At 65.3% G+C, this 55630-nt stretch carries 57 protein-coding genes, 1 tRNA gene and 2 pseudogenes (1 of these 60 cut by a window edge); 25 read left to right on the top strand and 35 right to left on the bottom strand.

Annotated elements, in window-relative coordinates; genetic code table 11:
- Together QZ749_RS08455 and QZ749_RS08460 are read left to right on the top strand one after the other, a co-directional pair.
- Positions 1 to 109 (top strand): IS3 family transposase (locus QZ749_RS08455; RefSeq protein WP_296944544.1); only part of this gene is annotated, 109 nt, incomplete at its 5' end.
- A 135-nt stretch (positions 110 to 244) separates the two neighbouring features.
- Positions 245 to 439: pseudogene (locus tag QZ749_RS08460) on the top strand (IS5/IS1182 family transposase); the annotation flags it as partial.
- A gap of 87 nt (positions 440 to 526) precedes the next feature.
- Here QZ749_RS08460 and QZ749_RS08465 read toward each other — a convergent pair.
- From QZ749_RS08465 to QZ749_RS08495, 8 genes are all read right to left on the bottom strand, one after another.
- Positions 527 to 805, bottom strand: a complete 279-nt coding sequence (locus QZ749_RS08465; protein ID WP_296945496.1) for a PAAR domain-containing protein — start codon at positions 803 to 805, stop codon at positions 527 to 529.
- Between the two features lie 210 nt (positions 806 to 1015).
- Positions 1016 to 2044 carry an IS5 family transposase gene (locus tag QZ749_RS08470; RefSeq protein ID WP_296945588.1) on the bottom strand — a complete coding sequence of 343 codons (1029 nt, stop codon included), beginning with the start codon at positions 2042 to 2044 and terminating at the stop codon, positions 1016 to 1018.
- A gap of 103 nt (positions 2045 to 2147) precedes the next feature.
- Positions 2148 to 2399, bottom strand: a complete 252-nt coding sequence (locus tag QZ749_RS08475) for a hypothetical protein (RefSeq protein WP_296945497.1) — start codon at positions 2397 to 2399, stop codon at positions 2148 to 2150.
- A gap of 406 nt (positions 2400 to 2805) precedes the next feature.
- Complete coding sequence (locus QZ749_RS08480) at positions 2806 to 3300, bottom strand: hypothetical protein (protein ID WP_296945498.1); 495 nt, start codon at positions 3298 to 3300, stop codon at positions 2806 to 2808.
- Positions 3248 to 3376, bottom strand: coding sequence for a DUF6531 domain-containing protein (locus tag QZ749_RS25640; RefSeq protein ID WP_373896804.1), 129 nt, complete (start codon positions 3374 to 3376; stop codon positions 3248 to 3250). The genes QZ749_RS08480 and QZ749_RS25640 overlap by 53 nt, the downstream gene beginning before the upstream one ends.
- A gap of 69 nt (positions 3377 to 3445) precedes the next feature.
- A complete protein-coding gene (locus QZ749_RS08485; protein WP_296945499.1) occupies positions 3446 to 3880 on the bottom strand; it encodes a hypothetical protein in 435 nt (144 codons plus the stop codon).
- The gene (locus QZ749_RS08490) at positions 3877 to 8835 is read right to left on the bottom strand and encodes an RHS repeat-associated core domain-containing protein (RefSeq protein WP_296945500.1); all 4959 of its coding nucleotides are present in this window, start codon (positions 8833 to 8835) and stop codon (positions 3877 to 3879) included. The genes QZ749_RS08485 and QZ749_RS08490 overlap by 4 nt, the downstream gene beginning before the upstream one ends.
- A gap of 17 nt (positions 8836 to 8852) precedes the next feature.
- Positions 8853 to 11969 (bottom strand): type VI secretion system Vgr family protein, encoded by a 3117-nt coding sequence (locus QZ749_RS08495; RefSeq protein ID WP_296945502.1) that lies wholly within the window; start codon positions 11967 to 11969, stop codon positions 8853 to 8855.
- A gap of 184 nt (positions 11970 to 12153) precedes the next feature.
- On the opposite strand from QZ749_RS08495, the gene tssK reads away from it, so the two are divergent.
- Positions 12154 to 12348: a type VI secretion system baseplate subunit TssK gene (gene tssK / locus QZ749_RS08500; protein WP_296945504.1), complete on the top strand. Its 195-nt coding sequence runs from the start codon at positions 12154 to 12156 to the stop codon at positions 12346 to 12348.
- A 301-nt stretch (positions 12349 to 12649) separates the two neighbouring features.
- The gene (locus QZ749_RS25645) at positions 12650 to 13045 is read left to right on the top strand and encodes a hypothetical protein (protein WP_373896801.1); all 396 of its coding nucleotides are present in this window, start codon (positions 12650 to 12652) and stop codon (positions 13043 to 13045) included.
- A 74-nt stretch (positions 13046 to 13119) separates the two neighbouring features.
- On the opposite strand, the gene QZ749_RS08510 is transcribed toward QZ749_RS25645, so the two are convergent.
- The 10 genes and pseudogenes from QZ749_RS08510 to petA all read right to left on the bottom strand — a co-directional run bounded on the left by QZ749_RS08510 (position 13120) and on the right by petA (position 19619).
- Positions 13120 to 13311 carry a hypothetical protein gene (locus tag QZ749_RS08510; protein ID WP_296945505.1) on the bottom strand — a complete coding sequence of 64 codons (192 nt, stop codon included), beginning with the start codon at positions 13309 to 13311 and terminating at the stop codon, positions 13120 to 13122.
- A 57-nt stretch (positions 13312 to 13368) separates the two neighbouring features.
- The gene (locus tag QZ749_RS08515; RefSeq protein ID WP_296945507.1) at positions 13369 to 13956 is read right to left on the bottom strand and encodes a hypothetical protein; all 588 of its coding nucleotides are present in this window, start codon (positions 13954 to 13956) and stop codon (positions 13369 to 13371) included.
- 176 nt (positions 13957 to 14132) lie between these two features.
- Positions 14133 to 14498, bottom strand: a complete 366-nt coding sequence (locus QZ749_RS08520; RefSeq protein WP_296945509.1) for a type IV secretion system protein — start codon at positions 14496 to 14498, stop codon at positions 14133 to 14135.
- Positions 14494 to 15261, bottom strand: a pseudogene (locus QZ749_RS25650) (tyrosine-type recombinase/integrase); the annotation flags it as partial. The pseudogene QZ749_RS25650 and the gene QZ749_RS08520, both read right to left, overlap by 5 nt.
- A gap of 107 nt (positions 15262 to 15368) precedes the next feature.
- Positions 15369 to 15444 (bottom strand) — tRNA-Thr (locus QZ749_RS08525).
- A 21-nt stretch (positions 15445 to 15465) separates the two neighbouring features.
- Complete coding sequence (locus tag QZ749_RS08530; protein ID WP_296945511.1) at positions 15466 to 15939, bottom strand: ClpXP protease specificity-enhancing factor; 474 nt, start codon at positions 15937 to 15939, stop codon at positions 15466 to 15468.
- A gap of 111 nt (positions 15940 to 16050) precedes the next feature.
- On the bottom strand, positions 16051 to 16662 hold the full coding sequence (locus QZ749_RS08535; RefSeq protein ID WP_052234221.1) for a glutathione S-transferase N-terminal domain-containing protein: 612 nt from the start codon (positions 16660 to 16662) through the stop codon (positions 16051 to 16053).
- Between the two features lie 140 nt (positions 16663 to 16802).
- Positions 16803 to 17564, bottom strand: a complete 762-nt coding sequence (locus QZ749_RS08540; protein WP_296945512.1) for a cytochrome c1 — start codon at positions 17562 to 17564, stop codon at positions 16803 to 16805.
- Positions 17565 to 17590: 26 nt separating this feature from the next.
- Positions 17591 to 19003 carry a cytochrome bc complex cytochrome b subunit gene (locus tag QZ749_RS08545; protein ID WP_296945514.1) on the bottom strand — a complete coding sequence of 471 codons (1413 nt, stop codon included), beginning with the start codon at positions 19001 to 19003 and terminating at the stop codon, positions 17591 to 17593.
- 1 nt (position 19004) lies between these two features.
- Positions 19005 to 19619 (bottom strand): ubiquinol-cytochrome c reductase iron-sulfur subunit, encoded by a 615-nt coding sequence (gene petA, locus QZ749_RS08550; RefSeq protein ID WP_296945516.1) that lies wholly within the window; start codon positions 19617 to 19619, stop codon positions 19005 to 19007.
- Positions 19620 to 19885: 266 nt separating this feature from the next.
- On the opposite strand from petA, the gene mscL reads away from it, so the two are divergent.
- Genes mscL through QZ749_RS08570 form a run of 4 tightly spaced genes read left to right on the top strand, consistent with a single transcriptional unit; the run spans position 19886 to position 22587 of the window.
- Positions 19886 to 20320, top strand: a complete 435-nt coding sequence (gene mscL, locus QZ749_RS08555; protein ID WP_296945518.1) for a large conductance mechanosensitive channel protein MscL — start codon at positions 19886 to 19888, stop codon at positions 20318 to 20320.
- A gap of 13 nt (positions 20321 to 20333) precedes the next feature.
- Complete coding sequence (locus QZ749_RS08560) at positions 20334 to 21494, top strand: Do family serine endopeptidase (RefSeq protein WP_296945520.1); 1161 nt, start codon at positions 20334 to 20336, stop codon at positions 21492 to 21494.
- 30 nt (positions 21495 to 21524) lie between these two features.
- Complete coding sequence (locus QZ749_RS08565) at positions 21525 to 22214, top strand: DUF2461 domain-containing protein (protein WP_296945522.1); 690 nt, start codon at positions 21525 to 21527, stop codon at positions 22212 to 22214.
- Positions 22215 to 22230: 16 nt separating this feature from the next.
- Positions 22231 to 22587: a cupin domain-containing protein gene (locus QZ749_RS08570; protein ID WP_296945524.1), complete on the top strand. Its 357-nt coding sequence runs from the start codon at positions 22231 to 22233 to the stop codon at positions 22585 to 22587.
- 111 nt (positions 22588 to 22698) lie between these two features.
- Here the strand turns inward: QZ749_RS08570 and QZ749_RS08575 are convergent, their stop codons facing one another.
- The 5 genes from QZ749_RS08575 to QZ749_RS08595 all read right to left on the bottom strand — a co-directional run bounded on the left by QZ749_RS08575 (position 22699) and on the right by QZ749_RS08595 (position 25659).
- Positions 22699 to 23739, bottom strand: coding sequence for an NAD(P)H-dependent glycerol-3-phosphate dehydrogenase (locus tag QZ749_RS08575; protein ID WP_296945525.1), 1041 nt, complete (start codon positions 23737 to 23739; stop codon positions 22699 to 22701).
- 12 nt (positions 23740 to 23751) lie between these two features.
- The gene (locus QZ749_RS08580) at positions 23752 to 24207 is read right to left on the bottom strand and encodes an SH3 domain-containing protein (RefSeq protein WP_296945527.1); all 456 of its coding nucleotides are present in this window, start codon (positions 24205 to 24207) and stop codon (positions 23752 to 23754) included.
- A 96-nt stretch (positions 24208 to 24303) separates the two neighbouring features.
- On the bottom strand, positions 24304 to 24768 hold the full coding sequence (gene secB, locus QZ749_RS08585) for a protein-export chaperone SecB (protein ID WP_296945529.1): 465 nt from the start codon (positions 24766 to 24768) through the stop codon (positions 24304 to 24306).
- 200 nt (positions 24769 to 24968) lie between these two features.
- Positions 24969 to 25238: a glutaredoxin 3 gene (gene grxC, locus QZ749_RS08590; protein ID WP_296945531.1), complete on the bottom strand. Its 270-nt coding sequence runs from the start codon at positions 25236 to 25238 to the stop codon at positions 24969 to 24971.
- Positions 25239 to 25254: 16 nt separating this feature from the next.
- Entirely contained in the window at positions 25255 to 25659 is a 405-nt protein-coding gene (locus QZ749_RS08595; RefSeq protein ID WP_296945590.1) for a rhodanese-like domain-containing protein, read from the bottom strand.
- Between the two features lie 90 nt (positions 25660 to 25749).
- On the opposite strand from QZ749_RS08595, the gene gpmA reads away from it, so the two are divergent.
- The 16 genes from gpmA to QZ749_RS08675 all read left to right on the top strand — a co-directional run bounded on the left by gpmA (position 25750) and on the right by QZ749_RS08675 (position 41743).
- On the top strand, positions 25750 to 26496 hold the full coding sequence (gpmA, locus tag QZ749_RS08600) for a 2,3-diphosphoglycerate-dependent phosphoglycerate mutase (protein WP_296945532.1): 747 nt from the start codon (positions 25750 to 25752) through the stop codon (positions 26494 to 26496).
- A 15-nt stretch (positions 26497 to 26511) separates the two neighbouring features.
- Positions 26512 to 27951 (top strand): murein hydrolase activator EnvC, encoded by a 1440-nt coding sequence (locus QZ749_RS08605; RefSeq protein WP_373896802.1) that lies wholly within the window; start codon positions 26512 to 26514, stop codon positions 27949 to 27951.
- A gap of 11 nt (positions 27952 to 27962) precedes the next feature.
- A complete protein-coding gene (locus QZ749_RS08610; protein ID WP_296945534.1) occupies positions 27963 to 29471 on the top strand; it encodes a S41 family peptidase in 1509 nt (502 codons plus the stop codon).
- The gene (locus QZ749_RS08615) at positions 29468 to 30220 is read left to right on the top strand and encodes a molybdopterin-synthase adenylyltransferase MoeB (RefSeq protein WP_296945535.1); all 753 of its coding nucleotides are present in this window, start codon (positions 29468 to 29470) and stop codon (positions 30218 to 30220) included. The genes QZ749_RS08610 and QZ749_RS08615 overlap by 4 nt, the downstream gene beginning before the upstream one ends.
- Positions 30221 to 30391: 171 nt before the next feature.
- Entirely contained in the window at positions 30392 to 30859 is a 468-nt protein-coding gene (gspG, locus tag QZ749_RS08620; RefSeq protein ID WP_296945536.1) for a type II secretion system major pseudopilin GspG, read from the top strand.
- 33 nt (positions 30860 to 30892) lie between these two features.
- On the top strand, positions 30893 to 31378 hold the full coding sequence (gene gspH / locus QZ749_RS08625) for a type II secretion system minor pseudopilin GspH (protein ID WP_296945537.1): 486 nt from the start codon (positions 30893 to 30895) through the stop codon (positions 31376 to 31378).
- A gap of 2 nt (positions 31379 to 31380) precedes the next feature.
- Complete coding sequence (gspI, locus tag QZ749_RS08630) at positions 31381 to 31776, top strand: type II secretion system minor pseudopilin GspI (RefSeq protein WP_296945538.1); 396 nt, start codon at positions 31381 to 31383, stop codon at positions 31774 to 31776.
- 3 nt (positions 31777 to 31779) lie between these two features.
- The gene (locus QZ749_RS08635; RefSeq protein ID WP_296945540.1) at positions 31780 to 32433 is read left to right on the top strand and encodes a type II secretion system protein J; all 654 of its coding nucleotides are present in this window, start codon (positions 31780 to 31782) and stop codon (positions 32431 to 32433) included.
- A complete protein-coding gene (gene gspK / locus QZ749_RS08640; RefSeq protein ID WP_296945541.1) occupies positions 32433 to 33422 on the top strand; it encodes a type II secretion system minor pseudopilin GspK in 990 nt (329 codons plus the stop codon). The genes QZ749_RS08635 and gspK overlap by 1 nt, the downstream gene beginning before the upstream one ends.
- A gap of 30 nt (positions 33423 to 33452) precedes the next feature.
- Positions 33453 to 34700: a type II secretion system protein GspL gene (gene gspL / locus QZ749_RS08645; protein WP_296945542.1), complete on the top strand. Its 1248-nt coding sequence runs from the start codon at positions 33453 to 33455 to the stop codon at positions 34698 to 34700.
- Positions 34697 to 35215 carry a type II secretion system protein GspM gene (gene gspM, locus QZ749_RS08650; protein WP_296945544.1) on the top strand — a complete coding sequence of 173 codons (519 nt, stop codon included), beginning with the start codon at positions 34697 to 34699 and terminating at the stop codon, positions 35213 to 35215. Before gspL ends, gspM begins: the two co-directional genes overlap by 4 nt.
- Positions 35212 to 35985 (top strand): type II secretion system protein N, encoded by a 774-nt coding sequence (gspN, locus tag QZ749_RS08655; RefSeq protein ID WP_296945545.1) that lies wholly within the window; start codon positions 35212 to 35214, stop codon positions 35983 to 35985. Before gspM ends, gspN begins: the two co-directional genes overlap by 4 nt.
- On the top strand, positions 35985 to 38327 hold the full coding sequence (gene gspD, locus QZ749_RS08660; protein WP_296945546.1) for a type II secretion system secretin GspD: 2343 nt from the start codon (positions 35985 to 35987) through the stop codon (positions 38325 to 38327). Before gspN ends, gspD begins: the two co-directional genes overlap by 1 nt.
- A gap of 10 nt (positions 38328 to 38337) precedes the next feature.
- Positions 38338 to 39765, top strand: a complete 1428-nt coding sequence (gene gspE, locus QZ749_RS08665; protein ID WP_296945547.1) for a type II secretion system ATPase GspE — start codon at positions 38338 to 38340, stop codon at positions 39763 to 39765.
- A gap of 3 nt (positions 39766 to 39768) precedes the next feature.
- Positions 39769 to 40989, top strand: a complete 1221-nt coding sequence (gene gspF / locus QZ749_RS08670) for a type II secretion system inner membrane protein GspF (RefSeq protein WP_296945548.1) — start codon at positions 39769 to 39771, stop codon at positions 40987 to 40989.
- 10 nt (positions 40990 to 40999) lie between these two features.
- The gene (locus tag QZ749_RS08675) at positions 41000 to 41743 is read left to right on the top strand and encodes a hypothetical protein (RefSeq protein ID WP_296945550.1); all 744 of its coding nucleotides are present in this window, start codon (positions 41000 to 41002) and stop codon (positions 41741 to 41743) included.
- 13 nt (positions 41744 to 41756) lie between these two features.
- Here the strand turns inward: QZ749_RS08675 and QZ749_RS08680 are convergent, their stop codons facing one another.
- The 11 genes from QZ749_RS08680 to QZ749_RS08730 form a co-directional block, all read right to left on the bottom strand.
- Positions 41757 to 42488, bottom strand: coding sequence for a helix-turn-helix transcriptional regulator (locus QZ749_RS08680; protein ID WP_296945551.1), 732 nt, complete (start codon positions 42486 to 42488; stop codon positions 41757 to 41759).
- 99 nt (positions 42489 to 42587) lie between these two features.
- Positions 42588 to 42785 (bottom strand): hypothetical protein, encoded by a 198-nt coding sequence (locus QZ749_RS08685; protein WP_296945553.1) that lies wholly within the window; start codon positions 42783 to 42785, stop codon positions 42588 to 42590.
- A 54-nt stretch (positions 42786 to 42839) separates the two neighbouring features.
- Positions 42840 to 44177 (bottom strand): ATP-dependent protease ATPase subunit HslU, encoded by a 1338-nt coding sequence (gene hslU / locus QZ749_RS08690; RefSeq protein WP_296945594.1) that lies wholly within the window; start codon positions 44175 to 44177, stop codon positions 42840 to 42842.
- A gap of 41 nt (positions 44178 to 44218) precedes the next feature.
- On the bottom strand, positions 44219 to 44755 hold the full coding sequence (gene hslV, locus QZ749_RS08695; RefSeq protein ID WP_290415257.1) for an ATP-dependent protease subunit HslV: 537 nt from the start codon (positions 44753 to 44755) through the stop codon (positions 44219 to 44221).
- 107 nt (positions 44756 to 44862) lie between these two features.
- Complete coding sequence (locus QZ749_RS08700; protein WP_296945556.1) at positions 44863 to 46200, bottom strand: hypothetical protein; 1338 nt, start codon at positions 46198 to 46200, stop codon at positions 44863 to 44865.
- 301 nt (positions 46201 to 46501) lie between these two features.
- A complete protein-coding gene (gene dksA, locus QZ749_RS08705; protein WP_056134490.1) occupies positions 46502 to 46954 on the bottom strand; it encodes an RNA polymerase-binding protein DksA in 453 nt (150 codons plus the stop codon).
- Between the two features lie 270 nt (positions 46955 to 47224).
- On the bottom strand, positions 47225 to 48304 hold the full coding sequence (locus QZ749_RS08710) for a GTP-binding protein (protein WP_296945558.1): 1080 nt from the start codon (positions 48302 to 48304) through the stop codon (positions 47225 to 47227).
- A 105-nt stretch (positions 48305 to 48409) separates the two neighbouring features.
- Positions 48410 to 49366, bottom strand: coding sequence for a tyrosine recombinase XerC (gene xerC, locus QZ749_RS08715; RefSeq protein ID WP_373896803.1), 957 nt, complete (start codon positions 49364 to 49366; stop codon positions 48410 to 48412).
- Between the two features lie 16 nt (positions 49367 to 49382).
- Positions 49383 to 50045, bottom strand: coding sequence for a DUF484 family protein (locus QZ749_RS08720; protein ID WP_296945560.1), 663 nt, complete (start codon positions 50043 to 50045; stop codon positions 49383 to 49385).
- A gap of 83 nt (positions 50046 to 50128) precedes the next feature.
- Entirely contained in the window at positions 50129 to 51397 is a 1269-nt protein-coding gene (locus QZ749_RS08725) for a porin (RefSeq protein ID WP_296945561.1), read from the bottom strand.
- A 297-nt stretch (positions 51398 to 51694) separates the two neighbouring features.
- The gene (locus tag QZ749_RS08730) at positions 51695 to 52774 is read right to left on the bottom strand and encodes a porin (protein WP_296945562.1); all 1080 of its coding nucleotides are present in this window, start codon (positions 52772 to 52774) and stop codon (positions 51695 to 51697) included.
- 442 nt (positions 52775 to 53216) lie between these two features.
- On the opposite strand from QZ749_RS08730, the gene QZ749_RS08735 reads away from it, so the two are divergent.
- Positions 53217 to 54782 carry a hypothetical protein gene (locus tag QZ749_RS08735; RefSeq protein WP_296945563.1) on the top strand — a complete coding sequence of 522 codons (1566 nt, stop codon included), beginning with the start codon at positions 53217 to 53219 and terminating at the stop codon, positions 54780 to 54782.
- Between the two features lie 115 nt (positions 54783 to 54897).
- On the opposite strand, the gene dapF is transcribed toward QZ749_RS08735, so the two are convergent.
- On the bottom strand, positions 54898 to 55630 hold the 3' portion of the coding sequence (dapF, locus tag QZ749_RS08740) for a diaminopimelate epimerase (protein WP_296945564.1). Its footprint extends 131 nt past the window's final position; 733 of the gene's 864 nt are visible here — the last part of the coding sequence; its start codon lies off the right edge, out of view; the stop codon is at positions 54898 to 54900.

Below are 55630 nucleotides of genomic sequence, written 5' to 3' on the forward strand. Positions count from 1 at the left end.
TGACTATATCGAGATGTTCTACAATCCAAAGCGGCGGCACAGCTTCAGCAATGACCTGTCGCCGGTCGAGTATGAGAAGCAGTATTTTCAGCGGCTGTCGAGTGTCTAGAAAACTCGTGGCGATTCATCGACTATAGCGTGGGAAGCCATGTTTTTTACAAAAAAGGATGCTCACGTTGACGATCGCGCAGCTATCCTGGCCTGACTTACATTAACCGGCCTCCATAAAAGCCGGGGCGGTTCAGACTGCCATGAGGCGATCGCTTTCGGCGCAGTGTATGCGAGGATCCCGCTCCACAAGAACGCCAAATTCTGGAAGACGAATCGCTGCGGTGCGGATGCCTGCAACGTCATCCTGCACACGATGCGCAGGCTGGACTGGGCGATCCGAAAAAAATGGAGTGGCTACCACTGCCGCAGCCTTGTTGAAGTGAAGATGTGATGTTTCAAACTGCTGGGCGAACGTGTCATGGCACGTTACTTGGACAGTCCACGAAAGCGGTAGGAAGGTACCCGATCAAGGCTTTCAACCGACCGTCGCCGGCAAGCTGCCGATCAGCTTGCACCCGCATTCCGTCGTGCATCCCTCGACCGCAACGGGCACCCCGTCGACTGTAAGTGTGTCGTGGGCGGTAATGATTTTGTTTACACCGTGCGGTTTGCCACCGGGGTAGGGCTGCGGACAGTCAACTTTGTCACCCAGTCGGGCTATCGCTCTTCCCCCAATGTCGTGGTTGGGCGAACCACTAATCACTGTACCGCCATGATCGGTTTTGTCTCCGACTGTAATGATCTTTAATGACATTTGGCTCTCCAGTGGAATCGGTGACGTTAGGAGATCGGTGGGCCGTCCGGCTAATTGCGGTCGTTAGGCTAAGGGCGCCTCGAATAACTCGATTTTCGCGCTGCCACGTCAACCGCTCGGGCGCTGAACGTCCCAGCGCCGATGCGGCAATGAGCGCAATGAGTTTGCAGGGGCGTCCGAACTGGCGGCCGCAGGCCGCCAGCTTCGCGGTTAGAACGGCTCCAAGCCGCGCTCCTTCAGGAAAACGAGGGGCTTGAGGTTATAGCTGGCTGCCTTCAACTGCAAGACGAACGTGGTACGCACGATGCCCAAACAGCGCACCAGCTTGCCTCCCATTTGGGCCAGCGCTCCGAAAACATGCTCGACGCGGGCACGGGGTGTGGCGATCGCGCGATTACGTCGTTTCTGCGTTTCTGAAATGCCTTTGGTTGCATGGCCCCGGCGCTGGATGTGGACGCGCCAGCCGGCTTGCTTCAACCTCGCTTCCCGATCAATGCTGGGATAGCCTCGGTCGGCATAGATATCGCGGCTGGTATTGGCCGGATCGAGCAACTCCTCGAAGACCATGGTATCGGCCACGGCAGCGTGCGTGACGGCTATTTTGCGGATCAGCTTGTAGCGCTTGTCGACACTGGCGTGCAGTTTGTAGCCAAAGTGGTTCTTGCCATGCTTTTTGGTCCACTTGGCATCGACGTCCTTTTGCGCACGCTTGTGCGCCTTCCAGCCCAATGGCATCGTGCCTTCTTTGACCTTCTCGGCTTCCTCACGCTTGTTGCGCTGGACCGGAGCGTGCACGAGCGAAGCGTCGACAATCTGGCCGCAACGGGCCAGATACCCTTGCGACAGCAGTTGCTGCTGGACTTGCTCGAATACCTGATTGCCTACGCCGGCCTGGGCCAGGCGGTCACGGAACAGCCAGATTGTTTTCGCATCCGGAATGCTACTGCTGTCGGTCAGATCCAAGAAGCGCAGGAAGCTGCGGCGGTCCAGCAACTGATACTCCAGCGCGTCATCGGCCAGGTTGTAGAGCTGCTGCAGTACAAGAATCTTGATCATCAAAACCGTCGGATACGGCGGTCTGCCACCTTTGGCGCGCGATGGACGCGGGGCGGCTGTATCGACCCGTGCGGCCAGCGCGTCGAAATCCACGTGCTCGGCCAAGCCGACCAACGGATCGCCTATCTTTGACCGGCGATCTTCGCGCTCTTGCTCGGCAAACAGGCTGATTCGGGGCTTCATCATCACGCTACTCTTGGACTTGGTTTGGTGACAGAATTCTACCGAGCTACTGGCAGGTCAGCAGAGGTTTTTCGAGGTGACCTAAATGCCATGTTAGGCCGTTTTATTTGAAAACACACCCTTCAAAGGACATATATTGTGCCCCTGAGGAGAATGCCAAATCACAAACGGCCTTGAATTTGGCGCCAGCTTGCAAAGCGTTTAGCTTATTTTCCTGAGTCTCATCGGCAGCGGTGAGCCTCGCTAATTCCTGCGAGTTAGCGTGTGCGCCGACTTTTAAAATAGAATTGCCACTAAGCGATTGCTTAACATCAAGTGCCATACCTGAAATTAGAACCTTTTTCGTTGTCTCCATAAGATCTAGGGATGAGTATCCTTATTTTTCAAAACGTCCATAAAGTTTATTTAAATCAATAGCTTGGGGTGCCGACTCAGCCATTGTCATAGATCTGCAAACATAAGGGTTGCAGCTACAATGATTTTTTTGAACTGCACTATGATCTCCTTGAGGTTCCAAGGGAAAAAGCTTCAGCGAATCTCAGGCGCACTGAGCAGTCCAATGTAAAGTAGACCTCAATCTTGATTTCAAAAAATGGCGCATGAGGCGTAACCACGCTTTGTTAGATTCCTATCGCTGGCGGTATAGTTATCAAGTTTTACCTGTTCATAAACCCGTTAAACGAATATTTCGGGCGCCAATCGTTTGCCCGTGCTGGTTGCAAAAAACTGATGTTTATCACGAACCTTGATGTCGAGCAATCTCATCGAGGCTTCATAAAAATGTCTGCTTGGAAGGAACGTGGTTCATAGCTCACGTTAACTTGTCCCCACTTAAAGCGCCATGTTCGTGTCGCGGTTCTTCTATTGTCGGGAGGAGCTCCGACCTGCTTTTTAACGAGATCTGATAGCAGGCGATATTCGTCCATCATTAAATTTTCACTTACGTCATCCCACCCTTTCATAGGACTATCTAACCAGTGTAATCGCAGCCACTCAATCTTTCTCTCTCGCAAACTGATGACAACACCAAATCTCATGCAATTTGCCTCAGCTTCGAGGTAGTAGTAAGGCTCGCCTCTGTCGGTCTCCCGCTTCTCAATTAAGTCTTCTTCGGCGAGAGCCTTTAAATCATTATCGCACGCAGCGAGAATATTTCTCTCGCCTATATTAATTCGTCCTTCAATGAAATTAATCATGGGCTTGTTATCTCTCATAATTGGGCCTTTTTCCATACTCATACGGTTTTTTGCGATCATAGGCGCGCAATTGGCTGCAGTAGGTGCGGCTCCATGCGATAGGGAGCGGCGCATCCAGGACGAAGTCCGTGTGGATGAAGGTTTCGACGCCAGTAACGAAGCTGAGCGGGTGTGCTGCCCATCACAACCTTTCTGTCGAGCTGCCTCACCGAGGTACCATATAGATGTCCGCCTGATAGGCGCGTGGCTCATAGCTTACTTCAACTCGCCCCCAATTGAAGCGCCAGGTACGCTGTCTATTTTTTTTATGATCAGGTGGACTCCCGATCACTTTTTCTACGAAATTCGATAGCAAACGATACTCGTCTTTCATCGCTTTTTCACTTACGTCATCCCATCCCTTTACAGGACTGTCTAACCAGCTCAATCGTAGCCATTCTACCCTTTTCTCTCGCAACCTGATAAAAATCCCAAACCTCATGCCGTCAGCTGCAGCTTCGACGTAGTAGTAAGGCCTGCCTCCACCAGTTTCTCTCTTCTCAATTACAAATTTCTCAGCGAGAGCTTTTAATTCTTCGTCAGAGGCAGCGAGGATATTTTTATCGCCGATATTTATTTGTCCTTTGGCGAAATTAATCATGGGCTTGTCAACTCCATAATTGGGCCTTTTTCCATGCTCATGCGATCTTTTGCGGTGATGTAATATTGCGTTCCGCCACCTGATCCGTATTGATCATTGGCTAGCGCGTAAGCTTTTCCGACGCAAAGATCTTCTTTCAGTGTGAATGCCTGTACCTTTTGCCTTGCGCCGAACTTGAATTGATCAGAATTTCCAGCATGCCCTACTTGTGTCGCTTCATGATATGCACTAACTGATTTCTTTGATGAAGCAAGAGTAGACGCATCAGCAAAGAACCCGCCTGGCTTGGTCCCATAAGGATACAGTGTATAGACAGTGGTCCCTTTCGGTAGGGTAACATTTGACCAACGGTCCTTATTAGGGTAAGCACGAGAACTTTGAAATCCTGCTGCCCCACGCGAAGGATTTCTCGTATTTCCACATGGCGTACCACTACATATAGGACAAGCTGCTTTCTTGCGCCTGTTGCGCAGACCCAACGGGTCAATCCAACCCGTCGGATTAGGCGCGTACTGATAGGCATTCATCCCGCCGAGCAGACCAATAGGATCTGCCGTTATGTAACGTGCGCCGTCCGGATCGTAGTACCGATGCCGGTTGTAATGCAGCCCCGTTTCTTCATCAAGGTACTGCCCCTGGAACCGGATCGGATTCCGTATCCCCGCCTTGCGTGCCGCCGCGCTGATCGCCTCCTTCGCTTGCCCCCACGCCTTGTACTGCGCCGACCACGCAACCTGGCCCTCGCAATCCGTCAGTTCTTGCGGCGTGCCCAAATGATCGCATTGATAGAAGGCGATCTCATCCTTACCGAACGGCTCGGCTTCCTGCTCGTACTCGCCGTTCCATAGCGGATCGAGCGCAATGTCGTACTTGCCGCCGTTGCCCGCCATCAGCGCTTTTACATCGGTGGTGGGCGCCAGTCGAAGCGCCCGGTTTCGGGTGGCTTGCACCAGCGGCACGAAGCTGTCGCGCTCGTACACGTAGTGCACCGTCCGTTCGCCCGCCGCATGGCCCCGGTGCACGCTACTTTCCAGCGCCAGCGTGTCGCCGTCCCAGCCGTACATGGTCCGGGCCGTCTCCCGGAGGGCAGTGCCTTCCATCGCCTGGCTGTGCTTGGCGATGCGCCGCCCCAGCGGATCGTAGGCAAAGGTAGTGACGCCACGCCAAGTCGTGGCGCGGGTCATCCGGTTGAACGCATCCCATGCATACTCGGACCGCTCGCCGTTCTGCACGCGTTCGACGAGGTTGCCGCGGTCATCGTAGCGGTACTTGGTACCGGCATATTCCTTGAGCAGGTTGTCCAGCAGCTTAGGCAGCTTAGGCGGCGGGTCGCGCCGGGTCATGGGTTCCTGCTGCACGCTATCGGCTGCCTGGATGTTGCCGGCCGGATCGAAGGCGAAGGTTTCATGACCCAACGCGCTGTTTGCCGCCAGTAGTCGTCCGATCGGATCGTAGCGGTAGTCGACGCGGCCGCGCCGGTTGTCTTCAAGGTTGATCAGCTGGCCGGCCGGGTCGTAGCGGTAGCGCCGCACGATCGCTGCTTGCATGCCGCCCTGGTCCTTCTGGCCGGCCTGCGCGATGGCGCCGAGCTGCTGCTCGATCAGGCGCCCAAGCGGGTCGTACTTCATGGTTTGCAGCAGGCCGTTAGCCTGGGTGCGGCCGGTTTCCTGGTACAGCGCGTCGCGTTCGAAGGAGACGAGGTCTTGCCCGTCGAGCAGCAGGCCGTGCACGTGGCCGGCGCCGTAGGTCAGCCAGTCGAGGCGGTGGCCGTCGGGGCGGACGGTAGCGCTACGTTCGTTGAGTTCGTCGTAGTAGTGGTGCCAGACCGCAGTGCCCCTGTCGGGATGGAACGGCCCCTGGTAGTGCTGGTGCTCGCGCACCAGGTTGCCGGCGGCGTCGTAGAACCATTGCAGCCGGGCGTGTTCGTTCTTCGCTTCCGCCAGCTGGCCGTTGGCGTTGTAAGCGAAGGTTTCGACCTGCTCCGCCTGGCCGGGGGCTGCGGCCCGGCGTTGCACGAGCCGGCCCATGGGATCGAAGTCGAGCCGGGTGGTTACGCCGGCTTCGATAGTTTCCGCCAGCACACCGCTGGCTTCGTCGTAGCGGTACTCGGTGGCCTTGCCGTCGAAGCCCTGCTCCTGCAGCAGGCGGCCGACCGGGTCGTACTGGAAGCGGTAGACGCTGCCGTTTTCGTTTTCCAGGGTGGACAGGCGGCCGAGTGCATCCCACCGGTAGTGCAGGCTGTGCCCGAGCGCGTCGGTGCGCTTCGCGATCATCCCGGCCGAGGTATAGCGGTAGGCGGTGGTGCGCTCGAGTGCGTCGGTGTGCGCCAGCAGCCGGCCTTCGGCATCATGGCGGAACTGCTCCTGGCTGCCGTCGGGGTGGATGACGGCTTCCAGCTGGCCGGGATGATTGCCGCTATCGGTGCCTTCGCTGTTTGCTTGCGTCAGCGTTGCAGCGTTGAGCGGGGTGTAGCGGTAGCGGGTGACGTTGCCGGCGGCGTCGATGCGCTTGACCAGGCGCTTGCGCTCGTCGTATTCCCACTGGCTGCTGTGTCCGGAACAGTCGGTATAGCTGGCGAGTTGGCCGTCCGGAGTGTAGGCGAGTTTCTTGGTGCCGCCCTTGGCGTCGGTGATTTCAACCGGCCGGCCGGCTTTGTCGTACGCATATTGGGTTTTGTTGCCGAGAGGGTCTGTTTCCTCGACCAGATGGCCTTGGGCATTGTAGTCGCGATTCCAGGTGCCGCCTTCGCCGTCGCGGATGCCGGTGACGCGGTGCTGGCCGTCATACTCGAAGTGGACCTGGCTGCCATCGACGCGGGTGTGCGTGAGCAGGTTGCCGTGGTCGTCGTAACGGTAATGCTCGCTGCTGCCGTCGGTATGGATGTGACGGACGACATTCTTGGCGTCGTCGCGGAAAAGCCATTCCTCGCGCCCGTCCGGATACACGATGCGGTAGGTGTAGCCGGCGATGTCGAAGTAGTAGCGGGTCTCGTGGCCAAGCGCATCAAGGACGTAGGTCAGGCGGATGTTCTTGTCCCACTCGAGCCGGGTGTCGTAGCTGCCGTCGTCGGCCCACTCGCGGATCGCCTTGGCGTGGGCGCCGCTGTCGATGCTGGTATCGTAGGCGAGGTTCATACCGCGCCCGGTGCGGTCGGTGTAGCGGGTGACGAGGTGACGGTCGTACTGGTAGTGCCAAGCGGCGCCGTTTTCGTCCTGGGCGCGGACCAGGTCGCCGTGCTCATCGTGGTCATAGGCGGCAAGCTGGCGCAGCAGCTTGCCATCCTTGATTTCCCAGATCGCCAGGATGCGGCCACTATTGGCGTCGATCTGGGTGCCGGCGTGGGCCAGGATGGTCTCGCCCTGCTTGCTGATGATGTCGCTGAGCACCGCTTCGCCGGCGTAGGGGCCAGTGGCGACGACGTGGTCGTAGCGCAGGCCGAGGGCGGCGCCGTCGCGGGCATGCAGTGCGATCAGCCGAAAATGCTCCTTGCCCAGGTCGGCTGCCTTGGCGCGCACGGTGTCGACCAACTCGTAGGTTTCGCGCCAAGGGCTGGGTTCGTCCTCCGGCAGCGGCTTGCCGAAGTCGAGCGTAAGCAGGGTGGCGCTCATGCGGGTGAGCGTGATCTGTTCGACCGGGTCGTGGTGCGACTGGCCAGTGCCGAGCCACGGATAGTGGTGACTGCGGCCGTCGGCGGCGTGGTAGACCAGGCCCGCCGGCTTGCCCTGGCCGACGACGTCGATGCGGGTGCTGTACGGGGTGAGCCAGCGCGGTCCGAGATTGCCGCGGTCATAGGCGGTCAGCTGGCTGCGGTAGGCGCGGCTCCATTCGATGGGGAGCGGCGCATCCAGAACGAAGTCAAGGTGGGTGAAGGTTTCGGCGCCGGTGGCAAAGCTGATCGAGTGCGCGGTGCCGCCTTTTGCGGGGCACAGCTTGCAGGCATTGGGGTCGCCCGTGGCCGGGTGCTGCCGGCCGGTGGCGCCCAGCTCGTGGCCGGGGTTGTTCTTCTTGTGGTCCGCGCCCTTGCTTGATGGGACCATCGCCGGATACCGCTTCTTGTGCTTGGTGACCGCGTCACGCAGCCGCATCAGTATCCACCGGATGCTCATCTGCGCCTTTTCATCGGCCAAGGCGGCGAGTTTGCTGCGAAACGCCCCCTTGAAGTCGGTCAGGTGACCGATGATGCCCGTCAGGCCCGCTATCGCGCTCTGTGGCAGCTGGCTGGCTGCCGCGGCGGCAGCATAGTTCGCGGCCTTCTTGTACTGCCGGGCAAGGGCGCCAAGCATGCGGCGCCAGCTGCTTTCCACTTTTGGGTCGTGCAGCTTTGCCTCAACTTCGGCCGGGGATGCCACCGCGAACAGCGGTTCCTTGCCGATGCAGCGATTGAGGATCTTGATCAGGTCGTCGGCAATGCCGTCGGCAGTATTGGCGCAATCGTCGAGGATGCCCGCCGGCTTGCCCATCGCGCCGTCGATAAAGGTTTCGATCTCGCCGGCCAGCCTGGCGTTGAGGTGCACGATCAGCACCTCGATCAGCGCGGGGCCGAGATCCTTGACGCCCAGCGCCAGCTTTTGCCGGACCAGGTGCAGCGCCGGCCGCAGGCTCATGCGCGCCGCGCTCATCGCCGGCGGCACCGGGACCACGCCGATCAGGTTGATGCCCAGGCTCACCCATTGCAGGAAATCGATTTCCTTCTTATTGATGTACTTCTGGATTACCTCCACCATGTCCATGATGGCGTCGATCAGCGCCATGATGTTGCCGATCACCGGAAGGCTGCCGGCCACGGTACTCAGGCGCTCCAGCGTGACGTAGTCGTAGCTAATCTTGCGCAGCCATTTGTCGAAGGCGGCGGCGCCGGCGCCGATGTCTCGCTTGTCTATTGTGTTGAGCGGGGCGACTGCGACTTCCGGCGCGCGTTCGGCGGGCTTGGACGGGGCTTGCGTGGGTTCGGTCATGGTGGCTTTTTATCTTTTTATATGACGGATTTTTTCGGGATCGAGAGCGGAACTTCCACGCCGATGCGCGGTAGCGATCCGGGCAAACCGAAGGTGGACGCGACGGCGGCGGCAGGCTTGCCGGTACTGAATGCGCCGTAGGTATCCAGGACCGTCGCGCCGCCCGGGAGCTTGCCCGCGACATTGGCCATGGCCGCCTGCCCTACCGGCGCCAGCAATGCTTGCGCGCCGCCTTTTGGCAGCGACTGCACCGCGCTGGCCGCTTGCTGCGCGGCTTGCGCAATCGCGCCGAACTTGCCGGCTGCGCCGTTGAGACTGCTTGCCGCAGTTTTGGCGCCGGCAAGCAGTCCGGGGTTCTGCCTCCTCGGTGCCGGCGCTGTCCGATCAGAGGCTGCCGCGGCATTGGCGCCAGTTTCGGGCGGCGCCACGGTCGGCCATTCGGTTGCCTGTCCGAAGTAACTGTCTTCATCCCACGGGTCGCGCGGGTCCTTGCCGTAGCTGACCGTGGCCATTCCCATCGGCAGGCCGGCCACGCTGGCAAAGCCGTTGCCATCAAGCCTCCCTTGATGGACGCCACCTTCGGCGTCGACGACGGTGTATTCGCCTTGCCGGATCCCTTGCTTCTTGCTGCCTTCCGAATTCACATACTGGTGGTACAGATCAAGCTGTCCCGGCGCCAGCTGCACGGGCTGCGGCAAGCTCGGCGTGCCTTCGCTCTTGCCGGGGACGAAGCTATGATGCGCCGCGTGTTGGACCCAGTTGCCGTTGGTGCCATGGACGATCCCGGATGCGTTCCAGCGGCTGAAGCTGGTGCCGCCGTTGATCACCACCTCTTCCTTTGCCGTGATCGTGATCCGGTTGGCGGTATGGGTGATGTTGAGCTTAGCCAGGATGTTGACGCTGTCCTTCAAGGCGGTGATGTCGATGTCGGCGCTGGCCGCCACCAGCTTCATGCCGGCCTTGTAGGCGAACATGCGCACCGCTTCCTTTACACTGACGAGCAGGCTCTTGCCCGCGCTCAGGCTGGCATGGCCGCCGCTGGTCAGGGCGGTGTGCTCCACGCTCATCAGGTGGGTGGAACCCTGCGTGCTGGTTTCGATGCCGGCGGGGCTGGCTAGAAGCAGATGGGGAGCCTGGAATTCCGGGAATTCGCCTTGCGCAGGTAGGCCCCCTTGGCCTTTGAGGGCATCGACCTGCGCCTTCAGCGCGGTAGCGACTTGGTCCTGGTCGCCCGGCTGGTGCGCGTGCGCCTGTTGGGCGACCTGCGACAGGCTGTCGTGCAACTCCTGGCCCTGCGCCATGCGCGCCAGCGTCTCCGCCATGTCGGTGATATGGGCGCGAGCGTTCGGCCGTCCTTCAGTGCTGAGCAGCAGGCCCTGCTGCGCGCGCACCGCACCAATGCCGTCGGTGCGCAGCTCGAAGCCTTGGCCGCGCGCGTCCTTACGGCCGGCATTGTCTTCGATGCGGTTGATATGGCCGAGGCTGAGCTGGCTGGCGAGATGGTCACTTTTCAGCTGTGCCTGGATCTGTTCCTTCGTGTCGTCCAGGATGAGGTGGTTGCCACGCCCACTCGCTTCGCCTGCCTGCAGCTCGCGGCTGCGCAGACCGCTCAAGGCCTGCTGCTCAGGCAACCGCCACGGCGGCATGTGGGTGTGGTTGTACAGCGCCCCAAGAATCAGTGGATGGTCGATGTTCCCGTTGACGAAGACCACGCCCACTTCCTCGCCCACCCGCGGGAGGCGGATATGCCCGAACTCGACGCCAGCGCCCGGCGACATCACACGCACCCAGGCCGAGCTGTTCTCGTCGCGCTTGCCCAGCCGGTCCCAGTGGAATTGGATCTTGACCCGCCCGTAGCCATCGGTATGAATCTCGGTGCCGGCCGGGCCAACCACGATGGCGGTCTGGATGCCGTGATAGACGCAGGGCTGGCTGTTGTAGTGGCGACCTGGGCGCCACTGGATGTCCTTGCGCACGCAGCGGAAAGTGTTTTCGTAATGCGATGGCGCGCCTGGCCCGGCCTGGTAGTTGTTGCTGGCCTCGTGGTCGACGGAGAGGATCAGGTAGTCGCGGTCGCGGATGCTGGGCTGGGCCGGCTCGCCGTGCTTGGGAACGCGCAGCTCGGCGCTGAAGTGGCCGCCGAGCTTGAAGCACCGCCCCGGCTGGGCGGTGCGGTCGTTGCCGCGCGCTTCGAAGGCTTGCGTGTTCGCGTCGTACTCCCCCATGCGCTGCTGTGCGAGCTGCTCGCCCTCGTCATGGGTGCGGAAACCGTACGCGCCCGTGTTCTCATAGATTTCGTAAGGGTAGACGTCACCCTGCTTGTTGAGCGACTCGGCAGTCGAGCGCTGCGCGACCGGGTTCTTGTAGTCGAAGCTGGCCAGGGTCGTCTGGCCGGAGCCGAGCCGGCGCACGGCACCCCATTCGCGGATGCCGTCGTCTTCGAGCGAGCCGGCCTGGTCACGGAATGGGATCTCGCCAGAGTCGTCGATCCCGGTCGGATCGATGGACTGGGCGAGCGTGCTCCGGTCGCTGAGAAAGAGCGTGTGCCCGTCGGCCCGGTGCTCGTAGTAATAGTGCAGTCCGATCTCCTCCCACCGCCGGTGCAGATGGTTGTAGTCGGTCTCGTCATACTGGTTGGCGCAGGTCAGCCGTGGATACTCGCCAACGATGACCGGATTCCAGTCGTTCTGACGGTAATGGGCAAAGGTGAGCTCGGTAATTTCGATGACGCTCTTGCCGAGGAACGAACGGTTGTCCTTGCGCAGCTTCGCGAATGCCAGCCAGGGTTCGAGCACCATATGGTAGAACGCGAAGCCACCATCGGTGCGAAGAAAACGGAATTCAGTGATGTAGCCGTTGAAATAGCGCAGCGATCCGTCCTCGCGCACGAGCGAGATCGTGACCATCCTGGCCATCATCGCCTTCAGGGGAATCTGCGCGTCGTCCGACAGGAGTTCGACCTCGAAGCGGAAGCACTGCGAGACTTCCTCGTGCGCATTGAGTCGATTCGGCAGGAGGATGCGATCCGGACCGTCGTTGCGGGGGAAGTCCAGGCGCATCAGGCGGTCGTGCTGCGCATCGTGACCGAACGCCGACAGCGCAGCTCCCACCGCAATCGCTTGGCTTCCGTCCATGTGTCGCCTCCGATGGTGTAATGCTGTCAAATTTCCATCGGCTAAGGTAACCAAGCGCTCTCAGACGGCCTTGATAATAAGCAAGAGACGGGCTCTGCTGTTGCCATGACAGGTAGCGACAGGGCGAACAACTTTCATTGTACGTACTGATTTTGCTCAGCTTGATTGATCGCAATGTGAACTGGTGGGCGCGTTCTACATTTTTCGTTTGATTGCTAGTGAGCCGACGGCAGTGCCGGTTCGTCCAGACACCTATTACTTTCTGCTGCCAACCAAAAACGGGCTCTACGAGAATGCGTTGAAGGCGCAGGCGATTGCGATCTATGCGCCGGATGGGATGCGCGAGCTGAAGATGGCACTCATCGCGTTCACGCAGTAAGATGGATGGCGACGCGCCATGCGTTTCATGCTATTGCTGGCTGCGCTACTCTGCACCGATAAGTCAATGCCGTTGAGTAGCGCTGACTACAATCTCTAAGCACTTCTCCACAGGTCGCTGGGCCTAACTGTCGAATCCCGTTCTGTGATAAACGCGTTCAACGAATAACTCTGGTCGCTTTTGCTGCCATTCCTTGAGCGCGAGGATGGTTAGGGGCTGCCGATGGCGCGTTGTGGAATACGGTGGTTGTACAGATTCAGATAATTCAGCAATGTAGCTGTAAATCGGCCCTGCTATCGAAATGGGTCTGCCGAAGCAACTCGTTGATGCGTCCGTTGAAACGTTCGACTATGCCGTAGGTTTGCGGGTGACGCGGCGGTGCCAGCCGATGCTCGGCAGGCAGGCCTGCGCAGGCGACGTCGAAAGCATGTTTGCCGCTGGGCTTCTTGTCTTTGTTGGTGAAGCGGCCGGTAAATTACGAGACGTTGTCGGTGAGGATCTTATTGATTTTGATAGGCGAGGCCAGCTTGAGCCGACGCAGAAAATTAATACCGCTTGCCTCAGTCATATCTCCATAGATATGCATGAAAACCCAGCGTGTTGCACGATCGATGGCAGCGAACAGATAGCGGCGCGAGGTCTCGTCCTGCATCTGTGGCAGTACTTGATATCGACGTGGATGAAGCCGGGTTCGTAGTCTTTGACAGCTTTCTTGGGCGCGATCTTCTCGCCTTCGGCAGTCGCAGTCAAGTCCGTCAGGCTGACATGCCTTCACGCTTTAGCAGGTGGGCAATGTCTGTTCGCGAGACGGCCCGGACTGTTCGCATTCGCCAAGCGGCGCGCGAAATTATGAGCTTGCGCGAGCATGTCAGCCAACGTGATATCGCCGTCGATGTAGCGTTGCTGCAGGTCGAGGTCATCAGTTTGCGCATGCATATCTTCGATCGCGAAATTGGCTCGCATTCGTACGACATGGTAGGCGCGTTCTTCGCGAGTTGTTTGATGAAGCTGCACTTGGACCTACCCTTTAAAGCGAAACTTCATCATCGGGCGTTGCTCGACGCTGCCAATTTTCCAGGAGTAAGTACCAACCAAACCGAAAAACGTTGGCGTCCCTGTCGCGTTGTGAGAGATCACTTCTGCATTTTTAGGGATCGTTACGTCCAGGGTGCCGTCGATTTTGATGCCGAGCTGCGATAACTCTTTCTTACTTTTCTCGTTAATTTCCGGCGAACTGATCGTGACGATGCCATCCTTGCCGGTCTTCACATTGACGATGCCGAGCAGGTCGAGCGCTTGTCCCTTGTTGCGTTTCGCTTCTAGCGTGAGATCGTACCGGCCATTTCCTTTATAGCTAATGGACCGCACATCAGGGTTTCGTGTCATCTTCGAAACCTCGCTTCCAAGGGACGCATCGTCTTTGGCGCTGAGCTTTCCCGTCTTTGCAAGCTGTAGCGCTGCCATCCCATGCACTGCAGTGCCTGCATACGAGAACGAGTAGCTCCCATCCGGCTGAAAGTTAGCTTTAGCTGCGAACTTTTCCGGGACCAGACAGCCAGCCAGGATCGTGGCAACAGCGGCAAGGGCGATAACGGAACTGCGATTCATCTGAACTCCAATAGAGACATAGTTGCCGTAGTGTAGCGTAACGTGACAAAATATTGCCCTAAAGGACTATTTTGTTATTTATAAGCGACCCAATGTCGCTCGCCTGGAAGCTGGAACATGCTTTGCCGAGGATCTGGATCCTGATGAGCATCGGACTGACCCGGCGCACCGCTGACTTAGCTACTTCCGCTTTTCGATGAGAACGAACTCCCGGACGAGGCTCCTCCATTCCGCATCGACGCAACCATGGCAGTAGCCCATTCGCGTGCTCCTGATACTGCTGCGCCGCCGGCAATACCGGACGCTATGTTCGGAATCTGCCAGGTGACAACAATAAGCGTTATCGAAAGGAGCGCAAATTCGAATGCCTTCGCCAAGCTATGACTGGTGTCGGCAGCGGCAGCGACCTGTGAAACGAAGGCCTTGGCGATACGCATACTAAGGGTCGTGACGGCGTCCATAAATACGGTGAGCAGCATGTGGTTGACAACCTTGCCGAACCAAGCGTCGAAGAACTTTGTCGTAGGTGGGAAGCCGATCACTTGTCTTAGGCCGAAGCAGGTTCTTGAGGGCTGCTTTGAACGCGGAAGCCGCAACTATAGTGAGTGGAACCGTGCGGGCAGAGTTATTCTTAGTATCAGTCGGCCTTGCCACGCGCGATCCAAGTTCATTTGGGCGGTGCGTAGGTTCAGAATCTCTGACTGGCGCATGCCTGTCTCGATGGCGATGCGCACAATCCAGCCAAGCATCGGATTGCTGTGCTGGTCGACAGCCTGCAGCGGACGTTTTTCTTCAGCCTAGCTAAGGCGGCGGTCACGGCCTTTTCCGGGACTTGGCTTGCGGATCGCGGACACAGGATTGTGAGTGAGGCCCAGGCCCCATTCCTGAATAGCGATGGTGAACAGGTTGCTGAGCAAGGCCAGCTCGATCCGCACCGTGTTGTTTGACTTGCCTGCGGCGATACGATGATCGCGATAGGATGCGACCAAGTCGCTGAGAGCGCTGCCATCGAGTACTTGCCGAGAAAGCCCGCCAGGTGCTCGGCCGTGATCTTCTCGCTGCGCTACGTGGTCGGCGTCTTGGTCGGTGTGACTTCCTTCAGATACCGCTGCAGCGCCTCTTTGACGGTCAGGCGCTCGGCGCCGGCCCGCGAGATGTACACCCCGCGAACCACTTATCTCCGGTGCTGCGCGCCTAGTCGTTGACGTCGCGTTTTGTTCGGAAAGCCTTGGAAGTGATGGGCCACTCCTGCTTGCGGATGATGGCTTTCCATGCGCCTGCGTCGATCTTAACGAATGTCGTCATTGAGCCTCTGTGATCGTAGGTGCACCTAAAATGTACCTATTGAAGATTCACAAAGACAAATGCCTTAGAGGAAGGTCATCTAAGGCACTGTTTTCAAAGCTAAATTTTGGTGCCGGCTGCAGGACTCGAACCCGCCACCTGATGATTACAAATCAACTGCTCTACCTGATGAGCTAAGCCGGCAATGTGGCGAGAATTATACCCTTATTTGATACGGGTCAACGTCGGCCGTCCGCCTTTTTTGGGCGGTTCGTTGTCGCCGTCCGGCTGCGACGGCGCTTCCGACGCGTTCGGCACCGCCGACAGCCCCGGCCCAGCGGCAGGTTCCACGGCAGGAGACGCCGGCGCCGGCGTCTCGGCCGCCGTCGTGCTCACGTCGAAGGCCATGCCCTGGCCGTTTTCGTTGGCGTAGATCGCCAGCACGTTGTGCACCGGGATGTACAGCTCGCGCGAGACGCCGTTGAAGCGGGCGCGGAAGGTGATGGCGTCGTTGTCCATCTTCAGGCCCGATGTGGCGCCGTAGCTGATGTTCAGGATGATCTCGCCCTTCTTGACGTATTCCATCGGGACGGTGGTCGCGGCGTCGACCTTGACGGCCAGGTAGGGCGTGTAGCCGCTGTCCGTGCACCATTCGTAGATGGCACGCAGCAGGTACGGCTTGGTGGAGATGTCGGGCATGTTCGGGATCGCAATGAAACGGAAGTCACAGGCAGTGTACTTCGATTCGCCGGCGGCGTCGAAGCAGGGCATGCAACGGTGTCCGGCGGCGCCAGCCGCCGGACGGGAAGATCAGCGGCGCATGACCTTTTCGGACGGGGTCAGCGCTTCGATGTAGGCCGGGCGCGAGAAGATGCGCTCGGCGTATTTCATCAGCGGGGCCGCGGTCTTCGACAGTTCGATGCCGTAGTGGTCCAGGCGCCACAGCAGCGGGGCGATGGCCACGTCCAGCATCGAGAATTCGTCGCCCAGCATGTACTTGTTCTTCAGGAACAGCGGCGCCAGCGTCGTCAGGCGGTCGCGGATTTCGGCGCGGGCCTTGTCGTGGCTCTTGTCGCCGACCTTGCTGCGCTCGTTTTCCAGCGTGTTCACGTGGACGAACAGCTCTTTTTCGAAGTTGAACAGCATCAGGCGGGCGCGGGCGCGCATCAGCGGGTCGGCCGGCATCAGTTGCGGGTGCGGGAAGCGTTCGTCGATGTACTCGTTGATGATGTTCGATTCGTACAGGATCAGTTCGCGCTCGACCAGGATCGGCACCTGGCCGTACGGGTTCATCGTGGAGATGTCTTCCGGCTTGTTGAACAGGTCGACGTCGCGCACCTCGAAGTCCATGCCCTTTTCGAACAGGACGAGGCGGCAGCGTTGGGAGAACGGGCACGTGGTGCCGGAATAGAGAACCATCATGGTTTATAGTTCCTTCAAGTAACAAAGGGGTGAGGCCACGCGGCCCACCCCAGAATAGACATTGCTCGCATTATAACCGGGCAACTGCGCCGGGCAACTGCGTAAGGCAACTGCGCCAGGCGCCGGCACGGGCAATCAGCTCACTTTACGCCTTTCCAATACGACTCGTTCAGGCGCCAGGCAAGGAACGCGAACAGCGACAGGAAGATCACCACGATCGCGCCGAGGCGCTTGCGCAGGTCGCGTGTCGGTTCGGCCATCCAGCTCATGTAGGCGACCAGGTCGGCGACCTGGGCATCGAATTCCTGCGTGGTCATCGTGCCCGGCGTCACCTGCTCGAAGCCGTCGAAGCGGTGCACGGTCTTGCCCTTCTCGTGCGGGTCCGCTTCCTCGACCATCTTGATGGTGCGCACGCCCTGCATTTCCCACAGCACGTGCGGCATCGCCACGTTCGGCACGACCAGGTTGTTCCAGCCGGTCGGGCGGGCGTCGTCCTTGTAGAACGAGCGCAGGTAGGTGTACAGGTAGTCGGCGCCGCTGCCGGCGCTGGACGCCTTGGCGCGCGCGATCACCGTCAGGTCCGGCGGCACGGCGCCGAACCACGCTTTCGCATCGGCCGGACGCATCGCGATATTCATCATGTCGCCCACTTTTTCGCCCGAGAACAGCAGGTTGTTCTTGATCTGGTCCTCGTTCAGGCCCAGGTCGCGCAGGCGGTTGTAGCGCATCGACGACGCCGAGTGGCAGTTCAGGCAGTAGTTGACGAACAGCTTGGCGCCGTTCTGCAGCGAGGCGATGTCGCTGCGCTCCGGCGCGCGGTCCAGCGCCACGCCGCCTTCGCTGGCGAACACGAGTCCCGGCAACAGCGCCAGGACCGCGAGCAATTTCTTCGAAAAGTTCATGGTTGTCCTTTGGCTAGTTTCCAGCATCAATGCGGGGTGAAGGTGACACGGGTCGGGACCGGCTTGAAGCGGCCCCAGGTGCTCCACCACGGCATCAGGAGGAAGAAGCTGAAGTACAACAGCGTGCAGGCCTGGGCCAGCAGCGTGAAGGCCGGCGTCGGCAACTGGGTGCCGAGATAACCCAGCACCAGAAAGGCGACGAAGAACACGCCGTACACGGTCTTGTGCCAGTTCGGACGGTAGCGGATCGAGCGCACCGGCGAATGGTCGAGCCAAGGCAGCAGGGCCAGGATCACGACGGCCGAGCCGAACAGCACCACGCCCCAGAACTTCGCGTCGAGCACCTGCGGCAGCATGCCGATCTCGAGCACGATGGCGAGCACGGTGATGCCGAGCTTGGTCTTCTGCGACAGGCGCGAGCGCAGCCAGATGAACACGACGTAGGCGGCCAGGCCGGCCATCACGACCCACATGAAGTCGGACGTGGTGGCGCGCAGCACCGAGTAGAACGGCGTGAAGTACCAGGTCGGGGCGATGTGCGGCGGGGTCTTGAGCGAGTCGGCCGGGATGAAGTTGTTGTACTCCAGGAAGTAGCCGCCCATTTCCGGCGCGAAAAACACGATGGCGCTGTAGATCAGCAGGAACATCGACACGCCGAACAGGTCCTTGGTCGTGTAGTACGGATGCGACGGGATGGCGTCGACGCCGTGGCCGTCCGGGCCCAGGTTTTCCTTGACCTCGATGCCGTCCGGGTTGTTCGAGCCGACTTCGTGCAGCGCGATCAGGTGGGCGGCCACCAGGCCCAGCAGCACCAGCGGGATCGCGATCACGTGGAAGGCGAAGAAGCGGTTCAGGGTGGCGTCCGACACCACGTAGTCGCCGCGGATCCACAGCGACAGGTCGTTGCCGATCACGGGAATCGCGCCGAACAGGTTGACGATCACCTGGGCGCCCCAGTACGACATCTGGCCCCAGGGCAGCAGGTAGCCGAAGAAGGCCTCGGCCATCAGGCACAGGAAGATCGCGAAGCCGAACAGCCAGATCAGCTCGCGCGGCTTGCGGTAGGAGCCGTACAGCAGGCCCCGGGTCATGTGCAGGTAGACGACGATGAAGAAGGCCGAGGCGCCGGTCGAGTGCATGTAGCGCACCAGCCAGCCCCAGGGCACTTCCTTCATGATGTACTCGACCGAGCCGAACGCAAGGTTGGCGTCAGGCTTGTAGTGCATCGTGAGGAAGATGCCGGTGACGATCTGCAGCACCAGCACCAGCATGGCCAGCGAGCCGAACAGGTACCAGACGTTGAAGTTCTTCGGTGCGTAGTACTTGCCCCACTGGTCGTTCCACAGCTTGGTCAGCGGGAAGCGGTCGTCGACCCAGGCCAGCGCCTTGTCGCCGGCCGGCGCGTCGGCCGGAAGCTTGGTTTCCTTGAACGCGCCCATGTTATGCCTCGCCTTTCTCGTCTTTGCCGATCACCATCTTGTTATCGGACAGATACATATAGGGGGGAACATCGAGGTTGGCCGGCGCCGGCTTGTTCTTGAAGACGCGGCCGGCCAGGTCGAAGGTGGAGCCGTGGCACGGGCACAGGAAGCCGCCGTGCCAGTCGTCCGGCAGGTTGGGCTGGGGGCCTTCGGTGAAGCGGGAGGAGGGCGAGCAGCCCAGGTGGGAGCAGATGCCCACCGTGACCAGCACTTCCTTGTGCTCGGGGCGCGCGCGGAATTCGTTCTTGGCGTACTCCGGCATGTCGATCTGGAACGACTTGTCGGACTTCGGATCGGCCACCAGATTGTCGTTCTTCGGCAGGCTGGCCATCATTTCCGGTGTCCGGCGCAGGATCCACACCGGCTTGCCGCGCCATTCCACCACTTTCATTTCGCCGGGCTTGACGTCGGAGATGTCCACTTCGACGGGAGCGCCGGCGGCCTTCGCTCGCTCGGACGGCTGTAGCGTGCTGACCAGTACCCCGGCCGTTGAAACACCGACAACCCCGCCCGCCGCGCATGTAGCCACGAGCAAGCCTCGCCGGCCCGTATCGACCTGCTTCTCATTACTCATACCAACTCCGTTCGTCAAATGCGAATGATGATTGCAACGAAAAATGTTGCAATGCAGTAAAAACCCTTCTGGTAACGAGCCATTATATGTGAACAGTTTTGCAAACTAAAGAATAACCCTTTGCATTACTAAGGCGCTGTTCACAATATGCATTTTCTTTAGAAACACTTTTGACAGTAGGGGATTGCTCTAGGGAGACACGACACAAGATTCCTGTATCATCGTCTTGGAAATACAACATTTTTAAAAGGACAAGGAGGGCCAGGATGGCGATGTTCGAAGAATTCAAGAAATTTGCCATGAAAGGCAACGTGGTCGACCTTGCCGTCGGCGTCATCATCGGCGGTGCCTTCGGCAAGATCGTCGACTCGCTGGTGCAGGACGTGATCATGCCGCCGATCGGCAAGCTGTTCGGCGGCCTGGACTTCGCCAGCTACTACATTCCGCTGAACGGCCAGGCCTACGGCCTGTCGCTGGCCGAAGCCAAGAAGGCCGGCGCCGTGCTGGCCTACGGCAACTTCATCACGATCCTGCTGAACTTCCTGATCCTGGCCTTTGTCATCTTCCAGATGGTGCGCCTGATGAACCGCCTGCGTCACTCCTTGCAGCGCGAGGAAGACGCCAAGCCGGCCGCCCCGCCCCCGCCGCCGCCCGAGGACATCCTCCTGCTGCGCGAGATCCGGGATTCCCTGAAAAAATAACCTGGATAACACCATGCGCCGCTACTGGCTGCTGTTCGCCCAGACCGTCACGATCGCGCTCGGCGTGCTCGCCGCACTCCTCGCGGTGCTCGCCGTCGTGCGGCCGGGGTGGCTGGAGCGTGCGCCGGCGCGCGTCACGGTCGGCGGCGCGGGGCAGCCGGTGCCGGTGCTGCAGGCGGCGGACGGCGCCGCACCCGGCAGCTTCCGCGAGGCGGCCGGGCGCGCGATGCCGGCGGTGGTCAACATCCTCACCAGCAAGGCGATGCGCGATGCGCACCCGCTGCTCAAGGACCCGTTCTTCCGCCGCTTCTTCGGCGACAAGCTGCCGCCGCAGGAGCAGATGGCCAGCCTGGGTTCCGGCGTGATCGTCAGCAGCGACGGCTACATCCTCACCAACTACCACGTGATCGAAGGCGCCGACGAGATCGAGGTCGGCCTGGCCGACGGCCGCAAGGCCGCCGCGACCATCGTCGGCACCGATCCCGAGACCGACCTGGCCGTGATCCGCATCCGCGCCGACCGCCTGCCGGTGATCGTGCTGGGCGATCCGGCCCGGGCGCGCGTGGGCGACGTGGTGCTGGCCATCGGCAATCCGTTCGGCGTCGGCCAGACGGTCACGCTGGGCATCATTTCCGCGCTGGGCCGCAACAACCTGCACATCAACCACTTCGAGAACTTCATCCAGACCGACGCCGCGATCAACTTCGGCAACTCGGGCGGCGCGCTGGTCGATACGCGCGGCAACCTGCTCGGCATCAATTCGGCGATCTATTCGCAGACCGGTGGCTCGGTGGGCATCGGCTTCGCGATCCCGGTCACCACGGCCAAGAGCGTGCTCGACGCCATCGTCAAGCACGGCCAGGTGGTGCGCGGCTGGATCGGCGTCGAATCCCAGGACATCACGCCGGAACTGGCGCGCAGCTTCGGCCTGGGGCGCGAGGAGGGCGCGATCATCGCCGGCGTCGTGCGCGGCAGCCCGGCCGACCGCGCCGGCGTGCGTCCGGGCGACATCCTGCTCGCCGTCGAGGGCAAGCGGGTCGCCAGCACCAACGACATGATGAACCTGATTGCCGACCTGCCGCCGGGCGGCAAGGCCACGCTGACCGTGATGCGCAAGAACCGCGAGGCGAAGCTCGACGTCACCGTCGGCCGGCGCCCGCGCCAGACTCCCTGAAACCCGTTGTACACGACACCGACGATATCCATGCACCTGCGCGACCTGACGCAATTCCTGACCGAGCTCCGCGAGAACAACACCCGTCCCTGGTTCATCATGAACAAGCCGCGCTACGACATCCTGCGCGTCGAGTTCCTCGATGTGCTCACCGAGCTGATCAAGGAGATCGGCAAGTTCGACCGGCAGATCCTCGCCTGCGACCCGAAGAAGGCGATGTTCCGCTTCCAGCGTGACACCCGCTTCTCCCACGACAAGACCCCGTACAAGACGCATTTCTCGGCCGGTATCGCGCCGGGCAACAAGCGCCGCCCCAGCGAGGGCGGCGGCCCGACCTATTATTTCCACATCGAGGCCGACGGCACGCTGCTGTTCGGCGCCGGCGAATACCTGCCGCCGCCGGCGCGGCTGAAGGCGATCCGCGAGCACGTGGTCAACGATGCGACAGGATTCTCCAAAATGTTGAAGAATAAACATCTGCGCGCGACCTATGGCGACCTGAATCCGGAAGACAAGCTGCAGCGCCCGCCCAAGGGCTTCGACCCCGCCCATCCGCTGGTCGACTACCTGAAGCTCAAGAGCTATTTCGTCTGGATCGAGACGAAGCTCGACATCAATGCCCCGGAAAAACTGGTGCCGCAGCTCGCGCAGGGATTCAAGGACGCCACCGCGCTGGTCACCTGGCTACGCGGGGTGCCGCAGGTTTTCGACGACGCGTAAATCAGGAGATTTGAACATGGCTTTGCAGCATGCAGTATCGGGGGAACGGATCGCGCTGCAGCGCGGCGAGGACGACATCGCGAACTTCACGTCGATTGCCCTGATCAAGACCGACCACATGGAACTGATCCGGCTGGTGCTGCCGACCGACAAGCCGATGCCCGAGCACAGCGTGGAAGGCGAGATCACGCTGCTGTGCCTGGAAGGGGAAATCGCCTTCGAGGCCCACGGCCGCACGACGATCCTGCATCCGAACGACATGGTCTACCTGGCCGGCGGCGAACCGCATTCGGTGCGCGCCGTCAAGGACGCGGTGGCCCTCTTGACCATCCTGCTGCATCCGGGCGACAACAGCGGCGGGCCGGTGCGCTAGGGGTCCGCGCCCGGTTTTTCTTTCGGGGCGCCGGCCCCGGTTTCCGGCCACGCCCCGTAGGGTGCGCACCCCGTGCGCACCCTGCACGGCCGCTGGCATCGCCGCGAACCGCTACGCCAGCTCGTTACGCGGATCCCGCTCCATCAGCTGCGCCACCATGTCCGGCGCCGCATCCCCGTCGAACAGCACGCCCGCCACCGCATTGGTGATCGGCATGTCCACGCCCATCCTGGCCGCCAGCTCGCGTACCGCCTTGGCGCAGGGCACGCCTTCGGCCACGTGGCCGAGTTCCCTGACGATCTGGTCGAGCGGCTTGCCCTGGGCCAGTGCCAGGCCGACGCGGCGGTTGCGCGACAGGTCGCCCGTGCAGGTCAGGATCAGGTCGCCCATGCCGGTCAGGCCCATGAAGGTGCCGGCCTGCGCGCCCAGGGCGGTGCCCAGGCGCGTGATCTCGGCCAGGCCGCGCGTGATCAGCGCCGCGCGCGCGTTCAGGCCCAGTCCCAGGCCGTCGGCCGTGCCGGTGGCGATCGCCAGGATGTTCTTCACCGCGCCGCCCACCTCGACGCCGACGAGGTCGTCGCAGGAATAGACGCGGATGTTATTGCCGTGCACCAGCGACACGACGCGCTCGCGCAAGGCGGCCGACGCCGACGCCACGGTCAGCGCGCACGGCAGGCCGCGCGCCACTTCCTGGGCGAACGAGGGGCCGGACAGCGCGGCGCCGGGCACGTCGTCGCCCAGCACCTCGTGCACCACCTGGTGCGGCAGCAGGCCGGTGCCGTATTCGAAACCCTTGCACAGCCAGACGACGTTCGGGATCGCGCGGCCCTTGAGCCGTTCCAGCAGCGGGCGCAGGCCGGCCACGGGGCAGGCCAGGATCAGCAGCGGTTCCGCGCCCGGCGCGGCCGCGGCGCCGGACGCGACGTGGGCCACGGCGGCGTCGAGGTCGGCGCTCACCCGCAGCGTGTCCGGGAACGGGAAGCCGGCCAGGTAATCGGTATTGTCGCGGGCGGCGCCGAGGCGCGCCATCTGGTCGGGATTGCGGCCCCACAGCAGCACGTCGTGGCGCGCCGCCAGCGCGATCGCGACGGCGGTGCCCCAGGCGCCGGCGCCCAGGACGGTGATCGGTTGGGAGGATTTGACTTCTTGCATGGGTCTCCTGGCTTAGATGCCCCAGATCTCGCTGGCCTTGACGTAGCCGCTGATGCCGTCGCGGTGGCGCACGCGCACCCATGGCCCGGCATCCGGGTCGACCAGCTCGAGCAGGACGTTCTTGTCGGCCGTCATGACGACGGGCGCATTGTCTTCCGGTGCGGAGCGTACCTTGGTGCCGGCCACGCGCACGATCACGTTGCGCTTCGCGGACAGGCCGCGCGCCTCGGTCCAGGCCATGTCGCCCGCGGCGTCGCGCACCTTGACCCATTCGCCGTAGCTGAGCACCACCTCGACCGGCATGCCGCTGGGCGCCACGTACAACCTGGCGCCCTTGGCCGACGGGGCATCGTACAGCACGACGGGGCGTGCGCCCACGGTCTTGAAATCGAAGGCATGGGCCGCGCACGAGACCAGCGACAGGATGCCGGCGGCAAGGAGACGGGAATGGCTGCGGATGGAGCGCATGGCTTGGCCTTTGGGAAAACGCGTCGCGCCGAAAGGCAGAAGAAAAAGGCGTCCGGCCCCGCCCCGGCAGGGCGGCGCGGGACGCCTCGGTGGGTATTACTGGACAGCCTGGGTGCCGGCGGCCTGCTCGGCCAGTGCCTGGCGGCGCTGCTGGTAGAACACTTCGAAGTTGATCTCGGCCAGGTGCACGGGCGGGAAGCCGGCACGGGTGATCACGTCGGCGATGTTGCTGCGCAGGTAAGGATAGATGATGTTCGGGCAGCCGATGCCCAGCAGCGGATCCATCTGGTCAGCCGGGATGTTGCGTGCTTCGAAGATGCCAGCCTGCTTGCCTTCGACCAGGAAAGCGACCTTGTCCTTGACCTTGGCGGTCACGGTGATGGTGACGGTCGATTCGTAGATGCCATCGGCGATGCCTTCGGCGCCGACGTCCAGCGAGACCTCGATGGTCGGGGCTTCCTGCTCCAGGAAGATCGCCGGGGAATTCGGTTGTTCCAGCGACAGGTCTTTCAGGTAGACACGCTGGATTTGGAATACGGGTTGCAGGTTTTCGTCAGCCATGGAACGCTTTCGTTTAATTGTGTGAAGAACGACGAACCTGTCGTTCAAGATGCTTGAGTATCAAGGCATCGGCAATTGTATCAAAACCAATTCGGATGCAATAGCGTTGCCGCGTGCGCCGGCAGGCCTGCCGGGCTGCGCGGCAAGCCAGCGGAAAGCGTGCGGGACGCCGTTTCCGGCGCCCCGGCGAGGCCGGAAAATCAGGCCGCTTCGCCCTTCAGGAGCGGGTCCAGGCGGCCCTGCTGGTCGAGTGCGTACAGGTCGTCGAAGCCGCCCACGTGGGTGTCGCCCACGTAGATCTGCGGCACGGTGCGGCGGCCGGTGCGCTGCATCATGATGGCGCGCTGTTCCGGATCGAGGTCGATGCGGATGCGTTCGATGTCGCTGACTCCCTTGGCTTCCAGCAGGCGCTCGGCGCGCACGCAGTAGGGGCAGCTTGCGGTGTGGTAGAGAACGACGTGGGCTGTCATGACATGATCCTTTCGGTTATTTGATCAGGGGCAAGCCAGCGGCCGTCCAGGCCGCGATGCCGCCTTCCAGGGTATAGATATCGTCGAACCCCGCCGCTTTCAACTGGCTGGCGGCCTTGGCGGCGCGATTGCCGCTCTGGTCGACGACGATCACGGTCTTGACCTTGGCCTTGTCCAGCTCCTTGAGGCGGTTGGCCAGGTCGGCCAGCGGAATGTGCTTCGCATCACGCAAGTGCCCGGCAGCAAATTCTTCGGGGCTGCGCACATCGACCACGGCGGTGCTTTTGCCGCGGTTGAGCATCTGGGTTGCCTGCGTCGGCGTGGCCTGGCGGCCGCGCGGGGCCAGGGACATCACCAGCAGGGCGCCGCCCGAGGCGACGGCGATGGCAACGGTAAAGAGATGGTCGAGGATGAAATTCACGAAGTTTCCGTTGGTTGAACTGAATTCCGGCATTATAAAATAGAAGTCGGATAGGGATTTCATGCACACTTTTTTATAGAAAAGACGCTTATGTACAAAATCGTATTCATGCGCCACGGCGAATCGACCTGGAACCTGGAAAACCGCTTCACCGGCTGGACCGACGTCGACTTGACCGAGAAGGGCGTCAAGGAAGCGAAACTGGCGGGCCAGCAGCTGCGCGACGCCGGCTTCACCTTCGACCTGGCCTACACCTCGGTGCTCAAGCGCGCGATCCGCACGCTGTGGCTGGCGATGGACGAGATGGACATGATGTGGCTGCCGGTCAAGAACGACTGGCGCCTGAACGAGCGTCACTACGGCGCCCTGCAGGGCCTGGACAAGGCCGAGACCGCCGCCAAGTTCGGCGACGAGCAGGTGCTGGTCTGGCGCCGCAGCTACGACACGCCGCCGCCGGCGCTGGAAGCGTCCGACGAGCGCACGTCGTTCGCCGATCCGCGCTATGCCGGCCTGGACAAGGCGCAGATCCCGCTGACCGAATGCCTGAAGGACACCGTGGCCCGCGTGATGCCGGCCTGGGACGAGGAGATCGCCCCGGCCATCCGCGCCGGCAAGAAGATCCTGATCTCGGCCCACGGCAACAGCCTGCGCGCCCTGATCAAGATGCTGGACAACATCAGCGACGCCGACATCGTCGGCCTGAACATCCCCAACGGCACCCCGCTGGTGTACGAGCTGGACGAGGACCTCAAGCCGATCCGCCACTACTACCTGGGCGACCAGGACGCGATCGCCGCCAAGATGGCCGCCGTCGCCAACCAAGGGAAGGCAAAGTAAGTCTTGCGCTTTTTCGTGAAGAAAGCCGCCGCCGGCAAGCTGCTGTGCGGCTTGTTGACCGGATTGTTGGCGGGCCTGCTGGCCGTCGGCGCCGCCCACGCGGCGCCGCGCCAGACCGAGCGCAGCAAGCAGAAGGCCGCCGCGGAAAAGTCGCGCGCGGCCATCCAGCAAAAGCTGAGCGTCCTCAAGAAGGACATCACCCGCACCGAAAGCGCCAAGGAAGACGCGGCCGACGAACTGGCCGCGTCGGAAGAGGCCATCTCGGACGCCAACCGCTCGCTGCGCGAGCTGTCCGAGGAACAGGCCGCGACCAATGCGCGGCTGCGCGATCTTTCCACCGAACAGGGCCGGCTGGCGGATACCATTTCCGGCCAAAAGGTGCAGCTGGCCAGGCTGCTGCGCGAACATTATGTCGCGGGTAACGAAGACCGCATCAAATTGCTGCTGTCGGGCGACAATCCGAACCGCATCAACCGCGACCTGCAGATGATGGCCTACGTGTCGCAGGCGCAGGCGAAGTTGTTGACGTCGCTGCGCGACAACCTGGCGGCGGTCGAGGCCAACCAGGCCCAGACCCAGAACGCCAAGGACGAGCTGGAAGAAATCGCCCAGGAGCAGCGCGACCAGAAGGCGCTGCTGGAAAAGGAAAAGGCCAAGCGCGCCACCCTGCTGGCCAACCTGTCGAGCAAGCTGAACGACCAGCGCAAGCAGGCCAGCCGCCTGGAACAGGACGAGCAGCGCATGACCGGCCTGGTCGACCAGCTGACGCGGTTGATCCGCGAACAGGAAATCGCCGCCGCGGCGGAGCGCAAGCGCCAGCAGGAACTGGCGGCGGCGCGCGCGCGGGCCGCCGCGGAAGCGAAGGCGAAGGCGCTGGCGCGGGCCAAGGCGCTGCAGGAAGAGCGCGCCCGCCTGGCGCGCGAGGCCGCCAGGACGGGCAAGCCGATGAAACCGCTGCCCGCGCCGGCGCCGGTGCGGGAAGAGCCGCAGGTGGCCGAGGCGCCCAAGGAAACGCCGCAGCGCGCGGCCGATACCGCCCTGGCCGCGGACCTGCCGAGCGGCGCGTTCGCCGGCCTCAAGGGCCGCCTGCCGGCGCCCATCTCCGGCAAGATCGCCGCCCGCTTCGGCGCCAAGCGCGGCGACGGTCCGGCCTGGCGCGGCATGTTCATCAAGGCGCCGGAAGGCACCGACGTGCGCGCCATCGCGGCCGGCCGCGTGGTATTTTCCAGCTGGATGCGCGGTTATGGCAATTTGATCATCATTAACCATGGTGGTGAATACCTGTCGATCTACGGGAACAGCCAGAGCCTCATGAAACGCGTGGGCGATTCGGTCCGGCCGGGCGAGGTGATCGCCAGCGCGGGCAATACCGGCGGCAACGAGGAATCGGGGCTATACTTCGAGCTCAGGCATCTCGGCAAGGCCTTCGACCCGGCGGGCTGGGTGAACTTCTAAAGCAGGACGACATGCGCAAGACACTCAAGAACTTCGGGCTGATCGGCATCGGGATGGCGGTCGGCGCCGTCGCGTCCGTGCAGTTTTCCGCGCACGCGCAGCAGGGTGCGGATGCGCCCCTGCCGCTGGACGAGCTGCGCCAGCTGGCCGAGGTCTACGGCCTGATCAAGAGCGACTACGTCGAAAAGGTCGACGACAAGAAGCTGCTGTCGGACGCCATCGCCGGCATGGTCGCCTCGCTCGACCCGCATTCCGTCTACCTGGACCAGCACGACTTCGCCGAGATGCAGGAAGAAGTGGCCGGCAAGTTCGTCGGCGTCGGCGTCGAGATCGCCATGGAAGACGGCTACGTGAAAATCGTCTCGCCGATCGAGGACACGCCGGCCTACCGCGCCGGCATCAAGGCCGGCGACCTGATCACGCGCATCGACAACGTCCCCGTCAAGGGCCTGTCGCTGGACGAGGCCATCAAGCGCATGCGCGGCGAGCCGCACAGCAAGGTGATGCTGACGATCGCCCGGCGCGGCGCCGACGCGCCCTGGGTGGTGCCGGTCGAGCGCCAGGAAATCCGCATGACCAGCGTCAAGGGCAAGTTCGTCGAACCGGGTTACGCCTGGCTGCGCATCAGCCAGTTCCAGGAAGAGACCGTCGAGGAAATGGCCGCCAAGGTCAGGGAACTGTATGCCCAGGACCCCGCCATCAAGGGCCTGGTGCTGGACCTGCGCAACGACCCCGGTGGCCTGCTGCCGGGCGCGATCGGCGTCTCGGCCGCCTTCCTGCCGCAGAACGAGGTCATCGTCTCGACCAAGGGGCAATTGCCCGAATCGAATACCACCTTCTACGGCCGCCGCGATTTCTATGCGGTCAAGCCGGGCACCGACCCGCTCGCCAAGCTGCCGGCGGCCCTCAAGAAGGTGCCGCTGGTGGTGCTGGTGAACACCGGGTCGGCATCGGCCTCCGAGATCGTCGCGGGCGCCCTGCAGGACTACAAGCGCGCCGTCGTGATGGGCAGCCAGACCTTCGGCAAGGGCTCGGTGCAGACCCTGCGCCAGCTCACCCCGGATACCGCCGTCAAGCTGACCACGGCACGCTACTACACGCCCAAGGGCCGCTCGATCCAGGCGCTGGGCATCGTGCCCGACCTCAAGGTCGACGAGACCGCCGAGGGCGACGGCCTGAACGCCCTGCGCGTGCGCGAGGCCGACCTCGACCACCACCTGGCCGGCGAGGGCGGCAAGGCCGCTGGCGCGGGCAAGGAGCGACGCGACGAGCTCGAGGAGGAGCAGCGCGCCTATGCCGCGCTGAAGAACGCCAAGCCGCTCGAGTTCGGCGGCAAGGACGATTTCCAGCTGGCCCAGGCCATCCGGCACTTCAAGGGCCTGCCGGTGCAGCTGGCCAGGGACGACGGCAATCAACCCGAGGACAAGCCGGCGCCGGCCAGGTTGCCCGGCACGGAGAGCAAGCCGCCCGAACTGAAGGAGGGGAGCGCTCCCCCGGCCGTGCCCGTACCGAAGAAATGAATGACCAGCAACTGTTGCGCTATTCGCGCCACATCCTGCTCGACGAGATCGGCATCGAGGGCCAGCAGCGCCTGCTCGGCGCGCACGCGCTGGTGATCGGCGCCGGCGGCCTGGGTTCGCCGGCCGCGCTGTACCTGGCGGCCGGCGGCGTCGGCCGCCTCACCCTCGTGGACGACGACGAGGTGGACCTGACGAACCTGCAGCGCCAGGTGATGCACACGACGGCGCGCATCGGCCTGCCGAAGGTCGCATCGGGGCGCGAGGCTTTGTTGCAGATCAATCCGGAAGTCGAGGTGGTCGCGCTGCGCGAACGGGCGCAGGGCGCGCGCCTGGCCGGGCTCGTGGCCGGCGCCGACGTCGTGCTCGACTGCAGCGACAACTTCGCCACGCGCCAGGCCGTCAACCGCGCCTGCGTCGGCGCCGGCGTGCCGCTGGTGGCGGGCGCCGCGATCCGCTTCGACGGCCAGATCTCGGTGTTCGACGTGCGCGATCCCGCGTCTCCCTGCTATGCCTGCCTGTTCCCCGAGGACAGCCGCTTCGAGGACGTGGCGTGCAGCACCATGGGCGTGTTCGCGCCGCTGGTCGGCATCGTCGGCACGATGCAGGCGGCCGAGGCGCTCAAGCTGCTGGCCGGCGTCGGCCGTTCGCTGGCCGGGCGCCTGCTGATGCTGGATGGGCGCGCGATGGAATGGACCGAGATCGCTGTCGCGCGCAACCCGTCGTGCCCGGTTTGCGGCGCACGCCACTAGGCCGGCATCAATACGAAGCGATGGGATGACGCCGGCCATCCCGCCGGTGTGGTCCGGAATGTCGCGCTGCCTTACAATTGGAGACGCTTCCCAAGTGGCTCCGTCCGCCGTTCGGCCTTATACTAGTCCGATTATTCCGACCGCATTTCACAGACTCTTATGCAGACTCTCATGCAGACCAATCCGCAGCGCATTTCGCAGCGTCCGGCACGGCAGCGCCGCCAGGGCGGCTTCACCCTGGTCGAGATCATGGTGGTCGTGGTCATCATCGGCATCCTCGGCGCGCTGGTCGTGCCCAAGCTGCTGGGCCGCACCGGCGAATCGCGCGTCACCGCCGCGCGCACCGACATCGCCACCCTGATGTCCGCGCTCAAGCTGTACAAGCTCGACAACCAGCGCTACCCCACCACCGAGCAGGGCCTGCAGTCGCTGATCCAGAAGCCCACCAGCGGCCCGGCCGCCAACGGCTGGAAGGACGGCGGCTACGTCGAGAAGCTCCCCAAGGACCCGTGGGGCAATGCCTACCAGTACCTGTCGCCTGGCCTGCACGGCGAGGTCGACGTGTTCTCGCTGGGCGCCGACGGCCAGCCCGGCGGCACCGGCGAAGATGCCGACGTCGGTTCCTGGGACAATCGATAAACCGGTATCCCGGCACGAGGAGCGGACCATCCGATGATCCTGCGCACGCGCGGCCTGCCGCGCCGGAGCGGCGGCTTCACCCTGGTGGAGATCATGGTCGTGATGGTCATCATCGGCATCACGCTGGGGATGGTATCGCTCAACGCGATCCCCAGCCCGCGCCAGGACCTGCAGAAGGACGCCCAGCGCCTGGCCCTGCTGCTGCAGCTGGCGCGCGACGAAGCCATCGTGCGCAACCGCCTCGTCACCTTCGAGGCCACGCCGGAGCGCTACCACTTCCTGGTGCGCACCGAGACGCGCTGGGACCCGATCGTCGGCGACGACCTGCTGCGCGAGCGCGAATTCAAGAATGCCCCGCTGACGCTGCTGCTCGACCCGACCAGCGCCGGCACCGTCAATCCCCTGCGCATCACCTTCGGCCGCGAACCGGTCGACAAGCCCTTCGTGCTGACGCTGGCCAGCGGCGGCGACAGCGTCGCCATCCGCGCCGACGGCATCGGGCACTTCACGGTCGAATGAACATGGCTCCGCTCCCGCGCCAGCGCCGTGCCCGCGGCTTCACCCTGCTCGAAGTGCTGGTAGCGCTGGTCATCGTCGGCACCGCGCTGGGCGCCGGCCTGCGCGCGGTGGGCAGCCTGACCGCCAACAGCAGCGGCCTGCGCACGTCGATGATGGCGACCTGGTCGGCCGAGAACCGCCTCGTGCAGATCCGCCTCGGCAAGGAATTCCCCGGCATCGGCAAGCGCAGCTACGATTGCCCGCAGGGCGACCTGGCCCTGGTGTGCACCGAAGAGGTGTTCGCCAGCCCGAACCCGCGCCTGCGCCGCGTCGAGGTGTCCGTGTTCGACATCGCCAATCCCAACCGCCGCATCGTCAAGCTGGTGCAGCTGGTGCTGCAGACGCGCCCGGGAACCTGAATCATGCACGCCTTCCCGCGCAGCCGCGCCTTCACCCTGGTGGAACTGCTGGTGGCGATCAGCATCCTGGCCATCGTCGCCGTGCTCGGCTGGCGCGGGCTGGACAGCATCGTGCGCGCGCGCAGCGCGCTGACGGAGCAGATGGAAACCACGCGCGGCATGCAGCTCGCCTTTGCCCAGATGCAGAGCGATTGCGAACGCATCGCCGGCCGCGACGTGGTCGAGCGCCGGCCGTTCCTGCAGGTCGGCAGCGACCGCTTCACGCTGGTGCGCCAGGTATTCACCGAGAACCAGCCGGCGCGCCTGCAGGTGGTGGCCTACCGCATCGTGGGCGGCGTGCTGCTGCGGCGCGAATCGCAGCCGACGCGCGACATGCTGCAGCTCGACGCCTTGTGGCAGGCCGCCGTCAGCGACGCCGACACCAGCGGCGCCGTCGCGCTCGAGGGCGGCGTGGCGGGCATGCAGGTGGCCACCTGGCAGAACAATGCCTGGCGCCAGGCCGGCGTCGATCCGGGCGCGAACGCCGGCGCCGCCGCACGCGAGCGAAACCCGATCGCCGACCAGCTCAATCTCGATCCCACCGGCCTGCAGGTGGCCCTGCAATTGCAGGGCGCGCAAGTGCCGATGGTGAAATCCTTCCTGCTGGGGGAACCGTGATGCGCCGCCATGCCATCCGGCTGCGCCAGCGCGGCGTCGCCGTGATCACGGCGCTGCTGTTGACCACGCTGGCCGTGTCCATCGTCGCCAGCCTGTTCTGGCAGCAGCAGGTGCAGGTGCGCACGATGGAAAACCAGCGCCTGCAACTGCAGACCAAGTGGATCCTGCGCGGCGCGCTCGACTGGGCCACGCTGGTGCTGGACACCTTCCGCGGCGCCAACTATACCGGCCTCGACCAGGCCTGGGCGACGCCCTTGGCCGATACGCGCCTGGACCAGTACATCGAGCGCGAACGCGTCCAGGGCGAAAATTTCGACGCCAGCCTGTCCGGTAACATTACCGACGCATCCTCGCGTTACAATTTGCGCAACCTGGCGGAGAATCGCGAGGTGGTCGGCGAACAGGTGGCGATCTTCCAGCGCCTGCTGGGCAACCTGCAGCTGGATTCCGGCCTGGCGCGGCGCGCGGCCGAGTTCGTGAAAGCGGGCCAGGTGTGGCAGGACACGGGCGACGACGGCAAGGACAAGCCGCCGTTGAACCAGGCCGACGGCGTGAGCGGCATGCCGGTCAAGCTGCTGCAGGTGGACGACCTGCTGGCCGTGCAGGGCTTCACGCCGGCGATCGTCGAGCGCCTGCGGCCGTTCGTGATCGTGCTGCCGGTGGCGACGCCGGTGAACGTGAATACGGCGCCGGCGGAAGTGCTGGCGGCGGTGGCGAACCTGCCGGTGTCGGTGGCGAACACCTTGCTGGTGCGGCGCAAGCAGGCGCCGTGGATCGACCCGGCATTTTTCGAGGAACAGACGCAGGCGCAGCGCCTGAGTCCCGACTTCAAAAAGGAATGGATAGGGGTCACGAGCAGCTGGTTCCTGGTCACCAGCCGGATCCGCCTGGACCGCGCCGGACTGGATGCGGAAGCCCTGATCCAGCGCCGTCCGATGATGGGCGCGGGCGGCGGCGGTTCCAGGGTCGTGTGGATCCGCCAATACTGACGGACTGACAGAACGAGAAAGCGAGACAGTTTGACTACTCTCTATATCCGGCATCCCGCCCGCGCGGAAGGCGAGCATGCGCTGAGCCGCTTCGCCGTGGTCGGCGACGGCGGCGCCATCGAGCAGCAGGGCGAAGGCCCGCTGCGCAACCTGGGCGACCTGGTCGGCGCGAGCCGCCGTGTCGTGCTGATCCTGGCCGCGGCCGACGTCTCGCTGCTGGCGGTGCAGGCGCCGCCGCTGTCGGGCGCGCGCCTGAAGGCGGCGCTGCCGGCCCTGGTCGAGGAACACATCCTGGGCGACCCGGAGGATGCCGTGCTGGCCGCCGCGCCCGAGCAGCCCGACGGCACCCGGCCGATCGCCGTGGCCGACCGCGACTGGCTGCAAGGCATCGTGCGCAGCCTGCTGGCGCAGGGCGCCCGCTCGGTGGCCGCCGTGCCCGCCCAGCTGTGCCTGCCGCTGGTGCCGGGCAGCGTGACGGCCGCCATCTCTGGCGTCGAGCTGACGCTGCGCCAGGGCCTGTTCCAGGGCTTCGGCCTGGCGCTGGACGCCAATCCGGCCACCGTGCTGCAGACCGCGCGCACCTTCGGCGGCGACGCGCCGCTGGCGCTGTACGTGCCGCGCGCCCAGCTCGGCGAGTACCAGGCGCTGCTGCAGGACGACGGCGCCGGCGTCACACTCGAGGCCGACGACTGGGCGCACTGGATCGCCGGCTCGAAAAGCACCGCGCTCGACCTGGTCTCGAGCCTGGGCGCCGCCGGCGTGCCGGCGCGCGACTGGCGCCGCTGGCGCTGGCCGATCCGGCTGGCCGGCCTGGCCGTCGCCGTCAACCTGATCGGCCTGAACGTCGACTGGCTGCGCCTGCGCCGCGAAGCCGACACCGTGCGCCAGTCGATGACCCAGACCTTCCGCGCGGCGTACCCGCGCGAGACCGCGATCCTCGATCCGGTGCTGCAGATGCGCCAGAACATCGCGCGCGCGCGCGCCAGCACGGGCGACGTCGCGCCCGACGAATTCACCTACCTCGCCGCCGCGTTCGGCGAAGCTGCCCGGTCCAGCGGACGCCAACCCGGCATTGCGTCAATCGAATACCGCGAACGCGCGCTGACCGTCAAAGTCAAACCCGAAACGGTCGACCCCGGCTTGCTCGCGCAACTGCGCACGGCGCTGGCCGCGCGCCACCTGAGCATCGAGGAAACGGCGGCGGGCAGCTGGACGGTCCGCGCCGGCGCCGCCACGGGATCCTCGGCAGCGGCCGCCACGCAAGGAGCAGCACGATGAGCATCGCCACCACCATCGCCCAGGTCCGCGAACGCGCCGCCACGCAATGGCTCGCCCGTACCGAACAGGAGCGCCGCTTCCTCGCGGTCGGCGGCGCCGTCGTGCTGCTGGCCATCCTGTATCTGCTGCTGGTCGACCCCGCCATCGAGGGGCGCGCCAGGCTCAACCGCTCGCTGCCGCAGCTGCGCCAGCAGGCCGCCGAGCTGCAGGCCATGGCGCAGGAAGCGAACAGCCTGGCGCGCGCGCCGGCGGTGCAGGTCGTGCCGCTCACGCGCGAGGCCGTCAACGCCAGCCTGGGCGGCCGCGGCCTGGCGCCGCAATCGCTGTCCGTGACCGGCGAATATATCAAGCTGCAGATGAATAACGTGGCGTTCGCCGGCCTGGTCGCCTGGCTGGACGAGCAGCGCCGCGCCAACCGGGTGCTGGTGCAGGACGCCGCCATCACCGCCCTGCCGACCGCGGGCCAGGTCGACGCCAGCCTCACGCTGCGCCAGAACACGGGCGCGGCCCAATGAGGCGCGCGCTGCTCTGGATCCTGCTGGCGCTGCTGGCGGTCGTGGTCACGATCCTGGTCTTTTTGCCCGCGGCATGGCTGGGACCGGTCGTCGAACGCCAGACCGGCGGCCGTTTGACTCTGGGGGATGCGCAGGGTACGCTGTGGCGCGGCTCAGCCTTCGTCGGCGGCGCGCCGGGCGAGGGCGGCGCGGTCACGCCGCTGCTGCCGGGACGCTTCGCCTGGCGCCTGTCGCCGCTGGTCCTGTTCGGCCAGGTGGACATGGAACTCGCCAACGACCAGGCGCTGGCGCAGCCGGTGCGCGTGTCCGGCAGCTGGTCGCAGTGGCAGGTCAGCGCCGGCGAACTGCTGTTGCCGGCCGAGGGCCTGAGCGGCCTGGGCGCGCCGCTGAACACGCTGGCGCCGTCGGGCGCGATCCGCCTGTCCTGGAACCTGCTGGACATCGCGCGCCAGGGCAGTGCGGTGGCGGTGAGCGGACGCACGGTCCTGACCATGAACGACATGGGGTCGCGCATGAGCCCGATCAAACCGCTGGGCAGCTACGAGATGGCGATGGACTGGCGCGGCCAGCAGGCGGACCTGACGCTGCGCACCGTGCGCGGCGCGCTGCTGCTGTCCGGCAGCGGCGCGCTGGAACACGGCCGCCTGCGCTTTTCCGGCCAGGCCGCGGCCGCCGAAGGATACGAAAACACGCTGGGCAACCTGCTCAACCTGCTGGGCCAGCGCCGAATGGTGAACGGCAAGAACATAATCGCACTCGAGTTCAGATAATGAAAAACACCCACCGTAGCAACAGCACTCCGCAAACCCCGGCGCTGCGCCGCATCGCCGCCAGCGTCATGCTGTGCTGCGCCGTCGCCACGGCGCTGCCGCCGGTGACCGCCTTCGCCCAGGACGGCGCCGCGCTCAACTTCGTCAACGCCGACATGGAGTCGGTGATCAAGGCGGTCGGCCACTACACGGGCATGACCTTCATCATCGACCCGCGCGTGAAAGGCACGCTGACGCTGGTGTCGGAAAAATCCCTCACCAAGGCCCAGGCCTTCGCGCTGCTCACCTCGGCGCTGCGCCTGCAGGGCTACGCGGTCGTCACCGGCGACGGCTTCGCCAAGGTGGTGCCGGAAGCGGAAGCCAAGCTGCAGGCCTCGCCGACCCAGGTCGGCAGCGGCGGGCGGCGCGTGCAGGGCGACCAGGTCGCGACCCAGGTCTACCGCCTGCAGCACGAGTCGGCGGCCAACCTGACGGCCGTGCTGCGTCCCCTGATCTCGCCCAACAACTCGATCATGGCCGACCCGGGCAACAACAGCCTGGTGGTCACCGACTACGCCGACAACCTGCGCCGCCTGAGCAAGATCATCGCCGCGCTCGACGCGCCGGCCACCAGCGACCTCGACGTGATCCCGATCCGCAACGGCATCGCCAGCGACGTCGCCACCCTCGTCACGCGCCTGATGGAACCGAGCCCGGGCGGCGATTCCGGCCGCGTCACCGTGCTGGCGGACCCGCGCACCAACGCGGTGATCGTGCGCGCGCCGTCGCTGGCGCGCGCCAACATGGCCAAGAGCCTGATCGCCAAGCTCGACCAGCCGACCACCGAAATGGGCAACATCCACGTGGTCTACCTGAAGAACGCCGACGCCAGCCGCGTGGCGCAGACGCTGCGCGCCGTGGTGTCGCAGGACGCGTCGGCGGTGCCGGTGCAGCAGCAGGGCACGGCGGGCGGCTCGATCCAGTCGGGCACCGCGGGCGGCAGCGGCAGCGGCGGCCTGGGTGGCGGCCAGACGAACCAGCAGAGCAGCGTCGGCGCCGGCGGCACCGGCAATACCTTCGGCCAGCAGAGCCAGGCCACGGCCAACGGCGCCGGCGGCGGCCAGGGTTCCGGCTTCATCCAGGCCGACGCCTCGACCAACAGCCTCATCATCACGGCGCCGGACGCCGTCTACCGCAATTTGCGCGGCGTCATCGACCAGCTCGACGTGCGCCGCGCCCAGGTGTATATCGAGGCGCTGGTGGTCGAGGTCACCTCGAGCAAGGCGTCCGAATTCGGCGTGCAGTGGATCGGCCTGTCGGGCGACAGCAGCAGCAAGTACCGCGTCGGCGGCGTGCAGTCGTTCAACGGCAGCGGCAGCAACAACATCATCAACCTGGCCGCCGCGGCGGCCGGCCTGGGGTCGGGCACCTCGACCGGCGGCACGGCGACGTCGCTGCCGCAGCTGAACGGCCTGTCGCTCGGCATCTTCCGCCAGATCAACGGCCAGCTGGGCCTGGGCGCGATCGCCACCGCCCTTGAAAACGGCGGCAATGCCAACATCTTGTCCACGCCGAACATGATCACGCTGGACAACGAGCTGGCGACGATCAAGGTAGGCCAGAACATCCCGATCCTGACCGGTTCGTTCACGACCGGCGCGAGCGGGGCCAGCAACCCGTTCCAGACCGTCGACCGCAAGGACGTCGGCCTGCTGCTGAAGGTGCGCCCGCAGATTTCCGAGGGCGGTACCATCAAGCTGGCCATCTACCACGAGAACTCCGGCATCGACCGTTCCGTGTCGTCGGATTCCGGCATCATCACGACGGTGCGCGCGATCGAGAGCAACGTGCTCGCGGACGACGGCCAGATCATCGTGCTCGGCGGCCTGATCTCGGACGACGAGTCCGACAACGAGGAAAAGGTGCGCGGCCTGGGCGACATCCCGGTGCTGGGCAACCTGTTCAAGTACCGCTCGCGCACGCGCGCCAAGCGCAACCTGATGGTCTTCCTGCGCCCGGTGGTGGTGCGCAGCAAGGAACAGAACACCAGCATCTCCATGGACCGCTACGACTACATGCGCGCCGCCGGCGGCCAGGCCCAGCCGGTCGACGACAGCGTCCTGGTCCGCAACCTGGGCGCGCCGATGCTGCCGCCGCTGACCAACGGCCAGCCGCCGGCGGGCGGCACGATGGCCGGCATGCCGCCGCCGGCGCCGGTCGCGCCGCGTCCGGGCCAGGCCACCGGTCCGGGCACCACCCAGCCGGGCCGGCCGGGCACGGGCCAGGCGGGCCAGGCGGACCAGTCGTTGCCGCCGGTCGGTAGCTTCCGTCCGGTGCAGCCGCAAGCAACCCAGCAACAATGATCGAGTCATCATGAACAACCTGCTGCCTTACGCATTCGCGCGCGACAACGTCGTGCTGGCGCGTTCCAACGGCGACCCGGCGCAGGCCGTCGAGGTGCTGGTGTCGAACGCCACGAAGCCGGCGGCGATCGCCGAGGTGTCGCGCCGCTTCGGCCGCGTCAGCCTGCGCCGCCTCGAACGCGCCGAGCTGGAATCGGCCATCGCGGCCGCCTACCAGTCGGCCGGCGGCGACGCCTCCCAGGTGGCGGACGAGTTCGACGCCGACCTCGACCTCACCAAGCTGCTGCAGGACGTGCCGGCCATCGAGGACCTGCTGGAATCGTCCGACGACGCGCCCGTCATCCGCATGATCAACGCGCTGCTGACGCAGTCGCTGCGCGAGGGCGCTTCCGACATCCACATCGAGCCCTTCGAGCAGACCTCGGTCGTGCGCTTTCGCATCGACGGCGCGCTGCGCGACATCGTGCGCCCGCGCAAGGCGATCCACGCCTCGCTGATCTCGCGCATCAAGATCATGTCGGCGCTCGACATCGCCGAGAAGCGCCTGCCGCAGGACGGCCGCATCACGCTGCGCATCGGCGGCAAGCCGGTCGACGTGCGCGTCTCCACGCTCCCGACCGGCCACGGCGAACGCGCCGTGCTGCGCTTGCTGGACAAGGAAGCCGGGCGCCTCGACCTGTCGCACCTGGGCATGGGCGCCGACCTGCTGCCGCAGTTCGACAAGCTGATCAACCAGCCGCACGGCATCGTGCTGGTCACCGGCCCGACCGGCTCGGGCAAGACCACCACGCTGTACGCGGCGCTGTCGCGCCTGAACGCCACCACCACCAACGTGATGACGGTCGAGGACCCGATCGAGTACGACCTGCCCGGCATCGGCCAGACCCAGGTCAACGCGCGCATCGACATGACCTTCGCCAAGGCGCTGCGCGCGATCCTGCGCCAGGATCCGGACGTCATCATGATCGGCGAGATCCGCGACCTCGAAACGGCCCAGATCGCCGTGCAGGCCTCGCTGACGGGCCACCTGGTGCTGGCCACGCTGCACACGAACGACGCCGCCTCGGCCGTGACCCGCCTGCTCGACATGGGCATCGAACCCTTCCTGCTGTCGTCGTCGCTCCTGGGCGTGATGGCGCAGCGCCTGGTGCGCAAGCTGTGCCCGCACTGCAAGCGCCAGGAAGGACCGGGCCAGTGGGTGGCGGTGGGCTGCGACCGCTGCGGCCACACGGGCTACCAGGGCCGCGTCGGCGTCTACGAACTGCTCGAGACCAACGAACGCATCCGCGCCCAGATCCACAACCAGGTGTCGGAAGCGGAAATCCGCGATGCGGCGCTGGCGTCGGGCATGCGCACGATGTACCAGGACGGCGAGCGCTGGGTGCAGACCGGCGTCACCACCGAGGCCGAACTGCTGCGCGTGGCGAAGGCGGACTGATCGATGCCAGCCTTCCGCTACGAAGCCGTCGACGCCGGCGGTATCACCCGCAAGGGCGTGCTGAATGCCGACAGCCCGCGCGCCGCGCGCGCCGACCTGCGCCTGCAGGGCCTGACGCCGCTGAGCGTCGACGCCATCGCGGCCCAGGTCGACGAGAGCGGGGCGGCGCGCGCGCGCAGCTTCGGCGAGCGCCTGTCCCAGGTCGAGCTGGCCCTGTTCACGCGCCAGCTGGCCAGCCTGCTGGAAGCCGGCCTGCCGCTGGAGCAGGCGTTCACGGCGCTGCTGGAACAGGCCGAGCGCGCCTACGTGCGCGACCTGGTCGCCTCGATCCGCTCCGAAGTGATGGGCGGCGCCTCGTTCTCCAGCGCGCTGGCGCGCCATCCGCGCGACTTCGCCGAGATCTACCGCGCGCTGGTCTCGTCGGGCGAACAGATCGGCCAGCTCGCGCGCGTGCTGTCGCGCCTGGCCGACTACATCGAGCGCCGCAACGCGCTGGTGCAGCGGGTGCGCCTCGCCTTCACCTACCCGGCCATCGTCACCGTGGTCGCGTTCGCGATCGTGATCTTCCTGCTCACCTACGTGGTGCCGCAGATCGTCTCGGTGTTCGCCAACACCAAGCAGAAACTGCCGTTCCTCACCATCATGATGCTGGGCGTGTCGAACTTTACGCGCGCCTACGGGATCTACGTCGCACTGCTCGCCGTCGCGGCATGGTTCGCGTGGCGGCGCGCGCTGCAGAACCCGGCGCTCAAGCGGCGCTGGCATGCCTGGCTGCTGACGGCGCCCGTGTACGGCAAGTTCGAGCGCAGCCTGAACACGACGCGCTTCGCCAGCACGCTGGCGATCACGACGGGTTCCGGCGTGCCCATCCTGCGCGCGCTGGAAACCAGCCGCGACACGCTGTCCAACGTGGCCATGAAGGAACTGGTCGAGGATGCGACGGCCAGCGTGCGCGAGGGCGTCAGCCTGGCGCGCGCGCTGTCGGCGCAGAAGCTGTTCCCGCCGATGCTGGTGCACATGATCCGCGCCGGCGAGATCACCGGCGAGCTGCCGGCCATGCTGGAGCGGGCGTCGAATTCGCAGCAGGCCGATTTCGAGCGGCGCGCGCTGACCATCGCCGGCCTGCTGGAGCCGGTGCTGATCCTGGCCATGGGCCTGGTCGTGCTCCTGATCGTGCTGGCGGTCCTGATGCCGATTATCGAAATTAACCAGCTGGTGCGCTGACAAGGAAACCATGAACAAGCGTTTGCCCATCCTCCTGAGCCTGCTCGGCGTGATCCTGCTGGCGGCCTCGCTCGCCTACTGGATCCTGCAGCTCTACCGGCCGCCCCAGCGCCCGCTCGCCGCCGTGCCGCAGCAGGCCATGCCGGACCCGGCCATCGACGCGGCCGCCACGCTGTTCGGCGGCCAGCTGGCCGTCGCCAGCGTCACCAACTACCAGCTGACGGGCATCGTCTTCGCCGGCCGCGACAGCGTCGCCATCCTGGTCGCCGACAATGCGCCGGCCAAGGCGCTCAAGCTGGGCAAGGAACTGGCGCCGGGCGTGACCCTGTCGGAAGTGCATCCGCGCTACGTGATGCTGTCCGATGGCGGCGTCATGAAGCGCGTCGACCTGCCGGCCGATGCCAGGACGGGCGCGTCGCTGGCCGGTGGCGGCGCGGCGCCGGCCCCGGTGCCGAACACGGCCGCGGGATCGGCCCCGATCATGCAGCCGAGCATCCCGCCGAACATGCCGCAGCCGGCCGTCACGCCCGCCGGCACGCCGGCGCCGGCCAGCGTCGCCCAGCCCAACCAGAGCTACGTGCCGGAACCGCCGATGTCGCCGGGCGCCGTGTCGCCACAGCGGCCCCAGCCGTCCCCCGCCAACGCGCAGGAATTCACGCCGCCGGGCGACGTCGGCGGGCGCGATACGCCGCGCAACGACAACGCGCCGGTGCAGATGCCGGCGCCGACCCAGCCGAGTCCGGTCACGCAATAACCGGCTGGCGCCGTCAGCGCCGCAATGCCGTGAACGCGGCGAATTCCCAGGAGCGGAAACCGACGAGCAGGGTGAAGCCGTCGCGCTCCTGCGCCGGCAGGCGCCGGTCGTTGCGGTGCAGGCGCGCCAGCTCGCCGGCCAGCTGGTGGATTTTTTCCGCGACCTCGCCGGCCGAGGCCAGCGACAGGCGCGCCGGCAGGCACATCAGCGTTTCGCCGGGGCCGTCGAAGCGGCCCTCGAAATAATCTCCCACCACGTGCTCGCGGAAGAAGCGCTGCACCGGCCCGTCCGGCAGCCAGCGGAAGGCGTTCGAGACGCGCAGCGCATAGCGGTTCAGCGGTTTCAGCTCGATCACGCGCAGCCGGTCGAGTTCCACCAGCAGGCCGATGCATTCGGCCTCGGTCAGGCGGTAGGTTTCGACGACCTGTTCCAGGCTCCAGTGCCCCAGGCAGCAGATCGCCACCAGCAGCAGGCGCGGATGGTTGGCCAGTGCGTTTTCCTGGGCCAGCGTCAGCGTGTCGGCCTGGGGCCGGCTGTCGGCCGCGCGCCGCAGCACGTCTTCCAGCGCGATGCCGGCCACCTGGCAGATCTGCGCCAGGCGCGACAGCGTCATGTCCTTCTGGCCGAACATGCGCTTGATGCTCGATTCGCTCATCGCGATGCGCTCGGCCAGCATCTTGTAGGTGATGCCGGCGGCGCGCAGTTCGGCGCGCAGGACGTCCAGCAGCATGTCGGGAGAGCTCATGGGACGGATCGGATCGGAAATGTGATGGTAAGCAATTTACCGAAGTCGGCCGCGGCATTCAACACCGGCGTCGCGCGCGGACGGCGGCAGCGACGGCGGCTACTCGTCCTCGGGCACCAGCGGCGCCTTCTTCAATGCGCGCTTGGCCTCCAGCCGCTCGCTGCCGGTGGTCTTGGCATGCGCGCCCGCCGCGCGCGCCTTGGCGAAACCCGCGAACGGGTTGCGCGGCTTGAGCGGCGGCGTCGGTTCGACGCGCAGGCGCATCTTCTGCCGGGTTGCCAGTGCCTTGTTTGCCATCGCTTGTCTCCATGAAAAAGGGCGCCGCGAAGGGCGCCCGGCGGGTGCGTCGTCTTACAGCACGTAGCGCGACAGGTCTTCGTTGACCGCCAGCGCATCCAGGCGGTCGTTGACGTAGGCCGCGTCGATGACCAGGGCCTGGCCCGACTTGTCGCTGGCCGAGTACGAGATTTCCTCGAGCAGCTTTTCCATCACCGTGTACAGGCGGCGCGCGCCGATGTTCTCGGTGCGCTCGTTGACCGAATAGGCGATCTCGGCCAGGCGATGGATGCCTTCGGGCGCGAACTCCAGCGTGACGCCCTCGGTGGCCAGCAGCGCCTCGTACTGCTTGGTGAGGCTGGCGTGGGTCGCCGTCAGGATGCTCTTGAAGTCCTCGATCGACAGCGATTCCAGTTCGACGCGGATCGGGAAGCGGCCCTGCAGTTCCGGGATCAGGTCCGACGGCTTCGACAGGTGGAACGCGCCCGAGGCGATGAACAGGATGTGGTCGGTCTTGATCATGCCGTACTTGGTGTTCACCGTCGTGCCCTCGACCAGCGGCAGCAGGTCGCGCTGCACGCCGGCGCGCGAGACGTCGGCGCCGCCGTGCTCGGAGCGCGAGGCGATCTTGTCGACCTCGTCCAGGAACACGATGCCGTTCTGCTCGACGTTGGCGATGGCCTTCTGCTTCATCTCGTCCTCGTTGACGAGCTTGGCGGCCTCTTCCTCGACCAGCAGCTTCATCGCTTCCTTGACCTTCATCTTGCGCGGCTTCTTGCGGCCCGCGCCGACGCCGGCGAACATCGACTTGATCTGCTCGGTCATCTCTTCCATGCCCGGCGGCGCCATGATTTCCATCTGCGGCGCCGCGTCGGCCACGTCGATCTCGATTTCCTTGTCGTCGAGCGCGCCTTCGCGCAGGCGCTTGCGGAAGGTCTGGCGCGTGGTGTCGCCGCCGTCCTTGGCCTCGGTGTTGCTGACGTTGAAGCCGAAGTCGCGCGCCGGCGGCACCAGGATGTCGATGACGCGGTCCTCGGCCGCATCCTCGGCGCGCTGGCGCACCTTCTTCATTTCGCTGGCGCGGGTCTGCTTGACGCCGATGTCGATCAGGTCGCGGATGATGGTGTCGACGTCGCGGCCGACGTAGCCGACCTCGGTGAACTTGGTCGCCTCGATCTTGATGAAGGGCGCGTCGGCCAGCTTGGCCAGGCGGCGCGCGATCTCGGTCTTGCCGACGCCGGTCGGACCGATCATCAGGATGTTCTTCGGCGTGATCTCGTGGCGCAGCGGTTCCTCGACCTGCTGGCGGCGCCAGCGGTTGCGCAGCGCGATCGCCACGGCGCGCTTGGCCTTGCCCTGGCCGACGACGTGCTTGTCGAGTTCCGAGACGATTTCGGACGGGGTCATGTTCATGATCTTGCTGAGTTGCATTGCTTGCCTTTCGCTGTCGGCGCTCAGTCGAGCGTCTCGATGATGTGCGACATATTCGTATAGATGCACAGTTCGCCGGCGATGGTGAGCGCCTTCTTGACGACGTCGGCGGGTGCCATGTCCGTGTTTTCCTGCAGCGCCTTGGCGGCCGACTGCGCATAGATGCCGCCCGAGCCGATCGCGCCGATGCCGTCTTCCGGTTCGAGCACGTCGCCGTTGCCGGTGATGATCAGGGTCTTTTCGCGGTCGGCCACCAGCAGCATGGCTTCCAGGCGGCGCAGCACGCGGTCGGTGCGCCAGTCCTTGGCCAGTTCGACCGAGGCGCGCAGCAGGTTGCCCTGGTGTTTTTCCAGTTTCGCTTCGAAGCGGTCGAGCAGGGTGAAGGCATCGGCCGTGCCGCCGGCAAAGCCGCACAGCACCTTGTTCTGGTACAGCTTGCGCACCTTGCGCGCCGAGCCCTTCATGACGACGTTGCCCAGGGTGACTTGTCCGTCGCCACCGAGCGCGACCTGGTTGCCGCGCCGGACGCTGACGATCGTCGTGCCGTGAAATTGTTCCATATTTGCCTCGTGGTTGATCTGCCCACCGCAAGTGGGGATGTCGTACGAAATTGCAAGACAACACCGTGTCCGCTGGTCAAGTTTGCCCTGCGCTAGGCGGCCGGCATTCAGTAGCGGTGGGCATGCAGGCGCGCATGCTCGCCCGCGCCCAGCAGGCGCAGCAGCGCGGCCGCCAGGTGGTTCAGGTCGCGCAGTTCGATGCGCCTGGCCGCGCCGTCGTCGCGCTGCGCCAGGTTGCGCAGCCGCGCGGACAGGGCGGTCGCCGCCATGTAGTCGATGCGCGCCAGCCGCGAGCAGTCGAGCACCAGGGCGGCGTGGCGCCCGGCATGGTCGGCGATGGCGGCCAGCAGCGGGCCGGGATCGCCCGCGACGACGGCGGGCATCAGGAACCGGTCGCCGTCGACGCCGGGGGCGGCCGGCAGGTTGCGGGCGGCGCGGCGCGGCGCCTCGAACGACGGCGGCGAGATCTCGAAGGTGAGGCAGTAGTCCATGGCCGTCTCCTCGAAATCCTTTTCGCGGTTGGCCAGCAGCAGCAGTTCGAGCAGCAGCAGCCAGGGCGCCGCGCTGGACGAGCGGTCGCCGATCTGCAGCATCGGACGCAGCAGCGCGACCAGGTGGTCGGCGCCGGCCAGCACCAGTTCGCGGTCGTCCTTGCGCAGGTATTGCAGCGCTTGCAGCAGCAGGGCGCAGCCGTCCGGCGCGACCTGGGCGATCGCGTGGAATTCGATCCGCACCACGGGACTCGGCGACGGCGCCAGCACGCGCGCCAGCGCGGCGCCGGCGCGCGCATCGAGGCGGCCGGACAGCACGGCCGTCGGCGTCGTGCCGGAAAACGCCTTGGCGCCGGCCGCCGTGCCGGCGGCGCCGGCGGCCGGCGGCTGGTAGGGCGGCGGCGAGGTCTCGAAATGGCTGGCGTAGTCGATCGCGACGCTCTCGAAATCGTGCTCGCGTTCCAGCGCCTGGTACAGGTCGAACAGCATCCACCAGGGCTGGCGGTCGGTGCGCCCCGTCGCCGCCAGGCTGGCGCGCAGCGCGTGCTCGGCGTCGGCGAACTGGCCGTTGGCATACAGGATGGCCGCTTCCTCGACCGCCGGCGCGCTGGACGGCGTCGCCAGCGCGTCGGGCACGTCGTCAGGCGCCGGCGCCCCGCCGGCCGGCGCCGGCTGCGGCGCCGCGCCGCCGCCGGCAGTCGCGGCGGGCGTACGCCGGTGGCCGCCCCAGGCATCGTCGTCGAAGATGTCGGAGGTCATTTCCAGTTCGATCTCGTCGATCTTGGCGGCGGTGGCGCGCGCGATCTCGCGCTGGCGCTGGCGTTCGGCTTCCGTGTCGAGGCCGGTGCGGGTGGCGGGACCGGCAAGGACGCTGGCGGGATCGGCAAAGGGGCGTTCTTGCGACCGCGGGGCGGGCGCATCGTTCTGTTTCTTCAGGAAAGAGAAAAGCCCCACGTCATCCTCGTCCAGCAAGTCTCCGGAAACTACCTGTTGCGCGTGCAGCGACCCGCAGCGCCGGTCGAGACAGTAGCATGACGGCGCCAGCGGGGCATGGCGCACTCCTGCTCTGCGTCAAGCAATGCCGGGCCAGTGTTAGTTTAGCCCATAGGAAATTACTGGGGCGTACAAAACCCGGGGAGGGCGCGTTCCGTTTTCCGGCGTCCGAAAAACAAAAAGCATGCGGCGGGTGCCGCATGCTTTCGTGTTGCCGGCGCGTTGCCGGTCAACGTGTGTGGAGTGGGGGGAAACCCGGCGGTCAGTCACCGTAGAGTTTCTGCTTCAGTTCGCGGCGCTGCTGGGCTTCCAGCGACAGCGTCGCGGTGGGGCGGGCGATCAGGCGCGGAATGCCGATCGGCTCGCCGGTTTCCTCGCACCAGCCATACTCGCCGGATTCGATCGACGCCAGCGATTGCTGCACCTTCTTGAGCAGCTTGCGCTCGCGGTCGCGGGTACGCAGTTCGAGTGCGTGCTCTTCCTCGATGGTGGCGCGGTCGGCCGGATCGGGAACGAGTACCGTTTCGCGCAGGTGCTCGGTGGTCTCGCCGGCGTTCTTCAGCAATTCCTTCTCGAGTTCCTGCAGGCGGTTCTTGAAGAACGCCAGTTGCGCCGGGTTCATGTAGTCGTCGTCGCTCATGGCCCGAATTTCTTCTTCCGTCAGAAGGCGTTCTTCGGGCTGTGCCACGGTATTCGGTTTCGTTGTTTTCGTCATGACTTCACTTGCCTTCGATACGACAGAGTTTCCATTTATCAGCTGATCCAGCACCCGCCCGTTCTGGCGGCGCCGGCCGGCTGCCGTAACGGTATGGATTCTTCCATACCTGCCCCGCGTCTTCTGTGCGGACGGGGCGGTTCAGGGCGATTCGAACGGCCGGCGCGGCGGCTAACGCGGCGGTCGTCGAGGCCCTTGCCCGGTGCGCGGCGCGCAACCCTGCGGCACAGGCAGGATTGTCATTGAAGCACACCACAGAACCGGACTAGTTTATACCAAACATTGTTCCAATCCGCGAATAAACACGTCTTTTGGTAAATTTTTACCAATAAACACCATCTTGCTGCCCCGGACCTCGTTTTCCGCCCACTTTGCACCCAGGTCGCTGCCCATGATTTGATGCACGCCTTGGAAGACGACCTTGCGATCCGCGCCCTGCATCAGCAGCACGCCCTTGTAGCGCAACATGTTCGGACCGAAGACTTGCACCATGCTTCCCAGGAATTGGTCCAGGCGCTCGGGGTCGAACGGACGCTCGCTCTTGAACACGAAGGCGGCGATGTCGTCGGTATGGTGGGCGTGGTGGTGGTCATGGCCGTGGCCGCAGGCCGCCGTGTGCTCGTGGTCGTGTTCGCAGGCATGGCCATGCTCGTGGTCATGGTCGTGCCCGTGTTCGTGATCGTGCGCCTCGCCCGTGGACAGGAAGTCCGGATCCAGTTCCAGCTTGTCGTTCAGGTTGAAGCCGCGCAGGTCGAGCACGTCGGCGATGGGCGCGCAGCCGAAGTCCGAGGCGCCGATCGGCGCGCGCGGGTTGATGCGGCGGAGGCGGGCCTTCAGGGCCTCGACGGCGGCGGCGTCCACCAGGTCGGTCTTGGACAGCAGGATCTTGTCGGCGAAGCCGACCTGGCGCTGCGCTTCCTCGTGGCGGTCCAGCTGGTCCATCGCGTGGCGCGCGTCGACGACCGTCACCACCGCGTCGAGCAGGTAGTGGGCGCCGACTTCCTCGTCGACGAAGAAGGTCTGCGCCACCGGACCCGGGTTGGCCAGGCCGGTGGTCTCGATGACCACGCGGTCGAACTGCAGCTCGCCCGCGTCGCGCTTGCGCGCCAGGTTCGTCAGGGCCACGATCAGGTCGCCGCGCACGGTGCAGCAGATGCAGCCGTTGTTCATCTCGACGATCTGCTCGCCGGCGTCCCGCACGAGGATCTCGTTGTCGATGTTTTCCTGGCCGAACTCGTTCTCGATGACGGCGATGCGCAGGCCGTGCTCTTCCTGCAGGATACGGTTGAGCAGCGTGGTTTTGCCGGCGCCGAGGAAGCCGGTCAGGATGGTGCTGGGAATCAATTCCATATGTCGCGATCCAATCAGAATGGGCCCGCTGGGCGCCGGGAAATCGATGGATTATGCCGGAATTTACGAAATGTCACCACCGGACGCGCCGCAATGTGACAAGGCTCAATCCTTGCGTTTCGCGCGGGGATGGGCCTTGTCGTAGACGGCGGCCAGGTGCTGGAAATCCAATGCGGTATAGATCTGGGTGGAGGTGATGCTGGCGTGGCCCAGCAATTCCTGCACGGCGCGCAGGTCGCCCGAGGATTGCAGCAGGTGCGAGGCGAAGGAGTGGCGCAGCACGTGCGGATGCACGTGCACGGGCGCGCCCGCCTTCTGCGCATGCAGTTTCAGGCGCTGCTGCACGACGCGCGGGCTGATGCGGGTGCCGCGCGTGCTCAGGAACAGCGCCTGGCTGCCGTCGCCGGCCGGCGGCCGCACGGCCAGCCAGGCCTCCAGCGCCGCGCATGCCGCACCGCCCACCGGAACGCGGCGCATCTTGTTGCCCTTGCCGGTGACCACGACTTCGCGGGACGGCAGGTCCAGCCAGCCGAGCGAGGCCGCCGCGCCGTCGGCGGCCGCCACGTGGCGCAGGTCCAGGCCGGCCAGTTCGGACACCCGTAGGCCGCTCGAATACAGCAGTTCGAACATGGCGCGGTTGCACAGTTCGGCCGGTTCGAGGTGGGCGCGGGGGCCGCTTTCCATCAGTTGCACGGCATCGTCGACGGCCAGCGCCTTCGGCAGGCGCTTGGCGCGGCGCGGCGCGCGCACGCCGTCGGCGGGATTGGCGGCCAGCGCCACGTGGCGCGCCAGCCAGCCGTAGAAACCGCGCCAGCCGGACAGCTTGCGCGCGATCGACGTGGCCGTCTGGCCTTCGGCATGCAGGCGGGCGGCGAAGCGGCGGATGTCCGCGTGGACCAGGCGCGGCCAGTCGGTGTGGCCGGCCAGGCGGGCCAGTTCGGCCAGGTCGCGACCGTAGGCGGCGACCGTGTGGCGCGACAGCTTGCGCTGGGTGGCCAGTTCGGCGAGGTAGCGGCCGGTCCAGTCGTCGGCCGGCGCGTCCATGGCGGCGGGGGCATCCATGGCCGGGGCGTCCCTGTCAGGCGCGCAGCGGCGCCAGCGCGGTGCTGGCGGTCTCGGCGATGTGGACCAGGAAATCGGTCGCCATCGTCGCGCCGAAGCGCTCCGGGTCGTTCGAGCCCAGCACCAGCAGGCCGAAGGCGCTGCCGCTGGCGCGCAGCGGCAGCAGGGCGGTCGAGCGCACGTCCGCCGCGGCATCGAGCCAGCGCACCGACTCGAAATCGCGGTTGGGACCGCAGTAGGGCGCGCGCAGGCCGCTGGCGAACAGGCGCGCATCGTCGCTGACGCCGCTGGCGAACCAGGCGCCGGCATGTTCCGGGGCCACGTTCCACAGGCGCAGCGTGGCCTGCGGCACGATGAAATGCTTGACCAGGCCGTCGGCCACGGCGGACGGCATCGCGGTCGCATCGTGCGTGCGCAGCAATTGCTGGGTCCAGCCGTGGAAGCGGTTGGCGATCGCCGCGTTTTCCTCGGCATGGCGCACCAGTCCCGTCATGCGCAGTTCCAGCGCATGGTACTTGGCGCGCATGACTTCCATCTGGCGCTCCTGCAGCGAGACGGCGCGTCCGGTAAGCGGACTCGACAGCTTTACTTCCCCCAGCAGGGTGGCATGTTCTTCGAAAAACTGCGGATGGTCGGCCAGGTATTGGGCGACGGCGGCGGAATCCAGTGGAGCGGTCATTGCTGTATTGCGAACACGGCGTCGGGAAAAGAGGGTTCCCCATTTTACCCGAAGCACTGGCTGCCAGCGAAAAACCTGGCCGTTCAGAAACGGTGCCGCACGCCCAGCTGGAAGGCGCGCCCGTCCTCGCCCGGCGCGCGCGTGAAGCCGCCGGGCGCGCCCGCCGTCGCCGGACTGTATTGCGCCTCGTTGTCGTTCCTGATGAAGGAGGCCACCGCATAGAGGCCGGTACGCCTGGACAAGTCGTGGTAGTAGCCGAGCGCGAACAGGGTGGCGTCGCTGTCCGATGCCGTATGGTCGTCCTGGTGCGCGAGCGAGGCCACGATGCGTCCGGCGCCGCGCCGGTACTGCAGGCCGGCCTGCACGCTGGTGGCGTCCTGCTGGCTGTTGATGGCGATGTTGTCGACGAAGACGCCGCGCAGGAAGGCGGCGGTGGCCGCGCCCAGCGGCGCCACGCGCGGCGCGATCAGGCTGTCCCAGCCGGCGACATAGGACGGCAGCAGCGCCGAGTGGCGGTTGCGCTGGCCGTGCCAGCCGGCGAAGACTTTCCATGCCCCCAGGACGTAGGAGCCGCCGACGGTCGTCGTGCGCAGGCTGGGCCTGCCGTCCGGGTCGTAGGCGTGGTTGTGGCCGATGCCGACGTCCCAGCCGGCCGTCTTGTAGGTGAGCGCGGCGCTCCAGAACTTGTCGTACAGGCCCAGGTAGCCGGAGCCCTTGCCGGCGATCATCAGCGCCCCGCCCAGGCCGGATGGCAGCGCGACGCGGTACTGCAGGGCGCGCTGGGAGCGGATGTCGGCCCCCAGTGCCGTGAAGCCGGCCGTGCCGCCGGTGATGCTGCCCCAGGTGCCGCCGGTGCCGACCTCGAAGGCGTCGGCGGCGGCGAACACTTCGTAGCCGGGCGTGTACATCCTTCCCAGCAGGACGGCGCCGAGCGGCGTCACCAGCCCGACCATGGCGGTGCGGTCGAACAGCGCCCGCTCGGGATTCACGGCGGGACCGCCGGGCGGCTGCAGCGCCGCGCGCACGGCGGCCAGGATCGGGGCGGGCAGCGCATCCATGCCGCGCGTGAGGTAGGCGCCCTGGTTCTCGTTGACGAGCGTGGGCACCTGCAGGCCGGTATCGAGCTCGACGCGCGCTTCGAGGTTGAAGATCGCCTTCATGCCGCGGCCCAGTTCCTCGCTGCCCTTGATGCCCAGGCGCGAACCCTCGGCGCCGCCGCTGATGACCTTGGGCGGGGAGCCGCGCTGCCACATGAGGCCGGCGTCGGCGATGCCGTACAGCTGGACGCTGGTCTGGGCCGGCGCGGCGGCGGGAAGCAGGCAGGCGCAGGCGGCAAGCAGGATCTTGTTCATCGGGACTCCGGCGGATGGATGGCGGGATCCGGACGCCGCGCCTGGGCGGGCCGTCCGGGGTATCTACCCGTCCAGCATGGCCGCGCACGGCGGCACGCCGCTTACGCTTTCCCAACGCTGGTGCATCCACGGCCGGTTTCGCGGCGCGGCGCCGGCGCTGCCGCCGGCGCCGTTGCGCGGATCGCACGTGCCGGCCAGGCACGGAAGAACCCACCGGAAAACGACAAGGGCGGACCCGGTTGCCCGGGTCCGCCCTTGCGGATCGCTGGAGCGGGGCCAGGCCCCGCGCCGCAACGATTAGAACGAGTGGTTGATGCCGACGTCGTAGTAGTTGACGGTCGGGGTCGCCGACACGGCGCCGGTACGGACGTTCACGATGTCCTTCTTGCGCGATGCGTCGATGTACAGGTAGGTACGCTTCGACAGGCTGTATTCGTAGCCCAGCGACATCTGCTTGGTCTTGGCCGAGACGTTGTCGGTCTCGCGCTGGCCGTAACCGGCCAGGATCTTGCCCGGACCGACGGCGTAGGTCGCGCCCAGCACCAGGCCCTTGGTTTCCGGACGCAGCGTGTTGGTGTGGCCCTGGTCCTGCTTCGAGTAGGTGGCCATCAGCTTCAGTTCCGGGGTGGCGGCGATCGAGCCGGCAACCGACCAGATCTTGGTTTCGATGCCGTTGCGCTCGTAGGCGATCATCGCGGCGGCCGGACCGTTGTTGTAGGTACCAGCGACCGAGAACGGGTTGGTCGACGCTTGCGAGTTGGCTGCGTACGAGGTCGCACCAGCGCCCAGGCCGGCGATGGCCGGGCCGCCGTTGGCTTCTTTCGATGCCCACGATGCGTTGACCTGGAAGCCGTTCGAGACCGGCGAGTTGTAGAAGATCGCGTTCGAGACACGGTTCGAGTTGGCCGAGCCGGTGCCGTTGCCGTACACGCCATCCAGCGGCGCCGAGGTGAAGCCGGCGACCGAGATGTCGGTATAGAAGCCAGCCTGGTTCGGCAGGCCGTGCCACGGTTCGAACGAACCGACGATTTCCTGGAACGGGGTCAGGCCACGGCCCAGGCGGACCATACCGAAGTCACCCTGCAGGCCGACGCGGCTCTGGCCCTGGAACAGCGGACGGTTGCCGTTGTTCTCGGTGGTGCCGGTGTCCGGGTCGTAGCGCATTTCGATCTGGAACAGTGCTTTCAGGCCATTGCCCAGGTCTTCGGTGCCCTTGAAGCCCAGGGTGTTGGCAGCGCGCTTGCCGATGTTCAGGGTCTGGCCGGTGGCCTTGCTGACGCCAACGTCGATGTTGCCGTAGATCTGAACAGCGGTTTGTGCTTGGGCTACGCCGGCGAATGCGCCGAGCAGAGCGACTGCCAGGAGTGATTTTTTCATCTAGTTGTATCCTTATAAAATGAATCGCAGGAATCCACAGAGCATTGAGATTTTTTTTGGTTTCTGAATGCTCGGATGTGTGAACCTTAAATGCTTAACGCGTCAATCTTGTTCGATTGGTCAATTATGACTGTTTCACTTGGTGGAAAGCCAATAAATCCAATCGTGCTGTTGTTTTTTCGAAACGCGGGCGCGTGTGCACGGTCACAATCTTAAGTTTTGTTTAAGTTGCTGTCATGCATTATTTCACCGCGATGACATCCTGCCGTTTGTGCGAGCGCAAACGCTCCCCGAATCGCAACCGTGCCGCGCCAGCGCGGCCTTAGACTCTGCCCAGCGGTGCGCATGAGCGCCGGAATGGGCGTCAGATGAGCTCATCAGCAGATTTCTGTCCGCTTCTGCGCGCATTTTCTCGATGTCTCTTGTATCCAGATAAAGAACGATGGCAAATCGTGAAGAACTGGCCGTGATACGCGGCGCCCGCGCCGGCCGTGCCGAGTTCCAGCTGGCCCTGGGACGGCTGTACCTGTTCGGCAGCGCCGGCCTGCCGCGCAGCCTGCCGACGGCGTTGCACTGGCTGGACCGCGCCGCCCGGCAAGGCTGTGCCGAGGCCTGGGAACTCATCGGCAACCACATCCCGCTCGACCTGGCGCGCCAGAGCCCCCAGCCGGTGCGGCTGTGGTACGAGCGCGCCTACGACAACGGCCTGCGGCGCGCCGGACTCGTGTATGCCCAGCTGGTGCTGGACACGGACCAGGACGCGTCGGTCGCCGCCGAGCGCGGCAAGGCGCTGCGCGCCCTCGAGGATGCCGCCCATGCCGGCTTCCCGGAAGCGCAGTGGCTGCTGGCGCGCACGCACGGGGCGCCGGCGGCCGCGGAAGGGGGGCGCCCGGCCGCCACCGTCACCGTCCCCGCGGCCAGCCCGGCGGGGCGGCGCTGGCTGCGCGAGGCGGCCGACAGCGGCATGGAGCCGGCGCAGTTCGCCCAGCTGCAGCACGACTGGGACAGCGGCCGGCGCGATGCCTACCTCGCGCGCGCCCTGCCGCTGGCGCGCGCCGTGGCCGGTTCCGAGGCCGCCCACGGCCGCGCCGCCGCGCGGCTGGCGCCGGACGAGGTGCTGCTGCTGTCGCGCTGCGCGCAACTGCTCGCGGCCGACCCGGCCGGGCACGAGGTCGACGCGGCCGAATTGCTGCGCTTCTGGGAACTGGCGGCCGCCGAACAGGACCGCCATGCCCAGTTCGCCCTGGGGCTGTGGAGCGCGCGCATGCGCGTCGACGGCAAGCGCATCCCCGGCGGCGGCGGGGCGGCCAATTTCAAGAAGGCCGTGCGCTGGCTGACGCTGGCCGGGGAACAGGGGCTGGCCGAAGCCTGGTATGCGTTGTCACGCATCTATATCAAGCCAGAATTTTCCCAGCGCAACGTCGCGGAAGCGCAGAAATACCTGGAGCGGGCTGCCGGCATGGGCTATCGCGACGCCCAGCTCGAATGCGGCAATGCGGCCTGGCGGGCGCGCCGCGAAAACGAGAACAACGACGTGCGCGCGCTGTTCTGGCTGCAGCGCGCGGCCGCGCAGGGGTGTCCGCAGGCGGCAGCGGCAGTGCGCAAGATCGCGCCGCGCAGCCCCGGCGCCTGGATGCCGCTGGACACGCTGCTGGCGGGACGCGACTTGTCGGCCCATCCGCTGCTGGCGGCACGCCTGGAACTGGCGCAGGTGTTCGGCCTGAGCCGGGCCGAGGCATTGTTGCTGGACGTGCACGGTGCCGACCGCGGCCACTGCCTCGTGGTCGACATCCGCGCCAGCTACGGCCGCAGCCGGCGCCGCCTGCTGCCGGTCGAGACGGCGCAGGAACGCCAGGTGCTCGACCGCGTGCGCGCGCTGTTCGATGCCATCGATGGCGGTCCGGGCGGGCCCGAAGGGAATTACCGCCAGCGCCTGTACCGGCTGCGCAGCCTGCTGCCCGAGGCCGGCGCGGATGACGCCGACCCCGATTATTCGCTGGCGGCTTGAGGGCGGGGCGCCTGCACGCAGGCTACGCGCTGGCGTGCGCCGCTCTCTAATTAGGAGGGGCGCCTGCCAACAGGACGGGGCGCCCGAAACGGCGGGAGCGGGCGGCGCCGCGCCGTCAGAGATCGATCTCGCCTTCGAACACGGTGTCGGCCGGACCGCGCATCATGACCGGCTGGCCTTCGCCGGCCCAGTCGATGGTGAGTTGGCCGCCGCGCGCCTGCACCCGTACCGGCGCATCCAGCAGGCCGCGGCGGATGCCGGCCACGACGGCCGCGCAGGCGCCGGTGCCGCAGGCCAGGGTTTCGCCGGCGCCGCGCTCGAACACGCGCAGCTTCGCGTTGCGGCGGTCCAGCACCTGCAGGTAGCCGACGTTGACGCGTTTCGGGAAGCGCGGATGGTGCTCGATCTGCGGCCCGGTCTCCGCGACCGGCGCGGTCTCGACGTCGTCGACCACCTGCACGGCGTGCGGATTGCCCATCGAGACCACCGACACCAGCACGGTGTGTTCCTGGCCGCCGGTCCGCACGGTGAGCGGCCACAGCGTGTCGCGGCCTTCGGCCACGCCGTCCAGGCCGGTGGCGTCGAACGGGACGCGGGCCGGTTCGAGGACGGGCGCGCCCATGTCCACCGTCACGCTGCCGTCGTCTTCCAGGCGCGGCGTGATGATGCCGGCCATGGTCTGCACGCGGATGCTGCGCTTGTCCGTCAAGCCCTTGTCGCTGACGAAGCGCACGAACGCGCGCGAGCCGTTGCCGCACTGCTCGACCTCGCCGCCGTCGTTGTTGAAGATGCGGTAGCGGAAATCGCAACCCTCCTCGGTCGGGCGCTCGACGACCAGGATCTGGTCG

It is taken from the genome of uncultured Massilia sp., from assembly GCF_913773735.1.
Lineage (GTDB): Bacteria > Pseudomonadota > Gammaproteobacteria > Burkholderiales > Burkholderiaceae_D > Telluria.

Coding starts and splice junctions, on each gene's coding strand:
- QZ749_RS08480 (WP_296945498.1), bottom strand. CDS start 3,300: ATGATCGCAAAAAACCGTATGAGTATGGAAAAAGGCCCAATTATGAGA.
- gspN (WP_296945545.1), top strand. CDS start 35,212: ATGAGGCGCGCGCTGCTCTGGATCCTGCTGGCGCTGCTGGCGGTCGTG.
- QZ749_RS08495 (WP_296945502.1), bottom strand. CDS start 11,969: ATGGACGGAAGCCAAGCGATTGCGGTGGGAGCTGCGCTGTCGGCGTTC.
- QZ749_RS08685 (WP_296945553.1), bottom strand. CDS start 42,785: ATGGCAAACAAGGCACTGGCAACCCGGCAGAAGATGCGCCTGCGCGTC.
- QZ749_RS08510 (WP_296945505.1), bottom strand. CDS start 13,311: ATGCGAGCCAATTTCGCGATCGAAGATATGCATGCGCAAACTGATGAC.
- QZ749_RS08615 (WP_296945535.1), top strand. CDS start 29,468: ATGAATGACCAGCAACTGTTGCGCTATTCGCGCCACATCCTGCTCGAC.
- QZ749_RS25645 (WP_373896801.1), top strand. CDS start 12,650: ATGGGTCTGCCGAAGCAACTCGTTGATGCGTCCGTTGAAACGTTCGAC.
- petA (WP_296945516.1), bottom strand. CDS start 19,619: ATGAGTAATGAGAAGCAGGTCGATACGGGCCGGCGAGGCTTGCTCGTG.
- QZ749_RS08515 (WP_296945507.1), bottom strand. CDS start 13,956: ATGAATCGCAGTTCCGTTATCGCCCTTGCCGCTGTTGCCACGATCCTG.
- QZ749_RS08540 (WP_296945512.1), bottom strand. CDS start 17,564: ATGAACTTTTCGAAGAAATTGCTCGCGGTCCTGGCGCTGTTGCCGGGA.
- gspE (WP_296945547.1), top strand. CDS start 38,338: ATGAACAACCTGCTGCCTTACGCATTCGCGCGCGACAACGTCGTGCTG.
- QZ749_RS08580 (WP_296945527.1), bottom strand. CDS start 24,207: ATGCGCTCCATCCGCAGCCATTCCCGTCTCCTTGCCGCCGGCATCCTG.
- QZ749_RS08490 (WP_296945500.1), bottom strand. CDS start 8,835: ATGACCGAACCCACGCAAGCCCCGTCCAAGCCCGCCGAACGCGCGCCG.
- QZ749_RS08675 (WP_296945550.1), top strand. CDS start 41,000: ATGAACAAGCGTTTGCCCATCCTCCTGAGCCTGCTCGGCGTGATCCTG.
- QZ749_RS08730 (WP_296945562.1), bottom strand. CDS start 52,774: ATGAAAAAATCACTCCTGGCAGTCGCTCTGCTCGGCGCATTCGCCGGC.
- gpmA (WP_296945532.1), top strand. CDS start 25,750: ATGTACAAAATCGTATTCATGCGCCACGGCGAATCGACCTGGAACCTG.
- QZ749_RS08545 (WP_296945514.1), bottom strand. CDS start 19,003: ATGGGCGCGTTCAAGGAAACCAAGCTTCCGGCCGACGCGCCGGCCGGC.
- gspG (WP_296945536.1), top strand. CDS start 30,392: ATGCAGACCAATCCGCAGCGCATTTCGCAGCGTCCGGCACGGCAGCGC.
- secB (WP_296945529.1), bottom strand. CDS start 24,768: ATGGCTGACGAAAACCTGCAACCCGTATTCCAAATCCAGCGTGTCTAC.
- hslU (WP_296945594.1), bottom strand. CDS start 44,177: ATGAACATGACCCCGTCCGAAATCGTCTCGGAACTCGACAAGCACGTC.
- QZ749_RS08470 (WP_296945588.1), bottom strand. CDS start 2,044: ATGAAGCCCCGAATCAGCCTGTTTGCCGAGCAAGAGCGCGAAGATCGC.
- hslV (WP_290415257.1), bottom strand. CDS start 44,755: ATGGAACAATTTCACGGCACGACGATCGTCAGCGTCCGGCGCGGCAAC.
- QZ749_RS08465 (WP_296945496.1), bottom strand. CDS start 805: ATGTCATTAAAGATCATTACAGTCGGAGACAAAACCGATCATGGCGGT.
- mscL (WP_296945518.1), top strand. CDS start 19,886: ATGGCGATGTTCGAAGAATTCAAGAAATTTGCCATGAAAGGCAACGTG.
- QZ749_RS08635 (WP_296945540.1), top strand. CDS start 31,780: ATGCACGCCTTCCCGCGCAGCCGCGCCTTCACCCTGGTGGAACTGCTG.
- QZ749_RS08710 (WP_296945558.1), bottom strand. CDS start 48,304: ATGGAATTGATTCCCAGCACCATCCTGACCGGCTTCCTCGGCGCCGGC.
- QZ749_RS08720 (WP_296945560.1), bottom strand. CDS start 50,045: ATGACCGCTCCACTGGATTCCGCCGCCGTCGCCCAATACCTGGCCGAC.
- gspM (WP_296945544.1), top strand. CDS start 34,697: ATGAGCATCGCCACCACCATCGCCCAGGTCCGCGAACGCGCCGCCACG.
- grxC (WP_296945531.1), bottom strand. CDS start 25,238: ATGACAGCCCACGTCGTTCTCTACCACACCGCAAGCTGCCCCTACTGC.
- QZ749_RS08565 (WP_296945522.1), top strand. CDS start 21,525: ATGCACCTGCGCGACCTGACGCAATTCCTGACCGAGCTCCGCGAGAAC.
- gspH (WP_296945537.1), top strand. CDS start 30,893: ATGATCCTGCGCACGCGCGGCCTGCCGCGCCGGAGCGGCGGCTTCACC.
- QZ749_RS08475 (WP_296945497.1), bottom strand. CDS start 2,399: ATGGAGACAACGAAAAAGGTTCTAATTTCAGGTATGGCACTTGATGTT.
- QZ749_RS08530 (WP_296945511.1), bottom strand. CDS start 15,939: ATGCCCGACATCTCCACCAAGCCGTACCTGCTGCGTGCCATCTACGAA.
- gspI (WP_296945538.1), top strand. CDS start 31,381: ATGGCTCCGCTCCCGCGCCAGCGCCGTGCCCGCGGCTTCACCCTGCTC.
- xerC (WP_373896803.1), bottom strand. CDS start 49,366: ATGGATGCCCCCGCCGCCATGGACGCGCCGGCCGACGACTGGACCGGC.
- QZ749_RS08535 (WP_052234221.1), bottom strand. CDS start 16,662: ATGATGGTTCTCTATTCCGGCACCACGTGCCCGTTCTCCCAACGCTGC.
- QZ749_RS08485 (WP_296945499.1), bottom strand. CDS start 3,880: ATGATTAATTTCGCCAAAGGACAAATAAATATCGGCGATAAAAATATC.
- dksA (WP_056134490.1), bottom strand. CDS start 46,954: ATGACGAAAACAACGAAACCGAATACCGTGGCACAGCCCGAAGAACGC.
- gspK (WP_296945541.1), top strand. CDS start 32,433: ATGCGCCGCCATGCCATCCGGCTGCGCCAGCGCGGCGTCGCCGTGATC.
- QZ749_RS08560 (WP_296945520.1), top strand. CDS start 20,334: ATGCGCCGCTACTGGCTGCTGTTCGCCCAGACCGTCACGATCGCGCTC.
- gspD (WP_296945546.1), top strand. CDS start 35,985: ATGAAAAACACCCACCGTAGCAACAGCACTCCGCAAACCCCGGCGCTG.
- QZ749_RS08680 (WP_296945551.1), bottom strand. CDS start 42,488: ATGAGCTCTCCCGACATGCTGCTGGACGTCCTGCGCGCCGAACTGCGC.
- QZ749_RS08735 (WP_296945563.1), top strand. CDS start 53,217: ATGGCAAATCGTGAAGAACTGGCCGTGATACGCGGCGCCCGCGCCGGC.
- QZ749_RS08725 (WP_296945561.1), bottom strand. CDS start 51,397: ATGAACAAGATCCTGCTTGCCGCCTGCGCCTGCCTGCTTCCCGCCGCC.
- QZ749_RS08575 (WP_296945525.1), bottom strand. CDS start 23,739: ATGCAAGAAGTCAAATCCTCCCAACCGATCACCGTCCTGGGCGCCGGC.
- gspF (WP_296945548.1), top strand. CDS start 39,769: ATGCCAGCCTTCCGCTACGAAGCCGTCGACGCCGGCGGTATCACCCGC.
- QZ749_RS08610 (WP_296945534.1), top strand. CDS start 27,963: ATGCGCAAGACACTCAAGAACTTCGGGCTGATCGGCATCGGGATGGCG.
- QZ749_RS08570 (WP_296945524.1), top strand. CDS start 22,231: ATGGCTTTGCAGCATGCAGTATCGGGGGAACGGATCGCGCTGCAGCGC.